We start from the raw sequence: 57,671 nt of genomic DNA, 5'->3' as shown, positions 1-57,671 counted from the left end.
AAATATTTGGTTAATTCCTCCGCAATGTGCCTTATGGATTCCAGCATTTATGGAACATAGCGTCACCTCATTAAGTGAAGTACGCTTAAGTACAGCCTTAGTTGAACAAAATGCTGCAAATATTTTAGGAGATAAATGTTTTCTAGTGAGAATGACGAATTTATTGAAAGAATTAGTTTTGAGGCTAAATCAGCTTGATGAAATGCAACATCATGAAATATTATACAGTGAAGATTTACAAAAGTCTTTGCAACTACTTATTTTTGAAGAAATTAGACAATCTCCTACCTTTCCAATAGAAATTCCATGGCCAAAGGATAAGCGTTTAATTTTAATTTGCGAACAATTAATTAACGATCCCAAACATTCTAAAGATCTGAATACATGGTCGGATCTCATTGGAACCAGTTCCAGAACTTTGATGAGGTTATTTAAAAAAGAAACTGGGCTAGCTTATAGGGGATGGATTCAGCACATGCATATTGTATTAGCATTGAGTCAATTAGCTCAGGGAAACTCTATCTCACATATAGCGACATCACTAGGTTATACAAGTTCAAGTGCCTTTAGTGCTATGTTTAAACGCCATTTAGGCTATTCGCCTCAAAACTTTAAATAAAATTTCACTCAATAACAATCAATTAAAATCATGCGCATCATATAAAAAATTTTATAACAATATATTTTTTCATAGACTTGAATAATAAACCTACCTAAAACAGCAAAATTTCGACATGGAAATATGTCGACTATTTTTTAAACAAACTTGTCACTTTTAATATATAGCATAGATCAAAAAAACTTAGTCGTAGTCCAATTAATCACTTTTGCTGGAGGTAAACTTGGTGGCTACTCAATTTAGTGTAATTAATGATAAAAAATGCTGAAAGAATTTGGTTATTCTCAATCGATAATGCTTATCGGCATGACATAATAAGTAAATATTAAGGATATAGCGAATATCAGAAAATTAAGGATCTAAAATGCTCAAAATATTAGGACGTGCCGACTCCATTAATGTTAGAAAACTACTTTGGTTATGCGATGAATTAGATTTACAGTATCTGCGTGAAGATTGGGGACGTAATTTTCGATCTACCCAAGAAGCTGAATTTATAGCAATGAATCCCAATGCGACAATCCCAGTACTTATTGATGATGACTTTATTCTTTGGCAATCAAATTCAATCATTCGTTATTTATCTAATAGCTATAATGGGGACATACTTTATCCACAAAATCCAAAGCAACGTGCCAAGATTGATCAGTGGATTGATTGGCAAGGTATCGAACTCAATAATAGTTGGTCTTATGCACTTATGCATATCGTCCGAAAATCACCCAAACACCAAGATATCGTCCGTGTTCAAGATAGTATCCACGCATGGACTGAAATGATGAAAATTTTAGATACCCAATTAGAACGTACACAAGCTTATGTCGTAGGTACTCAATTTTCACTTGCCGATATATGCATTGGGCTTTCAGTACAACGTTGGTATTTAACACCTTTTGATAAGCCTAATTACTCACATATAAAACGCTATTATGACCTTTTAAGCCAACGCAAAGCTTATTTAAAATGGGGAAATAACGGACAAAATTAACTGATTTCTTATATAGGTGCCGCTTCTTGTATTTTACAGATTCTCTTTTTGATACTGTCCTGCTTCAAGCTGCCAAAAAGAGCTATAAAACACGAAAAATGGTACGAGCAAATGTATTTGAGGCAGCTTTAAAATGAAGTTGTCTCGTGTCTAGCATACTGGGAGCAGTCCAGTTAGGGAAAAAACTTGTCCACATAATCGATCATCAAGGTGATTCAGTTGCTCATCTTCGGTTTATGCAACAACAGGATTATTTATATCTTATTCGAGGAAAAGAAGGTCATTTAGTTGAATATCAAGGGAAAAACTATAAAGTTCGTGAAGTTTCAGATCAGATGGTATTAAGTTCAGCACAAAAAGTTAACTATAAAGGACGAACAGAACAGCTATATGTGGGTGAAGCTGAAATTAAGATTACAAGAAATGCTAAACCTAAAAAAATAGATACAAACGGTAAAAGAATACCACCTCAAAAAGGTATTCCTTTAGATGTACGTTTGATCATTGCAGAAGTTCGAGACATCGATGGAAAAACACTTGCGCGCTGGACATTATTGAGCAATGTGCCTAGTGAAATAAAAATGTTTGAACTTGCTCAGTGGTATTATTGGCGTTGGAACATTGAAAGCTTCTTTAAACTGTTAAAACAGGCAGGTTATGATGTTGAATCATGGCTACAAACAACACCACAAGCCATCTTAAGACGTCTACTTATTTCCTGTATGGCCTGTGTTTTAACATGGCGAATTCAACGTAATAATGATGAGCAAAATACGAAAGTTAGAGTATTTTTAACGAGGATATCAGGAAGACAACAAAAGCGAGGTCGACGAGAAAGTGCACCTGCAATATTGGCAGGACTTTCGATCTTATTGAATACTCTTCAATTGCTATCAGAATATTCAATAGATGACTTAAAAAGTATGGCTGAAATTGCTTTGGGATATCCATACAATGATGTGTAGATACCTATGATTTAACATAATGGGTGTTATGCCAATTTTAGAGAATTTTAGATCAAAATCTGGGTTCTAATTTTTGAAAATAATCAATAAAAATGGGAGCCTAAACTCTCATTTTTGACTTCGCATAATGTCTAGTATGTTAATTTTAGAAAATCTTAAATTTTAATTACTTACAAGACTTGATATAATTGGGAATAATTATTGATTACATTGTTAAAAAATGAACAAAAAAAATCAGTTGATATTTATACATGGGGGCTTAGGCTGGGGAATACCTTTTTCTTTATTTATATCTGCCCTCAGATGGATTGAAAATAAACCTCCAGCTTTCGGTTCTTATTTCATCTTAATTATCATCTCTATTATTGGTGGTATTGCATGGGGGTACTTTATGTATAAGTCAGGTCCCCAAAGAGAAAATATAGATTTTTCCACTTCTATATTCTTAAAGTCAATTACTTTAGCTTTAATCATTCTTTCTATTTACGGAGTGATTTTTAGGTACTTACTTACTCCTAATAATTTAGATGATACGTTGTGGAGTACCTGTTCTTTTATATCAATAATTCTTATAGGAATACTAATACAGCATAAATTTATTCTAGGAAATTCAAAGAAATGATCAAAATACAAAAGATATCTCTATGAAGAAATTATTTAATTCTCAAATTAGCCGATTTTCATTTTTTGAATATATAGGATTACTCACTTTTGGTACCGTTCTTGCCAACTATTTCTTGGATAAACCATTAATTAATATTGGGGTTTTTTCCATTTATTGTTTAATAGGTTTATCCCTGTCAATTTTAAAGTTTTATATGAATTATAAAAAATTTAGACACCAGAAAAGAAGTGAAAATGAACAAAAAAGCTAAATGGATAATTCTTATAATAAGTTTAACTGTTGTATACGGTCTTGGATATTTTGCATATATCAATATAGCTACAGGAAAGCCTTTCTTGGGTGTGATACCTGAAATATTGCTGTATTTAACACCTCTATATTTTATTACTAGTCTTCTTATTGAGCTTTTGATAGGTGAAGTACCTAATAGGCAAGTAAAAAGAGCTCTTCTTAAAGTCCTATTACTCTTATGCTTTTTTATATTATATGCTTTGACGTATTGGGCTTTTCATAAATACATCATTATTGCAAATAAGTTAGAACATACTTTCATGGCAGAAAATGTACATCTTATTTTCCTAATATTAACAATATTCTTAGGTATTAAATTTGCTCAAAAATTAGATTCAAAATAAATGCATTTAAGATTTATGTACTTTTAAAAATAGGTATGTCATGAACGAAAATTTGAAATGGTGTATTATCCCCTATAAAAACGGACATTTAACTTACTAACTTTAGCGAACGAAATTCCCGAGGGGATTTCATTTTTAACCCACTATGTAGATGATTGCAATTATAGTCTTCAATCCAGATAGATAAATATCTCATGACAGTTTCTGCATCTGGTACATCACTTAAATACACATAGTACCGCTTAAAGGTCTTCACAAACGCCTCAGCCATACCATTACTTTGTGGGCTGCGAATTGGTGTTGTGCAGACATGAAAACCTAATGACTGTGCAAACATACGTGTGGATTGTGCAATGTAACAACTACCGTTATCTGTCAGCCATTCAACCCTTTGTGGTAGATGAAATACTGTGAAATACTGTACCAAACCGTACTGATGCCTGCTGTTGTTGCTGCATAACTCATAATTTCTCGATCACAGCAGTCTAAACTGAAGACAACCCTTACTTTTTCACCATTCCAACATTTGATTTCAAAGCCAGAAGTAAATCATAGAGTATAAAGAATATCTAAAATTAACATAATACACGTTATGCGAAGTCAAAAATGGGAGCTTAAGCTCCCATTTTTATTGATGATTTTCAAAAATTAGAACTTAGATTTTGATCTAACATTCTTCAAATTTCGCATTACGACCAGTATGTTAAATGGATTCAACTTTCAAGAAATTATTACTTAGTTTTAATCAAACCTAAGCCGTAAAGGGGCCACTTATTATCATTTTTAATATTGTTTACGATAGCAGCAACCAAAACTAAAACTATAGATCCTAATAAGACAGGAAAAACTAAGAAACTCCATTCATAGTTAATGGAATTTGCTGTTAAAAGTATAACTAAGGGATTAGCTCCAGCTGGTGGATGTACACATTTAAAAACTTGCATTAATGCAATTGCACAGCCTACAGATAAAGCTATGGTTAGATTAGATTCAGAGAAAAATTTGAGAAAAAATAAGCCAATAAAAGCTGAAATGAGATGACCGAATATAACATTTCTAGGTTGTGCTAATGGTGACTGTGAGACTGCGTAAAGAATTACACAAGTGGCGCCGAATGGAGCCATGATGTAAATATGTCCTGTTAACTTAGTCAGTGTAAGTAAAAAGAAGATACTGATTGTTCCTCCAATTAGGCTTCTTAGAACTTCATTTTTTTTTGGAAATACAGCTAGTTTTTCCTTTCCTTCTAAAATTGAAAACATTTTTAGTATCTCTTTAAAATATTGTTTTTAAATCATAATACAGATAAAATAAAAATAGTACAGATCTGTACTATTTTTTTATTTATAGGATGCCTTTGATGTCAAAATCAGCATTGAAAATTTTAGATACAGCTGAAAGATTATTTAATGAAAATAGCTTTGTTGGCGTTGGCGTTGACCTAATTCGAGATGAATCAGGCTGCTCTAAAACTACTATGTATACTTATTACAAAAATAAAAATCAGTTGGTTAAATCTGTACTTACAGCTCGTGATGAAAAATTTAAAAAAAGTCTATTTCAATACATTGGAGCAGCTAAAGGTCTATATGCAATTAATAAAATTTTTGATTGGCACATGGAATGGTTTCAACAAGATTCTTTCAAAGGGTGCTTGTTTGTTAGGGCTGTAGCCGAGTCAAGTCAAAGTGAGCAAGATATAATTTCTGTTTCTAAAAAGCATAAGCAATGGATAAAAGACTTAGTATCAGAACATTGCTTATTAGCAAGCCATCAAGATTTATCTGAGCTAATTTATACTTTGATAGAAGGGCTAATTAGTAGATTTTTGGTAGATGGATTTGATCTTAATATTGCTAATAGTCTAAAGAAAAATATAAATAGTCTATTAATAGTCGATTAAGATTTCCTACAATTAACATAATACGGATTATACGAAGCCCATGCCTTAGACACAGTTTTTTTTAATTTCGTATAACACCCATTATGTTAAATAAAATTTATAAAAGGAAAAGTGCGCTTAAATTTCTCTGAGACATGTGGGTTGTTCTTTAGGTATTCAATAGATTGTTCTTGCGTAGAAATAGGGTCAAAAATATCTATTCCCCTTAGATAAGAAATGCCTTCTAACGCCATTTTCTCTGTTTTTGATAGTCCAGAGCTTGGTACAAATCCAATAATTAAATGAATCTTTGCTAATGAGCCTTCGAAATCTATAAGATCAAACATATAAAATGGTATTTCATCTTGATTTAAATCATTAATACAAAGCTCAACCCACTGCCTAAACTCATTTAAATTAATTGCTTCTGAAAATAGACACCCAATAGCAAATCCAAGATCAGAACTTTCTTCTTTATATATTTTCCACATACTTAAATTTTTCTAAAATTAACATAATACCAATTATACGTAATGCTTTTTAAATCACGTTATTTTTCAATTGATTAAGAATATGAAATAGCCACTATTAACCAGTAGTGGCTTTTTTACGTGATTTTTCATGTTTCGCGATTAATATCTGATCAATGTTCCACGAAAAAGTTCAAACAAACTTAATAATCATTCATCAAACAATGCCCCCGTTATTCCTATTCGTAGTCTACCAGTCATTTCTGTTCCAAGTAGACCATTAATATATAAAATCACATAGCTCATGTTGATATTGCATTATTAAAATGTGGTTAAATCGTATGGCAAATATGATATAATTTTTGTCATATAGTATGAGGTCTTAGATATGGATGGATTAACTTTTATTAACGGTGCGACTGTTTCTGCGACTGATGTTCGCAAATCTTGGAGCAAAATTGTCCAAGGTGTCAAAGATAGTCATAAACCTGTTTTTGTTTGCACGAACAATACGCCTGAAGCTGTTGTTTTGAGCTTTGAAGAATTTCAAAACATGCAGGAAATCGTTGACGCTGCTCGGCGTGAACAGCTAGGACAGCAAATGGTTTGTGATCTTTTGGATATTGCTCAGTTAACTGGTCAACCGATCAAACGCATGCTTTTGAACTCCAAAGGCGTATTTGAAGAAGCAGAAGAGCAATAAGTATGGCTGTTGGTGATATTTATCGAATTTTTGTAAAATTTAGCTCAGATACCCTTGAAGGGAAAGAACGCTATACAGTTGAAATTGGTAAAGTTAATTTAACAGTTGTGCTATTAGATTCGATTACAAGCCAGTACAAGGACAAATCAGATTATATTAAGTTGCAATATTATCCGATTCGAGATTGGAGACAGGCGGGTTTACAGAAGTCATCTTATATTGACATTCGTAGCACAATGAGCTTTGATTTTTGTGAAATATTAAGAAGTGGAAAATATATTGGTCAATTAAGTCATACTGATGTTATAGAGTTGACTAAGTTTATTCAAAATTACAAAGAACGCTTGAAAGCCCACATTAAAGCTAATCCTATTTAGTAGCTCACATAATTTATTTGAAAATCTCTCCATTTAACATAATGTCGCTTATACGAAACGGTTTATAAAAAATTTATTTTTCAAATACTTATAAAGATTTAATTGACCTAAAAAACCACTAAAAGCCGACTTAAAAATCTGTTGGCTATTTTTTTAAATCAATTTGTCACTTTTTGCTCATAAAATCGTGCAAAAAAACATCTAAAACAACAATTCCATAGTAAATATAAGCCTTTTACCTTCCAATTCATCCACATTTTCTGCGGATAAATACATGGATAAAATTCACACAATTTTGTACGCCTAAGCGCACAGCAATTTAAGGATTTTACCCATATACACTCTGTAACAAATCTCCTATGATGAACTTATGCAGGAACAGGATGTTCCGGAACACAAAACAACGATAAGACGTTCATGCACCAGGAATGTGAAGCTCAACAGGAGTTAGGCTTAACCAACCAATACGAAAAACCCCGACAGGATGTCGGGGTTTTTTATTACTAATTTAACTATTTAATAAAATTGGTGTCATATGAATAGTGAATGTTATTAAAAGTGTGCAGTATAAAAATTTTAAAAGTCTTCAGTATTTGGAATACCAATAAACGAGAAGTATAATCTACGAGAATTATCTAAATTACAGCAATTAAAAAATATCTTTTATCATAATGTAGCTTTATTGTATGTCTGAAACCGGTATAACTTAAAAAAATGAAAGTGAATCTGCTCTAATGCAAATTTTACAATTTTTATTCGTAAGATAAGAGATTTTATATAAAGTAGATAATTAAAAGGCTTATGAATTATGTCTTTCATATAAGATGTATTATTATATTAATTCTAGTTAAATTTAAAATTTTCACTATGTTTAATAGTTCACTCGAAATTTTATTAAGCCCAATTATTATCACTCAAGGTATATATGTAAAAAAAACAATCCTAAGATTAAATGAACCTATGGGAAACCGTAAAGGAATAACTGGTCAAGGAAAATTATTAAATCTATTAATTACAGGAGATTCGGCAGCAGCAGGGGTTGGTGCAGACAAACAATTAGATGCACTAAGTGGACAACTCATTCAAAACTTAAAAAATGATTTCCGGTGTACATGGACTTTACATGCAAAAACAGGATTTACAACATCAGATCTTATTAAGCATCTTAATATTATACCTGCTGAGAAATTTGATATTGTCGTTGTTTCCATAGGTGTTAATGATGTAACAAAAATATCATCTATTAACCAGTGGAAAAATGAAATACAGATATTGCATAATATTTTTATTGAAAAGTTTAATGCAAAATATATTATTTATACAGAATTACCCCCTCTAGAAAAATTTCCTGCACTACCAAATCCTTTACGTTATTTTTTAAGTAAAACAGCAAAGAAAATGAATAAAGAATTAAATATATTATTTAATAATAAAAAATTCAGTACGGTACTAAATATTAATTTACCCTTTAATACTAATTTTATTGCTAAAGATAATTTTCATCCGAGTCCAGATGCATATAAAATTTGGGCACAATATACAGCAGAAAAAATCTTTAAGTATGCCAACCAAAATTTAAATATTTGAAAAATATCATTTATTTAATGAACTCTGAATAAATATCAACATTCTAAAATCTAATATTTCCCATTTCTTTAAACTATACTCAAAAGATAAAGTTCCAAACTGATGAGATACCTACCGTTTAATTCAATATTAAAGTTAAACGATAGCTTTCTTACAGTACTCTCTGCTCTAAGTCTTTAACATAAAACCTCTTATGCAAAATTCGAATATTAGCCCCCAAGTAGAAATGTCTTGGATAAAATGAGCTGATTAACCCTATTATTCGGCTCACAATATGAGCCGAATAAATGTTATATTTAACTCATCTGAAATTTTAGATGAGCGATTGAAAATGCAGGAATGGATCTGGCAAGCAGAAAGCTGGACAAATTTTACATGGCTAGATTCAATTATCTTGCCTAAAACCAGACAGATACATCAAAAAATAGGGATTCTTCTTGGGCAAAGTCAGCATGATTTAGCAAAAGAGCAGTTCACCCTAGATACTCTGCTTGCCAATCTTGTTGCTTCGTCTGCAATTGAAAATGAAACTATCAATATTTTTTCATTACGATCATCTTTAGCTCAACGCTTAGGTATCACACTTGAACAGCCTTATCCAAGCTCAGATCGATCAGAAGGTTTAGCCAACATCATGCTAGATGCGCTTAACGATGTTAAGCAACCACTGACTGTTGAGCGTCTCATGCAGTGGCATCGTTGGCTTTTTAATGATCCAGATTGGACAATGCAACGTTTACGCATTGGTCAACTTCGGGGATCAGAGCCTATGCAGGTCGTTTCAGGTCGATTGGACTATCCTAAAGTACATTTTGAAGCACCGCCAAGAGAAGGCTTAGAAGAACGCTTAAATACATTCATAGCGTGGTTTAATCAAAGTCTGAATGATTCATTGCTTGATCCTTTGTTACGTGCAGGCATTAGCCATTTATGGTTTGTTACCCTACATCCTTTTGATGATGGTAATGGACGTATTACACGTACACTTACAGACCTTGCTTTAGCTCAAATGGATGAGCAGAGCATCCGTTTATATGCAATGTCTACTACAATATTGAATAAAGGTAAAAGTTACTATGAAATATTAGAACAAACTCAAAAAAATGATTGTGATATCACAGATTGGCTAGTTTGGTTTCTAGATACATTAAATGATAGCCTTGAAAAAACCTTAGCACAGATCAACCGAACATTATTTAAGAGTCAATTTTGGCATAAGTATTCAAATTTAGCCCTGAGTGAAGAACAACGTAAAGTCCTAAATCGTTTATTAGACGGTGGAGAAAATGGCTTTGAACATGGTATCAGTGCGTCACAATATCAAAAGGTTGCTAAAATTAGTAAAGCAACGGCTACTCGCCACTTATCAGACTTACTTGAGAAAGAATGTATTGTGAAATTGGAAGGTGGTGGACGTAATACACGCTATCAAATTAATACTCAGTTATAGATATTTAAGCAATAAAAAACCCCGACATCCTGTCGGGGTTTTTCGTATTGGTTGGTTAAGCCTAACTCCTGTTGAGCTTCACATTCCTGGTGCATGAACGTCTTATCGTTGTTTTGTGTTCCGGAACATCCTGTTCCTGTATGAGTTCATCATAGGAGATCTATTACAGAGTGTATATGGGTAAAATCCTTAAATTGTTGTGCGCTTAAGCGCACAAAACTGTGTGAATTTTATCCATATATTTATCCGCAGAAAATGTGGATGAATTGGATGATGAAAGGCCTATATTTATTATGGAATTGCTATTTTAGGTGTTTTTTGACCTATTTTATGGGAAAAAAGTGACAAATTGATTTAAAAAATAGCCAACATGTTTTCAAGTCGGCTTTTAGTTATTTTTTAGGTCAGTTGAAGTTTTATAAGTGTTTGAAAAATCCACTTAAAATTAATTAAGCTGTTGTAATTTTTCATATAAATAATCAATAAATAATCTAACTCTCTTAGGTATATAATTTTTTTTGTAATAGACAGCATGGATTTTTTGCTCATGAATCTTTATTTCATCTTCAAATAAAGCAATTAATTTACCTTCTTTTATATCTTTTAAAATTAAAAATTCAGAGAGACAAGCGATTCCTACGCCTTGTAAAGCAAGTTGACGAACACTTTCGCCATTAGAAGCTGTGATAGATGGTGAAGTTTTATATAGTTGATCATTTATATAAATTGGCCAATTATTTAAATGCAAAGGATGGCTAAATCCTAATAATCTATGTTGATTTAACTCAATAATAGATTTTGGTAAGTTATTTTTTTTGAGATATTCAATGCTAGCAACGATATACAAACGACTTTTATATAATAATTTTGCATAGAGACTTGAATCTTCTAGATCACCAAATCGTATAGCAACATCTATTTTATGCTCTAATAAATCAATTACATGATCATGACTAGTTAGTTCAATACTGATTTTTGGATATCGTTCTATAAACTCTGGTATTAATGGAATAATTACATGCAGTACAAACGGTGTTGCTGAATCTATTTTAATTAAGCCTGTAGGTTCAGTATCTGGATTAATTAACAACTCTTCAGCTTCATTCAAATCAGACAGTAATTTTCTTGCTCTTTCTAAAAAAATTTTTCCATCATATGTAAGATTAAGGCTACGAGTTGTACGTTCGATTAATTTAACATTTAATTTTTTTTCGAGGCGTTGTAATGTGCGACTAATAGCAGATGTTGTTTGATTTAATTGTTCTGCTGTTTTTACTATAGAGCCACAATCAGCGATCGTAACAAATACTAAAAGTTCATCAAATGTAGATTTCATATCTAAGTAAATCATTAATAAAAAATCATTTTTAATTATATATCAATTTTAATTATTAACAATTAATCAATAATGTTTTGTTAATAATTGCATTTATGTTGATGGATCTTAAATTTATATTGTACTCCTCTATTTAATTTGGGATGAAGATGAATAATATTTTAATTATTAATGGTGCTAAAACTTTTGCTCATTCTAATGGTGAATTGAATGATACCTTGACAATTTTAGCAGAAGAAGTATTAACCGAATTAGGTCATAAAGTTAAAGTTACGCGTGCTGATAGTACTTTTGATCCAAAAGAGGAGGTAAAAAAATATCTTTGGGCTGATGCTATTATTTATCAAATGCCAGGCTGGTGGATGGGTGCACCATGGACAGTAAAAAAATATATTGATGATGTATTTACTGAAGGTCATGGTCATATATACGCTAATGATGGTCGTTCCCGTTTAGATACTTCTAAAAAATATGGTTCGGGAGGTTTAATGCATGGCAAAAAATTTATGCTGTCATTAACCTGGAATGCACCTGCTGAAGCATTTACTGACCCAAAACAATTTTTTGAGGGGAGAGGTGTAGATGGGGTTTATTTGCCTTTTCGAAAAGCCAATGAGTTTCTTGGTATGCAAAGTATGTCAACATTTATTGCTCATGACGTCATCAAAGCACCAAACGTACCACAAATAAAAGATGACTATCGCCAACATTTGATCCGTAATTTTTCTTCATCAGTGATATAGAGGTAGATGGTGTTAACCATTATTGCTGAAATTAAAATAAAATCTGGTTCAGAACATCTGCAACATGTAATCAATTCATTCAAGGAGATCATACCAACAGTACTTGAAGAAGATGGTTGTTTTGGTTACGAATTACTTATTAACCACGAGAGCCATGCGTCTTATCAGTCGCCATTGAAGAATACAGTGGTTATGTTGGAAAAATGGGAGCTATTGATCTGACCCCTGAAAGTTGGACGATTTAATTACACTCTTTTAAGGGCTGAATTCTGTATTCCACAGGGCTTAGTCCTTTTAATTTAACCTTGATCCGATCGTGGTTCTGAATCCTTACGTAATGCTTTGTAGAGTGCTTCACGTCCAATCCCTGCTTGAATCATGCCACGAGCTTTAGCCATGACGCGAATATAAAGTTTTACAGCTAATCAAAGAAATCAGTGCTACAGAATTCATGATTATTCACGCATAATAAAGCAAGGAAGTTCACAGCAATCTATTAAAAATGTATTTCTTGAAGATTTTGTTCCACAATTTCTAGCCAAGCTCGTGTTGCAGGATTCATGACAACGGTCGTATTCCAAGCCATACTAAGAGTCCAATTTAATTGAGGCTGAATTAAAACGCTACGATTATACTTTTGAGGATCTAATTGATCACAGTAAATTTTAGGAAGTAAGGCAATCCCCACATGTGATTCAACCATTTTGGCGATAAAATCCCATTGACTACTTTTACACACCACATTTGGCTCAAAACCGACATAGTTACAGGCTTGAATAATGATATTATTTAAAGTAAAACTATCATCATAAAGTAAAAATGATTCTTCCTTGAGATCGATTAAAGCCACTTGTTGCTGATCATGCCATGGTGAATCATAGGCAGACAGTAAACATAATGGTGAGTCCATAATTGGGATGCCACTCAGCATCGGCTTTAAATGCCCTAATAAAATTCCCACGTCAATACGTTTTTCCAAAATAGCTGCTTCAATTCCTGATGCTCCTACTTCTAAGAAACTGAGCTCAATGGCCGGATAAGCTTTATGAAATTTTGCAATTAATGTACTAAGCAATACCGAACCTAAAGGCGGAAGACCTAAAATCAGTTTACCTCGTTTTAAGGCCCTGACTTGCATCACTGTTTCGGTAATACGCTGCTGTTCATTTAAAATAATCATTGCATGTTGGTAAATTTGTTCGCCCCAATAGGTCATGACACTGTCACGTTTTCGACCCGAATAGCCTTTATGAAATAATGGAACCCCTATTTCTTGTTCTAATTGCGCAATCATTTTACTGATGGTCGGTTGAGTCATACATAGTGCTTCTGCAGCAAGACTAAAACTTTTTTTTTGCACAATGGTCACAAAGGCATTCAGTGCTTTAAAATCCACTTCAAATTATTCCAATTAAGCATAATTATAGTTTTATTATTCATAATTTATATCGGAGATCAATCTTAAAATAGCACTAATCCGATAAATTTAGTCAGTTATGTTTAATTTGTTCTCTTATCTTCGTATCACCTATCTACTACGCGTATGCACACAGCTTGCTTTACTCATCTTAATCTGGTGGATGGGGAGCTGGTTACAACAGATGTTGCAATTACCGATCTCTGCAGGTGTCATTGGCTTATTTTTACTATTGATTGCACTCATGACCGGTATTTTTAAGCTACAGTGGATTAAACAAGGTTCAGATTTGATTTTAGCTGAACTCGTGCTTTTTTTTATCCCTTGTATTATTGGTTTAATTAAATATAAAAATTTATTATTTACTCAAGGCATACAATTAATTATCGCGGTGCTTGTTGGAACACTTTGCGTCATGATCGTGACTGCCTATACGGTGTACTGGGGATTTCATTTAGAAAAATATATTAAAAATAAATTTGTATCGCCCATTGAGCACAAAAACACGCCTCAACAGCATACAGGAGAAGCCAAATGAATAGCATGGCAGTTTTATGTTTATGCATGACTTTAATTGGTTATGTATTGGTAAAAAAACTTTATCAAAAACATAGCTATTTAGTATTGTCACCTGCAATTTTATTGCCATTCTTCATGATTGTTTTTATGACTATTTTTCATATTTCTTATGAAACATATATGCAACATAGCCATTGGATTGTATGGATGCTAGGACCTGCAACAGTAGCATTTGCGATTCCAATTTATGAATATCGTCAAATTATTAAGACACATGTCTTATCGATTAGCTTAGGAATCATCATCGGAATGTTAAGTGGCATCATCAGTGCATTCTATTTAGCAAAATTATTTAGTTTTAATCAAGAAACAGCCTATAGCTTGATGTCACGTTCTATTTCAACGCCATTTGCCATGGAGTTAACCAGCCACATTGGGGGTTCCGTTGAGTTAGTAATTTTATTTACCATGATTACAGGTATTGCAGGTGTGGCCATTGCAGACCTTGTTTTAGCTGTTTTAAAATTAGATACACAATTTGCTCAAGGTGCCGCTTTAGGAAATGCAGCACACGGTTTCGGTACAGTCAAAGCATTTATGCGCCATAAGGAACAAGGTGTTGCAGCATGTTTAAGTATGGTATTGTCAGGTATATTTATGGTGTTACTTGGACCGAGCATGATTCATTTAGTGAATGCGATTTTAATATCTTAATATCCGTACCGTCCAACCTACTCCTACCACAGTCGTGGTAGGTATAGGTATGATGTTAGTCATTTCAACTAAAATGAATACATCATATTTTCCAGTTGCTGATTGACTAGTCGTTACCGTTTTAAGGATGTTGTTCATCTCTTGGCTAAACTTGGTTGTAATCCCTTTGATTTTGGCTCATTTTAATCATCTATTTTCAATGTCCATTATGAATATTGTAGACATTGGTAGTGATATTTTTCATTTCTCTTAAATTTATCTTGGGAATTTGGTTCGTTCTTTGAAGAAATTACGAAAAACTGTATAGAGATGCAGCACATGACTTTTTTGGACTGGCACTTATTGTTTGTTAATAACTGGCGCTGCAACGATTGATACGATCAGGCCATATATTAAGAATCAAAATAGAGCTGACTCATCGTCAGGTGGGCTATTCATCTCCAGCTAAATTAAAGATTATAGGTGGAGAAGTTCGCCCATGTAGTTAAACTACCATTAAAATCGTTATTGTTATATGTGTTTGGTCATATATTTACTTTTGTGAAATTAAATAAATACCAAAAGTTGTAAAAATTCCTCCTGAAATGCCATCAATCCATTTTGCTGTATCTTGATACATCGTTTTAAATTTTGGAAAAGAAAATACAAATACAACCAGACTAAACCATAAAAATGTTTCTATACCAATAACCAGCCACATCGCAAAATGCATCTGATTTAAAATCGGATTCGATAAAAAGATAGAAAATACACTGCCAAAGTAAATGACAGCTTTAGGATTCGAAATATTAGTTAAAAATCCCTTAATAAAAAATCGTAAATTACTTTTAGGTAACGTGACATCAGAAGATTCTTGAAGATTATTTTGTTTAGAAAATGCAGATTTAAGCATCTGAAAGCCAAGCCAACATAGATAGATACCACCAGAAATCATAATGGCCTTTCTTAACCATTCAAACTTTTCAAAAATAATATTTAAGCCCACTAAGGCAAAAAAAGCCCAAATAAGTACGGCTGTAGTAATACCAAGCACTACATATATTGCTTGCATACGAGAGCGACTAATAGCCGTTTGCGTGACGATAAAAAAATCAGGACCAGGAGTAATTAAAGCACAGAAGTGAATAAATATTAAAGAACCGAATGCTAATAGCATATGATTTCACCTTAAATATAAAAATGAGTATGACTGAAATCCTATTTTGACATACTCTCACCACTAAACCGTAACTTATCGTGAGGGGAATCTTTGCAACGTATACAAACATATCATTTTGACATACTCCTACCACTTTCGCATAGTTCACGTGATGGGAGTATGCCAAAAGTAGCTTAATCCGAAAAGTATGCTGTGACCGTTTTTAATGTAATACGCGTAGAGAGCGCATTCAAAGCAATCAGATGTAAAATTTCAGATACTGTCGTCGTGGCATCGCTTAATACAGTCACGTTGTGATACGATTCTGCTTGCGGTGCTAATGCTGTAAATGTTACACAATTTTGTGTCATCATCCCACATAAAATGAGCTCATTAATATTCAACTGATCTAATGTCTCTTGCAAGTCTGTTTCTACAAATGCATCTGCGTAATGTTTAATGATAATAGGGGCATCTGGTGCAGCTGCTAAAATATCTGGATGAATTTTAACACCCTCACTCCCCTGATTAAAAAAAGGTGCTATTCCTGCATTCGGATCTGCAACATGCTGCACATGAATAATTGGAATATGGCGTTCTTGAGCATATTCAATTGCTTGTAAAACATGCTGTAATGTACTTTCCGTATTGGCTAAAGGAAATAGACCATGAGGGAAATAGTCATTTTGTAAATCAATAATAATTAATGCTGGTTTGCTCATCACAGGTTCCTTTTTAATTTTATCATGATATTTTATAAACTCATTCTCAATCATGAATCAATATGATTTAAAATTATAATATGAATATAATCAACATGCTGATGACATTATTGATCATATATAGTATAAAATACCATTTTTTAATTCAGAAAATTTTAAACTTAAATTTATTCATTCATACCGACAATAAACTGTGAGCAAGTTGAATACTCTGATGCAGCGCTGATTTGTTTATCACTAATCTTAAACGCATTGGCTGCCTGACTATTGGCCAACTTTTCCTTAGTGAGTTTACCTAACTCGCGTATTTCTGCAGCTGTAAGCATATTATGATCAACTGCAACATTTAATGTTGTACATGTGGCATTAACAATATTATAGCGACCCACTGTTTTATTACTAATAAAATAGCCGATTAGACCGCCAATGATTAAACTTATAATAACAATAATAACCAGTTTTTTAGTACTCATAATTGATATCCTATACGATTAAAATCAATATTAATGAAATAAATGATGCTTAAACATAAATATTTATTGATATTAATCTGAGTGTTAGTATATTTTTATCATATAATGCGATCATATTCATAAATCACTTAGAACATAATGCATTATATGCTGCTTGATATTTTATTTAATATGCTATGACATGATTCAATCATATTTTATATAAATTTTTAATAATTACATTTCCAGACATTACCAGTAATAACAACGTTAGTTTGTGCATAATCAGTACCTTTAGATGAAGGTATTCCTGTTGAACCTGCGCGATTGGTAATAATGCTAATTGTGTTACCTCCTAAAGCTAAAGCCTTATTTCTTAAATCATTTAATGCTCCTTCTTCTAAATTAGCATTAGATACAACCTGTCCTCGAAGCCAATCACCTTGTTTACCCGTCACAATACCAACAAAGGTACAATCTTTAGGATCTGTATTTAAAACACGAATATTTTGCGCACCAGGTTGAAGTGGAATTGCGCTACAAGCAGCTAAAAATAATGGTAAAGCCAATAAGCTTAATATTTTTTTCATATTGAGTTTCTCTTATTAAAATTCAATTTAGTATAATTATTTTTATAATAAATTGAGCTTTCATTTACAATTATTATTCAATAATCATCAATATGCTATTTTCAGCTTATTTATTCACATCAGTATTTAATATAAATTGTTCAAAATATCAGCAATATTGCTTTATTGCTGATTTTTGCTAGAAATTTAAAACTTTGATTTATAATTATATTATAAATCAGTTCTGCTTTAATAAAGATTGTTGTAACGTATTTTGATAAAGAAATAATAACGCTTTTAATCTACGCTCATAGAATGACTGATCGTAAAGTAATTCGACAGTAAGACTATCAATAATGCCTAAATAAGCATCGCTATATAATGTAACTTCATCTTCATTTAAATCAATTAATCGGAGAGCAGATTGAATTTGTTGTAGCAGAACTTGAATATATCTGAAATAACCATCAGTAATGGCTACAATTAAATCTGCAGGAGGTGCATAAGCCATACGAATAAGAAAGCGTAAACTCACACTATGACTATATTGCTTCTTAAGTGCATAACAATAAGCTTCTCCTGGAAGCTTTTCGTCACCTGCTTCAGCAAAACATGTTCGGATATAATCACATTCAATGATGATCGCTTGCTGCAAAAGCTCCAAAAACAAAGCTTCTTTACTGGAAAAATGGGTATATATAGAAGCTTTACGAATTCCAACCATATCTGCGATTAAACTAAGTGAAGCACCTTCATAACCATGTACCACAAAATTTTCAAATGCTGCTGTAATAATCTGTTTTTTTGAATTAGAACGTGTTTTTTGAATTTCCATAAGAAACTTATATCTCAATCAATGCTCAATGTGAATGAGCCGAAGTTTGACGTGTACCAACAAAAACTAAAGCTAAAATTACTGGCCCAATCATGGCTAAGAAAAACAACCAATATAGCGTATTCATTTCGACTAATTGACCTGCTATCGGTGTTGCCATTGATGAAATAAGCATCGGGAAAGCACCCAATAAAGCAGCACTAGAGCCTAGGGCTTGATGTTGTGAGTTCATTGCTAATGCCATTAAAATTGCTTCAAGAATACCTAAGCCAAACAATCCTAAAGCAATTCCAATAATAATACCAACGATACCAATATCAAAAACATAAGTCATGATACACATCACACTACCCAGCATCATTAATAATGCACCCATCATGGCCAAAAAAGGTGCAGATACCTTTTTAATCATCAATGCAGATGATGATGCACCAGCAACTAAACTAATACTGGTTAAACCAAACACTAAACCAAATTGTTCTAGACTGAGTCCAAAATCATTTTGGTAAACATAGGATGAACCACCAATATATGCAAACAGAAAAAAATATACAGCCGATAATGCCAATAAATTACAAAGAAATATTTTATGTTTTAAAATACCCAAATAAGTTTGTAAAATATTTTTTAAATTTAATTGAATACGATTTTTAGCGACTAAAGATTCTTTGATATTAAACAGTGTATTTAATAAAACTATACTTGCTACAGCACATAAGCTCAACATCACACCACGCCAACCAAAATGGGCACCAATAAATCCTCCTAATGCTGGTGCAACAATTGGACCAAGTGCAACAATAGTATTTAATAAAGCATAAAGTTGTGTGGCGGCAATGTCATCAACAAGATCACGTACCATACTCATCACCACCACAATTGCCATGGCAGCTCCCAATCCTTGCAAGACACGCGCAAATATTAATGCTTCAATACTCATCGTACTTGCTGCCCAAAAGGCTGCTCCAATATAAAGAACTAAACCGATTAATAAAGGATACTTACGCCCGATTGCATCTGAAATTGGGCCAAAAAATAATTGGCCTAAACCCATAAAAATTAAAAATACAGTTAAGGTTAATTGAGTCGAAGCATATGTTGTATTAAGGTCTTTCGCCATTTCAGGCATAGAAGCTAAGTACATATCAATTGCAGCAGGACCCAAAGCAACAATCATGGCCAAAGAAACAATGATTTTCAATGGAATAGAGGAATGCATAATTAAATCTCAAAAACTACCTATCGGTCGTTAGTTTAGCGAAAAAAAATTATCATGCAAGCAATTTTGACTTCACACACGATGCGTTATTCTTAAATTAAAACAGATATAAAAAAACCGAATTTTGATCAAATTCGGTTTTTCATATTTAAAATCGAAGCATCATCAGATCGATATTATTTCTTTTGCTTTTTGAGTTGCTGTTGTAACTTGTCTAGCTTTTTCTGATGTTTTGAGATTTTTTCAAGACGCGCATTAATCTTATCTTTCAAGATTTTAATCTGTTTTGACATGATACTACTCCATTTTATGTGTATCCGCTGGCTGATTTTTTTGAATAAAACTACGGATAAATTTTCTTAATTCTCTAGCCGCACTCGTATCGAGCTCATCGCATAGTTGGATAAACTCATCCCGTTCACGACTATTAATACGAATTAAGAGCTGGCCATCTTTTTTGTTTGCCTTTATTTTTTTGGGTTGATCAGTCATACGTTTTTATTCCCAAAGGCTAAATTACAAATAAAATGTATATACATTATATATACATTTAAATTTAAAACAAGCCTATATGTAGGTGAGATTGACATGATGCTTAATAAGCAAAAATTTACTTATTTTTTAAAACATTATAGTCAATCTAAATTCTGCTTAAAAATGAGAGACAATCCGTATGATAAGTGATCTATCATTTCGAAAATGAAAGTCGCTTTAATTTGATCGAATAACACTAAAAATCAATTATAGTCAAAAGAATATCCTTAACGTTGAGATATTAAGAATTTAATGGCTTGAGCAGTTGGTTGCTTGATATCGTTGCTAAAGAATATTGAATTATTTATTGGATCTTTAGGAAAAATTACCAAAATTTTTCCCCTTAAGTGCTCATCAGTACGAGTTTGCCACATTTTTGTAAATTGTGAATAGCTTAAGATTTTTTGACCTAATGCTGGATCGGATATTCTTATAAAATTCTTATTAATTCCTGAGATAACAGTGAAATGGTCATTTTTTCGATGCTTAATATAAGCGATCACTGGAAGTTTTAATGTCTGTAATATCTCTAAAGAAATAGCATAGCCTTTTGCATGAAAACCTAATTGATCTAATGCCCTTTGCATATCATCAAAAGATGCCATAAGGTCACCCTTATCCATGATTTTTAGGACTTCTTGCTCAGTGATCTTTTGGTTGTAATATCCATTAAGCAATGTTGCAATAGATGCTGCACCACAAGAAAAATCAAGGTCTTGTTTAATAATATTTTGATCACGAATTTTTTTCCATGATTTTACTTTAATTGTATCGTGATATTGATTAAAGTAGATTGGAGAGGCATAAGCTATTGAAGACGTTAATATAAATAAAAAACTAAATAATTTCATTTAATAAAGTTAAACACTAATATAAAACTAAAAAATATAATTTGACTCATTAAAGTATATATATTGTATGCAATATTATTTCTTCTAACTTTTGAGTGAAAATTTTTCGAGTAAAAATCTTTTGTAATTATTGGATTACCAATCATATAGTATTGAAATAATACTAATGTAAAAGATAAAATATTGGTAATAGAAAATGCAACTATACTTTTATTCAGGAAAAACATCCCTGTATTGATAATTATCAATACAAAGATAGTTAGAGTCAAATACTTCAAGGTTTTAAACCTTGGGCACCCCCACCAAAATATGCAATCTTGGTGTCAAATATCTTCCAACCGCGCTTCCAATCGGCCCTCCCACTGCTCCAGAAGCAGCACCAACAGCAATACTAGTGCCTAAACCACTCCATGAGAATTTTCCCGTTGCTGTTGATGATCCTGGATATCCTAACCCGCCATATAGACCTCCAAATCCAGCGCCAACAGCCATCAATGGAATAGCTGCACCTTGAGTATCTTTCATTTCTTGACGAGATAGTTCTAATACCTGAATATTATCAAATTTTTCTATATCAAATACTTGATTGAATTCTAAATGTGCTGAACTGGTATTAGATGTTTTTTCTTGAGCAAATCCAGGCGTCACAATTAACGATGATAACATTAAGACAGTTAAAAAAATTTTCATAAACAATCAGACAGTTAAAAAATTTTTCATAAATAACCTCCTTATTTTTTTAGATAAAAATTAAACTATCCATGTTTTATTCTGCGATAGCTATATAATGTTTGATGCTTAATAATAGTATTTCTTTTTAAATCAATAGTTTTTTTATTCATATAATTTTTTATTTTAATATCATCTTCGCTTTCATTATTTTTTAAGATATTGATGAGTAAAATAACATCAGATTGAATTTCTTCAGATATTAATATTATAAAATCAAAAAAAGAGGAGTTTAATTTTCCATCTTTATTGATTATCATATGTTGACGAGCATAAATATAGAAACCATAATCAATTTTTATGAAGTTGTATTTTCTATACCTGTCCTTTTCAAGTAAATTACTTTTTTCTTTAATAATTACAAAGCTAAAAGTAGACATTATTTATCGAGGTTTTCCATACCATACATGAGCACCATTTCTATTAGATGTATGATAATGAGTAAAACGTTGTCCAGCCCCATGATGAAATTCTCGGATATTATTTTTTCTAGCGATATTACTAGCTTGTGATCGAGTATTTGCCATTATACCCCAAACATTATTTTGTCTAGCTACATTGTTTCCAGCACTTTGTACCATTGATTTAGCAATATTTTGTGTAACATATTTTTGTGTTATGAATCGTCCTCCAGCCATAATACCAACAGCAACTAAAGGTGCAACAGCACCTTGAGTATCTTTCATCTCTTGACGAGATAGTTCTAATACCTGCATATTATCAAATTTTTCTATATCAAATACTTGATTGAGTTCGAAACCTGCTGAACTGGTATTAGATGTTTTTTCTTGAGCAAATCCAGGCGTCACAATTAACGATGATGATATTAAGACAGTTAAAAAAATTTTCATAGAAATTTCTCTAATTATTGTTTTAGTACATTTTTTTATAGAAATATTATTTTTGTTCTACGAAATGTTATAACATAACACATTAAAAATGAAAATTGTAGTTAATGCGAATTTCACTAGAATTATTAAATTCTTGGCGAATTGAAGCAAGAACATTTAAATTAGATTTATCAGTTAAACCCAGACCGATACCAAACATGTAATCTAAATTATTTCTTTTATTTTCAATTGTTTTAGTATTTAATTTTTGATTACCAATTATTTTAAAATTTAAACCTCCAATCAAAGAAATACGATCATTTGCAGCAAAAGCAACTTGAGGATTAAAGAAAAATAAGCTCGCTGGTTTAAAATGATCAGCATCGTTGATCTTTCGTTGTTGATTGTATTTATAACCTGTTGTTAAAGATAAAACGATAGGATCATAAGAACGATAAGTTGTTAGCCCAATACTCCAGCTCGAAAAATAAGAATTTTTCTGTTCATTTTTTTCAAAAGCAGAGCCTTCGACAAAACCTACGATAGCTGGATATTTTTTATCTTCTAAGAATTGGTAATTTAAACCTAGAGCAATATCTGAAATATTCGTACTATGATGAGATTGTTCTGTACTATCAATATCAAGAAAGCGGTGTGAGGTATAAATAAAATTACTACGTAGGCTGATATCTAAATTTTTAATAACACCATATTTTACGCCTAAGCTTCCTATGAGATACTCACTTTGTAATTTTTCATTTTTTACTTCTGTTGGAACATTGATAAAGGATGAATTGGAGACCTGTACAGGGAAATATCCAGAAAATTTTGCATTACTAATCTTACTATTACCATAAATCATACCTAGTTCTAACGTGACTTTTCCTTTATCAGACACGAGATTTTCAATGGTTAGGGGCAGATCTGCATGAGTAAATTGTGTTAGGCTTAAAAGTAGAAAAGAAAGATATTTCAATATTAATTATTCCCAAAATTGTTATTAAAGTAGTTCTTTAGAATATTTATTTTTAATTATTTTAAAATAGAACCCATCAATATTTAAAGTTTATATGTGGCTTTGTCTCCAATACCCCAAAAAATTAGCAACATACCATAGTTAAAATTTTTATGAAATCAGATGCAGAAAAAGCAGTTTTTTAGGGAGAGTAAAAAATTTAGATTATATACGTGAAAATGATTAAAAGAAAAAATCAAGGGTCGTATGCGTATAAAGGCAGTGTCATCGCATCAATTTTATCTATAAAAATCCAGCGTACAACTATTACAAAAAAAACTATATGTCCTAAAAAGTACATACTTTTTTCATATAATATTGTTTGAATTATAACCATAAAAATACAAGTAAGTGATGACCATAGCATACTAGGTTGTATATAACATCGACAAAATGAGCATTGATAAGGATATAATTTTTTGAAATTTAATGGATGAACAACATTTCGTCTACAACAAGGGCACTTCCTTTTGATTTTTTTGTTAAAAAAATAAATATGTAGCTTTGGATTGGCATTCATAAGTAATTTATACTCAGCAGAGTACTTATAAAGATAAGTACTCAAAAAATATTTAATTATTATTCTTATTCATTTTATTGGCAGCACTATAGGTGCTATAAGCTAGCATGCCATTCCTAATTTGGTGACTAACAAATTGATTTGTTATAAAACGCGTACCAACTGCAACAGCAACGGGTATAAATGGAACAAAAGCACCTTGAGTATCTTTCATTTCTTGACGAGATAGTTCTAATACCTGAATATTATCAAATTTTTCTATATCAAATACTTGATTGAGTTCTAAACTTGCTGAACTGGTATTAGATGTTTTTTCTTGAGCAAATCCAGGCGTCACAATTAACGATGATAAGATTAAGACAGTTAAAAAATTTTTCATAGAAATTTCTCTAATTATTGTTTTAGTACATTTTTTTATAAAAATATTATTTTTGTTCTACACAATGCTATAATATAACACATTAAAAATGAAAATTGTAGTTAATGCAATTTTCAAGAGAATTATTAAATTCTTGGCGAATTGAAGCAAAAACATTTAAATTAGATTTATCAGTTAAACCCAGACCGATACCAAACATGTAATCTAAATTATTTCTTTTATTTTCAATTGTTTTAGTATTTAATTTTTGACTACCAGTTGTTTTAAAATTTAAACCTCCAATCTCAGCCTTACAAAAGTGCAGATGCAACAGCTTTTCAGTGGCATCATCGATTTAACATACTCCCACCATTTTCGACTAGCTTAAGTAAAGGATTCTAAAAGCAAAAGCGCTTAGGTAACTTCCTTACGGATTTCACTTGCTTTCTGCTTCACAGGACGACCTTTACCACATCTTGCCTCCACAGACAAAACGGTATGTCCTACCGCCAAAATGTTGCAAAGAGTATTAACGTCTGCATTCTCGCTAAAACCGCATACTGACCATTAGAGCTATGTCTGTGTTTTGAAATGTAGAACACCTCAATATAGTCAAAGATATCCAATCTTACTTCTGTTCTTGATGCATATATTTTCTTCTTGATCTCTTTTGCGTTAACAGTTGAAAGAAGCTTTCAGCAACAGCATAAAGAATTAGAAAAACAAAATAAGCGTTCTAATCTAAAGCAAAGTATACGAAGTCGTGGAGTCCAAAAGACTATTATTGAACAAAGAAAGTTTAACTTTTGGGGGTCAGATCAAATTTTAGTGGACACTATCGCGAGATTCTGGAGTGAGAAAAAGTGGTGTTCAGCGGATGCTTACACTATACCGAACCGTCGCTCCATACTCTGTACAAGTATGTCACAGACCATTTCACTACTGATGCCTGCTGTTGTTGCTGCATAACTCATAATTTCTCGATCACAGCAGTCTAAACTGAAGACAACCCTTACTTTTTCACCATTCCAACATTTGATTTCAAAGCCATCCGAACTCCACCTTTTATTTGACTCCGAAACAATAACTTTACCCTCATGTGTACGATCATTCTGAAGTCGTTTAGGTCGAGTGAGCAGTAAATCATTCTGTTTCATGATGCGGTAAATACGCTTATGATTCACTTGTTTTAATGACATCGTATTTGCCTTTAAGTGACGGTTAAGATGTGCGGTAATACGTCTATAGCCATTACTGGGGCGTTGGTCACAGATGTCCCGAATCATAGGCAATAGAATGCGATCCTCCATTTTGTTATATCTCGAACGAGAGGTCGGATTTGGTTGCTTTAAGCGACGATAAAGGTTCGATCTCGCCACACCGAGTGTCAGCGCTATTTGTTGTGTTGGGTATCGTCTGGTGGTAATAAGGGCATATGCGATATGTACTTTTTTGTCTGAGCAATCTCTAAAGCATCTTTGAGAATTTCTGCTTCGACGATCTTTCGACCAAGCATTTGTTCAAGCTGTTTTACTTTTTTTAATAGTGCATTGTAGTCTGAAACACTGACGACTTGATCATTGGCTTCCACGGCAATTACTCCACCATCTTGCATAAGTTTCTTCCATTTAAACAGTAAACTTGGGGCAATACCATACTGTCTAGCAACAGAAGAAACGGATGATCCAGGTTGCATGGTCATAGCAACAAACTGTGCTTTTTGTTGACCTGTATAACGTCTACGACGTTGAGCCGATGTAATAACTTCAATACGTTCCATAAGACACTCCTTAACTCTAGTTCTATGCCTAGATCTTAATTTTGAGTGTCCGTTTTAATTGGGGGTTAATACAAACTCACAATTTCAGAGATCTGCTTTATTGCCATTTGGTACAAATGCTCTCATTTCAATAATTTCAAAGCCTTTTTCGCATGGCTCAAAGAAGACAAAATTCATTTATTTAAGTACTTATCTTGTTATTAACGTATGATTCATTTGAGCAATATGCACCAACTCGCCCTACATGCTTTACATGTGTCACTGATAAAAGGTCAAGATAAACAATATTTATGGATTGATTCAACAACACTACCAGTCTGTAAAAATCAACGGATTCAGCGCCATAAATCTCTAGCTAAAATTGCAACTCGTGGTAAAAGTTCGATGGGTTGGTTTTATGGTTGTAAATTACATATTGCGATGAATCAATTGGGTGAAATAGCATGTTCAGCTTTATCAAATGGTCATGTTGCTGACATCAAAATGGTTGAGCAATTAGTTAACGGCTTAGAAGCCAAGATTTATGCGGATCGAGGCTACATTAGCCAAGATTTAAAAAGCAGATTAAAGGAGAAAATAAACACCATTATCTCAAAAATTTAAATAACAAATATATTCCAAATATTGAGCTGAGTATAGAAGATATGCTTAAATTATGGAATAGATGGATTAAAATAACTGACAAATTTGACAAAATTTTATCAGATAAAAGGAGATGCCTTTATATATTACTCAATTATAAAAAGCTACAAACCAAATAAAATCATAGAGATTGGCTCTGGTTTTTCTTCAGGCTTCTTACTAGATGTTATAGAATATGAAAAAAATAAACCAAAAATTACATTTATAGACCCCAATCCAAGTAGACTAAAAAAATTAATAAAGAAAAAAGATTCAAAGAATATAGAAATATATGAAAAAATGATTCAAGATATAAAAGTTTCAATATTTAAAGACCTAAATGCAAACGATATAATATTTATTGACTCATCACACATAGCTAAATCTAGAAGTGACATATTGTTTTCAACATTATTCCCAGACTAAAACCTGGGATTATAGTTCACTTTCACGACATATTTTACCCATTTGAGTATCCTAAAACTTGGGTTTTAGAACAAAATAGATCATGGAATGAAATATATTTATTAAGAGCGTATTTAACGAACAACAGTAAATTAAAAATAGTTTTTTTAATGACTTTTTAAAAAAAAATGGAAAAAATAAAATCACATCCCAAATTTTCAAAAAAATAATATAGACTGTAGCTTATGGCTAAAAACACTTTAAATATAAAAACCAGTTTAAGTGATGAAAAATTGCACAACACAAATCGAGTGAAAATTTTTAGCTATGGTTTTTTATCAGGATATATATATTGCTTTCTTACAATAACATTACAAGCCGTTCTAACTGATTTAGGCTATTCAATAACATTTATATCCTCATTGGCTTTCGTACTACTTCCATATTCCTTTAAATTTTTATGGAGTGGATTTGCAGATGACATAAAGGCAAAAAATATTCACAATTGGTTATCTTTATTTGTAATGATTATAGGTTTCAATTTCCTGATATTAGTTTTAGCCATTAACAGCAATAAGGAATTTTTTTACATAATGCTATTTAATCTTGCATTCTTAGGTGCTAGCTTTGACATATTAACAGATATAAACTTAATTAAAAATTATAATAGTGATAATCGTCATCACCCCCTTTCATTACATATATTTGGCTGGAGGATCTCATCAATATTCGCAGGAGGTGGAATAATTTTCCTTTTCAATCTTATATTCAAAGGAGATCTAAATTATTTATTTATATTTTCATCTTTTATATTTTTAGCTTGTACTTTGATTTTCTCAATATCAAGTTTTAAATTAATGTTACAATTTTTCAAAAAACAAAAATATCATCTATTGTTATTGATTCCTATTATTTCAATATTCTTCATTGCAACAACAAGCCTTTACAATTTTAAAGAATCAAAATCGGTTTTTAATAGCCTAAAAGAAATATATATTTATTTAATATTCTATAAGCTATTCGACTTAACATTATCATCATTTGTTATAATTTTTTTAATCAAAGAATTTAAATTAACGCTTGAATATTTTGGAACAATTAACATCATACTCCCTTTACTAGCTGTCTTATTATGCGGATATCTATGGCCACATATAACTAAAATATTTTCATTAAAATCAATAATGATTACATCATTAATTTTAAAAACCACAAATATATTTCTTTTTATTCTTATAAATTCACTAGATTATAAAAGCAAGAGTGCTTTAATAATTTTATTTTCACTTAATATCATCTCTTCCAGCTTCATCACTTATACTTTCTCAAATTTTCTAATGCGATCAATAGATGAACCAAGAGCATCATTTAAATATTCTATAGCATCATCTCTATCGACGGCTTCTTTATTAATTACGGTCCCAATTGCATCTTTTTTAATTAACAATTACAGTTGGAATATATTTTTCTTATATATAATTATTTTACAATTATTTAGCTATATTTCTATTAAAAATATTAAAAATAGCAATCAATAGATATCTTTCATAAATCAAAAAATAGTCATCTTCTGACTAATATTTAGTCTCTAATTTTCTGAGTATTCGTACATAATTTGTAGATGAAATACATCGACTCAAAAAAGCTTTCTGAAACACAGTTTAAGCGCTATACAGGCATCTCGTGGTCAACTTTTGATTTAATGGTTGAGCAATTAAAGAAGCAAACTCCTTCCAAAGGCAGGCCACCCAAATTAAGCATAGAGGATCAGATTCTCTTATGCCTAAGCTATTGGCGTGAATACCGAACCTTATTTCATGTTGCTACAAGTTACGGAGTTTCAGAGCCCACAGCTTCAAGAATTATGCGTCATATAGAGGATTGCCTCATCAAGTCTAATCTATTTAATTTACCGAAGCATTTGCCAGAAGGTGAAGGCATAGACTGGAAGGTGGTGATCGTAGATGCTACAGAAATTCCAATACAACGGCCTAAAAAAACAGAAAAAAAGCTATAGCGGCAAGAAGAAAGCATATACTTTCAAAGTTCAAGCGATCATTCATTATAGAACTCAGCAAATTCTGAGTTTATGTACAAGCCGAGGTGCTGTGCATGATTTCGAATTGTTCAAACGTAACTTGCATCAGATTCCTGTAGGTGGCTTTATTCTTGCAGATAAGGGCTATCAAGGATTTTATGCTGTGTATCCGAATAGTCTATTGCCATTAAAAGCAAAAAAGCGTTGCACACTAGATCCTGAGCTGAAAATTTATAATCAAGAAATAAACAAGAGGAGAATCAGCATTGAGCATATATTTGGTCGTTTGAAAACCTTTAAAATTCTTGCTGAGCGATATCGTAACCGAGGAAAAAGACTGGGTTTAAGATTTAATTTAATTGCTGGAATTTATAATATGGAACTGAGCAGAAAATGACTTATGAAAGAACTCTAATAAGATTACATATACAATTCAAAAACATCGTAGTTGGAAAATTTCTCTATATATTCAACTATTGACATAGAGAATTCATCAAAGCTTATTTTGTTTTTAATGTATAAATCATAAAAACCATAAGGTCCACACAAATGCATTGCTGCAAGGACACCAGATAAAATACCTACACCATGCAATTTAAAAAGTTCAGAAAAGAGATCATCAGATTTCAAATTTTCTTTGAATATATCCAATATATCTATTCCCTTACTCACTTTAAACAATCCTTTCAATACACTTATATTATATGAAAAAGCTTCCAGTATAATTTTATCTTGAATAACTGGTTTTTTTAAATCTTCAAAATAATTTAAACCATCTATCCCTTTAAAACTACCTTCCCACAGATTAATATGAGTAGCTAAAATAATTTTTCCAAAAGATTCACTATTAGATGGAAATATAGAAACATCTTCACTCCATATATCATCACTAAGCCCGCCTAAATATAGTGAATCAAATAAAGTATCATTGTATTTTTTTTTAGTTGGAACATAAAAACCTAAATCATACAATAAAGCCTCACCAAATTGATAACCTACAAAACCTAATGCATTTATTGAGTGATATTGCATTATTTTCAAACTATTTTGATCATCTGGTTTGAATAAATGTATTACGCCCAATGTTGAAAAATACTCTTTAACAGTTAATTTCTTTAAAATTGGTTTTCCAGTTTTTAAATCTCTTTTAACCACCCCAGGTTTTATAGTTTCATAGTAATCTATTACTTTCTTATTGAAATTTTCTTTGTACCATATTTTTTTTTCAGTTGATATGCCAGACTCAACAGTTAAAAGTTCATTTAAAAATAAATTCAATGGTTTCATAAAATAGTCCCAAAAAAGTGATTCGAAATGTTTTTGTTCTATAACAGATTAAGTCTTTAAAATTTTCAACGACTCTGAAATTGAATTATTAATCCTGTTATTATTTATCATAACTATTGAAGATAAAGAGTCAGCTATATTTCGTGTTATGCTATATTTAGAATCATTAATATAGCCATTTATACCTAAAACTTTAAGGCAATCGAGACAAACATTAATACAAAGTTCTGAAACTTGAGATTTTAAAGACGTAAGTTCTAATTTTTTCATAAAATCATCATCCCGTCCTTTTTCAAAATTTATTAAGTTTAGAGTTATAGAGTTTTCAACCAATAGCAGGTTGTTATATATTTCTGAAATTTGAGCATTACTAATTGTATTTAACTTGTAATAAACTAAAGTTTTTTCAAACGAATTTGATGCTATACCAAACCAACATGCAGCCCAGAGTATATGGCTATATGGCATTATAAAATTATTAACAATTTCTTTGGATGAAATAGATAATATATCATTTTCATGAAATTTTGCTTCCAAAACATAACCATTACTACATGTTCCCCTTAATCCCATCGCATCCCATTTACTCATCAGCTTTAATTTGTACTTACTTTTATCAATATAAATAAAAATTTGTTTATTTTCAAAACTATTAGCTGTTAGTAAAATACCATCTGCATAATCTGCATAAGAGATCACAGAGCATTTTTTCATTAAATATAAAGTATCATTATCTCCTTTTTCTATAGTAGCAATACTTCTAGAAACATCTCCCCCTTTACCTATTTCTGATGTAGCAGAAGCAATTAATAATTGATTTTCAATAAAAATATTAAGTTCATCATCTTTTTTACTTAATATTTTATTTTTATAAATTGTATGCAATTGAGCAATATGCATAGCATATATCATACCAGCTGATGCACAAACCTTAGATAAAAGATATGTAAAATAAAAATGATCATAGACATTAAAAATATAATAATTTCTATCACTATCTATAATAGTTGACAACAACTTTTTCTCTTTTATCTTATTAAATGTTTCTGATGGAAATTCAGAATTATAATGAACTCTATCACATTCATCCTTTAAGACTGGAATTACATCCTCTTCTATAGTCTTTAAAGCTTTCTTAAATGAAGAAGACAAATATTTATCTATTTTTTTTAAAATCATATTTCGGTTCCTTCTAAATAAACAATATGGCTTTCTAATTGTTTTTTTAGAGATGGGTATTTACTAAAAAATTCCTCATGTTTCTTTAATAAAAACTTTGACTCTTTCGCACGTAAAAAATTAAAATTAGATGACGTCATTCTTGTTTTATCATGGTTATGTACTTTGACTTTAGCCTTGCCAGCAATAAAATAAGGAACCAAACCACTAGATAAAAGCCTAATAAATAAATCTGTATCTTCAACTAATCTAATATTTTCATCAAAAACACTTTTCATTCGATTTATATGAGAGGCCCTTATAGTTACCCCGTGGCCTATACCTATACTTAGTAATTTTTTAAATACATCTATCTTTTTTACAAAAATTTCTTGGATTTCAGGAGGGTCAATGTAACCAGTAGGGTTAACATATCTTACTGAGCACCAGGTTAGAGTAATTTCGGGATTCTTATTTAATACAGACAAGGAATCTTCTAAAAAAGTTTCACAATATTCATCGTCGTCATCTAAAAAACTTAAATATTTTCCCGTTGCAGCTTTTATACCAATATTCCTTGCACTAGCAGCTCCAAGATTAACTGTATTATTAATATACGTTACCTTAAATTTATAATTATTTAATAGTTCTTCATCTATCTTTTTTTTTGAACCATCATCTACAACTATTACCTCATAATCTTTAAAGGTTTGAATTGAAACACTATCAAGACATCTAACAAGCTCATTAGGTCTATTGAATGTAGGAATAATTATAGAAAATGTAGGGTTAGTATACATAATATACAATCCTAATAACATTAAACTTAAAATAAACTTCTAATAAAAAATTATTGCAGTCAATAATAGAAGCTTCTGCTGTAACTTTACTAAAATTAGAAAAAATCAAAAAAGTCTTAAATAAAATAATTTATCTTATTGATAGAAAAAATTTTCTAACCATAATGAAAGATTATATTATGAGCTAAAGCTATTAACCGACAAAAACAACTTTTTACCAAATTATTTCCATCGTCACTATTTTCAGTCTCTGATGTGTGCCGAAATAACAGGACACTTCCACTTGGGAGATTCTATGCAGCCAACTTGTAAAAGTCCTCTGCTGTCTGATTTGGTGTCTTAAAATGCAGACCTTTCTGAATTCTCTGCTGATTATAAAATAGCTCTATGTATTTTGTAATATCTGCTTTAGCTTCATCTCTGGTTTTATAGTTCCGATGATGTACAAGTTCGTTCTTTAATATTCCCCAAAAACTTTCAATTGGAGCATTGTCAAAACAGTCTCCTTTCTTACTCATTGAACCCTGAAATTCATATTTTTCAAGCATATTCCGATATTCATGACTGCAATATTGACGGCCTCTGTCTGAATGAACGATCAGGCCTTTAGTTGGCTTATGATTGCGAATAGCCATACTCAACGCATTACAAACAAGCTGTGACGTCATCCGTTCATTTACGCTATACCCAACTACCTGTTTAGTACAAAGGTCTTTTAAGGCTGCCAGATATAACCATCCTTCAGATGTCCAAATGTACGTTATGTCACTTACCCATGCTTGATTCGGGGTTTCCATTGAAAATTGTTGGTCTAGCAGATTATGGTAGACAGAACGATTGTTATCACTATTCGTAGTTCTTTTAAAACACTTATGGCACTTACAATACAGTGATTCTTCTGTTTAATGCAACGCACAGCATATTGGCTAATTTGGATACCTTGAGCCTTTAAATACTTGGTCAGCCGAATATAGCCATAGCTTTCATTGGTCTTTTCATGGGCAATTTTGACCAATATTGTCTGTTGATTGCTTTGAATTTTTCGTTGGCTTAAACCTTGATACTGAGACATTCAGCAATCCAGCCATCATCGTAGTTGGGTATGTGTTTTTGTGCTCTTTCATATAAGCGTACCTCACTGACTTTCTTTGGCAAAGTACGCTGCCGCTTTTTTTAGAAACTCTCTCCATTTCGGCAGTTTTGAGTTGTTGTTTAAGTTTCTTATTTTCTTCGAGTAAAGCAACGAGATCGGGCTAATATTGTTGTGTACCAGCCAATGTGCCTGCTTTTGCTTTCTTGTACCAATTTGATAAAGTTTGCATGGAAATACCGAGTTGCCGTGCTGTTTCGGAAACATTACCTTTGTTTTCTTCAATGGCTTTTATTGCTTCAGCTTTAAATTCTGCCGTATAAGTCTTTTGTTTTTTGCTCATGGTAAACTCCTAATGAGTATCTATAGTTTACCAAGTTAAAGTCTTCGTTTTTATCAGCACACATCACTCTTATTAATATTAGATATAAAAAATCTACAGTTTTCATACCCAATACAACCCATATTATTCTATTTTACTTATCTAATTTCCCAATTAGCTCATTCAACTTTAATTTAATCCTATTAAAAACATCATCCTTAGAACCAATTTCATTAATTCTTATGCAAGTTTTATCTGCTATCTGGCATAATGCTTTATGAAATTTATCTAACTCTTCGAATGGTTCATAGTCTGTTCCTCTATCATTGACTCTTTTATATGCAATCTCTGGAGGAGTATCAATCCAAAAAACAAAGTCATATTTTTTGGATATTTCATAAACATCAACTACTTTATTTATCTCATCACAATCATGTGCGATTGCTAAACCAAGTCTGCAAAAATTTGTACGTGGTTCAATTACATCAATCCCAGAATTCAGAAAAGGTAAAATACCACTATAATGATGTCTTACAACGCTAAAAGCTTTCGATAATTCAAATGGATATGTCCCAAAATACTCTCTTGGAGATTTACTATTATTTTTTCCTATAGCAATTGAAAGTTGGGGAACTAGGTCATCTTTTGGCTCACAAACATAACATTGCCGATCAAATGATCGTAAATATTGTCCAAGCATTCCAGCTTGTGTTGATTTTCCTGCACCATCTAGGCCAGTAAAACCAATGTATATTGCTTGATCTTTATAATTTGTATTTTTTACTTCTTGCAGTGTTTGGATAATACCTTTTGTTAGCATATTAAAGCTCCCTATATCAATTCCAACTAAACCATTAAATAAAAATTTCCATACAATTCATTTTTACAATGCCAAAAACTGTGATTTACTATAATAAATATGGGTAGATAGTGCAGTTTTTTCATGTAATATATTGTCTAATCGTTCAGGATAATTCCCATTTACAATTACACATTCATTAATGTATCCATGTTTAATCCATTCAGCTAAACACACATCTATAGACGTATGTCCTAATTTAACAACTTCACTAGCTAAAATTTTTTCAATTAATTTATCTTCCAACAAATTACCTGATACATCCTTAGCATAAATACCGTCTACATCTGTTAATACAATGAGTTTAGAGACACCGATTTGCCATGCAACCCATCCAGCTATAGCATCGGAAGTAATATCCCAACTATATTCAACAGGGTCTAAAGACATTAAAGTTTGTGATGGCAATAAAATAGGAGTTCTTCGATTTTGTATTGCAACTCTCACATCTTTAATATTCCGACAGGCGATTGATATCTCTGAATAGTTTGGGTCGGCAAGTATTAAGCCAATTTGGTCTTGAGCTAAAGCGCATGCTTCATGAGCTGTTGCCATGGTAAATTCTCTCTTTGCATATATTTTTTCTATAGCTTTATCTGGTGGACCCCCACCAGGAATAACTAATATATGCTTTCCATTTTTAGTAGCTTCATTAATGATTTTTAGCAAAGCGCATGTTTTTTCAGTATCGTTCACTATACTCCCACCGAATTTTATGACTAAATCAATCTTAATATCTTTAAAACCCTGTACAATCTCTCTACTCATCTTATCTTTTACCACGCAAGATAGCTGTTTTAACCAATTGGCTTACAAGTTCATCAAATGTAATATCAGCAGCCTTAGCAGCATCGGGGTAAAGACTGGTTGGAGTCATTCCTGGGATAGTGTTAGTTTCAAGAAGGTAAATATCTGACGTATAAGTAATAATAAAATCTGATCTTGAAAGATCTTTGCACCCAAGAGCCTGATGTGCCTTTATAGCAATTTCAGAAGCCCTCTCGTATACATCCTTTGATAATTTAGCTGGTACAATATGCTGACTTGCTCCATCAGTATATCTATGTTCGTAGTCATACCATTGTCCTATCGGAGTTATTACCTCTACTACAGGTAATGCTTTGGCTCTATTACTATCCTCTAAAACACCAATTGTGATTTCTCGGCCAATGATTCGCTTTTCAACAACGGCCTCTGTATTATGATTTAATATTTTTTTTATAGATAAGGTGATTTCTTCACGCCCTTGAGCAAATTCAATACCTAAAGCAGAACCCTGATCACAAGGTTTAATAACAATATCATCTCCCAGTTTTTCTAAGATTCTATTTACTACATCTTCAATTCCATCGCCTCTGCACACGGTTATACCCAAAGCACATAGAAGGCCAGCAGAGGAAAAAATAAGTTTTGCGGTCGGCTTATGAAGTGCACATGCACTAGCTTTAACTCCACTGCCAACATATGGCAAACCTAATATTTCTAAAAAACCTTGGATTGTTCCATCTTCTCCAATTGCACCGTGCAATACAGGAAATACAACATCATATTTACTATTAATTAATTTTTGTGGAAGCTCACTATCTAACTCGACTACTTGTACATCTGAAAATGTTTTTTTTAGAGCCTTTTCAACTGCTTTAGCTGAACTTCTCGAAACCTCTGATTCAGTTGAACTTCCACCACAAATAATAGCAACTTTTAAGTTATTTGTTACATTTCCCATAGATTAAATCCTTATTTAGTTTCTAAAAAATACATATAAAATTATCTTCAATGCTATTTATTGCAAGCTTTTACAGCCATTACTCAATAAACAAAAAAATTAGTTTGTGTTAAATTATTCACACTACAACCAGTTTTGATCTTACAGTCATATATTAACCCCAATCCTGTTTAAGCCAATGATTCTATAATCTGAATGGTTGGCTTATTTCGATGGATTAATTGATATGCACATAACGAAGCATAAATCCCACTTAAAAAGCCCAGAATACTACGCGCTTTGCTCGTTACTAAATTGTATTGTCCTTTTAAGAGGCTGAATAAAGTCTCTATTTTATTACGCTGTTTTAAGTGATATTCATCAGATTGTTGTAGTTGAACAGACTTCATATTCTTTCGATGATAGGTAATTAAATCAATACCTTGATCTCTTAATCTGCTTTTTAACTCTTTGCTGATATAGCCACGATCCGCATAGAGCTTCGCTTGTAAACCCGCAACTAACTTCTCCACCATTTTAATATCAGCAATATGCCCGTTGGATAAGGCTGAGCTAACGATCTTGCCAAATTGATTCATCACGATATGTAATTTACAACCATAAAACCATCCCATCGAGCTTTTACCGCGAGATGCAATCCTGACTAGTGATTTATGGAGGTGGATACGTTGATTTTTACAGACCAGTAGAGTCGTTGAGTCAATCCATAAATATTGTTTGTATTGATCTTTCATCAGCGCGACATGTAGAGCGTGTAGTGCCAATTGATGCATATTAATTAAGTGAATCATACGTTGGTAACAGGGTAAGCTTTTAAATAAATGACATTTATCCTGCTTCAACCATGAGAAGAATGCTTTGAAATTGTTGAAGTGAGAACACTTATACCAAATGGCGATAAAGATAATTTCTGAGATGCTTAGTTGACCAGTTCGGATTCTTAAACAGTGATTGCTTTGCTTGAGGAACTTCCAGTAGGTTGCTTCAAATTTAAGAAAGAAATCATCAATTACACAGAATAATTCGGTACTATTGAACATCAGGACTAGAGTTGTAAGTTTGGTGTGGTAACTCAACTGATGGCTCTAGTCCTCCTGTTTTTCAAGTTAATTTCTTATCCGCGATTCGCGGTTATATTAGAATGTCACTTATAATGCAATATTGTTTATATCTATGTCTTGGTAATTTAGTTTTGTTTAACTTCTGTATAGTTAAAACGTATAAAGTGCAACAGAAACTCGAAAATATTTTGATAATATTTGATAATTTTAAGTGTTAAACAATAGTTTAATTTTTTAATCCATTCAGTAGCTTATAATCTTTTCATAATATAATTCCAACAACTCATATATAAAAATTCAATTTTATCAACATCTCGCCTGTCAACTTGAATTTTAATTAGGCTTCCTTTATAAAAACTTTAAAAAAATGTAATCCTGTCAAAAGAACAATCATCTTCGCACTAATTAAAGGAGTATACAGCTAAATATTTTTGATTAAAATCCTGCTAATTGAAGCGTTCTAATTTCAGGATAAGGGAGATGATCTCTATTATTTTATTTTGCTATCTACTTGAGATCATTATTTTTATATATGAAGAATTAATATAATAGCGATGAGGTTCTAATATGAATATTGACAAACTAAAAATAGCAGTGCTTTTTGGTGGAAATAGCTCTGAACGAGAAATTTCTATAGAAAGCGGAGTTCAAGTTGTTAAGGCTTTACAGCAAGCTGGTCATGAAGTATTAGCTATTGATGCTGCACAAGGTTTACTAGACGAAGTCACACAAAAAAAGTTACTTGAGACAGGTTCAATTCCATTATTTTTTCAAGAAAAAGATTCCTTGGAAGTTTCATTTGATCAAGTTGTATTAACTAAAACTGGTGATTTAATTGATGTAGACATAGTTTTTCTAGTCTTACATGGTGGAACTGGTGAGGATGGTACCACTCAAGGAATGCTTGATATGGCTAAGTTATCATATACAGGAAGTGGTCACCTTGGAAGTGCCTTAGCTATGGATAAAGATATAGCTAAGCGACTCTTGATAAAAGCTGGTGTTCCTACTCCTGACTGGCTTATGGCACCAGTTGAACCGCAAATCGTAGAAAATACTTTAGGTTTTCCTGTGATCGTAAAACCTAATAAACAAGGATCTACCATTGGTCTTACCCTAGTTAAATATCCCAATCAACTTGAAGATGCTGTGAATTTAGCCTTAGAGCATGATAATGAAGTAATGATTGAGAAGTTTATAGAAGGACGAGAGTTGACTGTTGGAATTCTTGCAGATAAAGCATTAACTGTTGGGGAAATTATTTTACCACTATCTGGAATATATGATTACGAAAGTAAGTGTCAGATGGAAGCTGTAGATGTGGTATTCCCAGCAAAAATATCTCCAGAACAGGCTAATCAAACTCGGCATTTTGCAATTTCTGCTCACAAAGCTCTAAAGCTGAATGATTACAGTAGGGCTGATTTTAGAATGGATAGAAATGGGAATATCTGGTGTCTAGAAATTGAAACTTTACCAGGGATGAGAGCAACAAGCTTATTGCCTCAATCTGCAGCTGCTAGTGGTATCAGCTTTCCACAATTGTGTGAGGAAATAGCTTCTCTAGCTGTTAAACGAAAAAAACTAATGTCTGAATTATGATTAGGGTGTGTCCTCATTTAGATTTACACCAAATGAACATGCAGGCGATATAAATCATAGACTGATAATTACGTGCGAGTTTATCAAATCGAGTTGCTATCGCACGGAAGTGTTTTAATCTTGCAAAGGTATTCTCAACTAAATGTCTTAAGCGATATAAGTACTTATCAAAATCAGGATTGAATTTCTTACTATTTGATCTTAATGGAATAATAGGTATCATTTTTCGATTTCTAGCTGACTTCCTGATATGTTCAGAATCATATCTCTTGTCCGCGATTAAATAATCTGCTGTTTCAATTAGATCTATTAGGTGTTCTGCAACTTGGCTGTCATGGACATCACCCCCAGTGATTTTAAAATCAATCGGTAATCCATTCGCGTCGGTTGCAAGATGAATCTTTGTTGTGAGTCCTCCACGAGATTGTCCAATTGCACGCTCGAAGCCATGCCGAACTCCACTTGCATGCTGATGCGCGCGTATGTAGCTTCCATCAATGAATACCCATTCGCCTCGTAGTTTGAAAAAAATTTATCCCATAAGCCTTTCATAGCCCAGCGATTAAAAGAGTACGTGCCATTGAAAAATATTGAAATGAAGATAAAGTAGAGCCTAATTCTAGGCGTTTAAATATTATTCTTCAAATGAGGACACGCCCTAGCAAAGATAATGGTTTTATTTTTAAATTTATTTCATATTTGCACTTTCTTTCATTCAACCTCCATAAGAAAAACTTTGGGTTATGTATTCGTATCTAAAAGAATTTCGAGAGATTAGGTTGCATTTTTCATCAAGGGTTTTGTATGCTCACAAGAAAAAAATATGGTGGACTGGCGGTAATCTCACCTGAAGCAATATATGCTGGGTTGGGTGAATCAATAGTGAAATTTTGTTTAAATGAAATACCATCCCCCCCTAAAGAAATATTTTATAGTCAACTAGATGATGATTTAACTTCGAATTTATACCCACATCTATGTAAAGAAAAACTAAAAAAAGTTCAAAGATTATTTTCTCTTGGTCCAGTCTTAGTATTGTATTGGGATGACATTCCAGATGATCATTATCTAAGCTTTTTAAAAGGAGCTACGCATCCTGCTTTTGCTCTAACTAAAACCATTAGACAAGAATTTCCATGTGATAATCAGACTTTGAATTTAATTCATTGTAGTGATGACTCTATCAGCGCTTTAAAAGAACTTAGCATACTTAAAAGCTGTAAAATAAAAGAATCACAAGTAAAAAAAACACATTATTCTCCACATGATCATTTGGGAATAGTTAATTATATAGATTTAGTTTCAGACCTATTTAATTTTAACAATGATGCGACTCTCAATATAAAATCTGAGCCCCAAAAAAATGTAAGATCTGCCCTTAAATTATTAAATAATTTTTCTATAAAAAACAAAGACTTTAATAAAATACATGAATCTTTTCTAATTGGTGATACTACCCCACTGTTTAATATTATATACGCTGATATTTCAAAGGGAAATGTAATTTTAAAAAATCCATTATCACTGTTAGCAATTGAAAGTTTTTCTGACTCAGCATCTATTTGGCTAAAAGAACCAATAGAGAATGTGATTTATACCATTAGTAATATTTTGGATAAAATAGCAGTTAACAAATGGGCTATTTGTGGAAGTACTTCTTTGTGGCGTTATGGTCTCCCTATAATTCCTAATGATTTAGATATAAGATGCAAAGAAGAAGATCTTTATAAAATAGCTAACTACTTTAATAAAAATATAGAATTTATTGATGTTGGCACACATAAAAGCAACGTTATTAACCTGAATATTCAAGGGTGGGATATCGAGTTTACTGGAGATACTTACTGTAAAAATGATATCCATATATTTCTAGATGCTGAAAAAAATAAAAATGATAATTTTCAATCAATTGCGGATTGTATTATTGAATACTTAGCTATGGGACGTAGTGATAGGACAATTAGTGATCATAAAATTGCACAAATCTTAATAGAGAAAAAAAACATTAAATTCTCTGAATTTTATGATCAAGCGACCAAAGCTGGATATAGGTCAATTGATGATTTAGCAAAAATTTACTCAATTTGTGGATGAATATGAAGAACATACTAAATACCCTAGCATATTATGGTGGACAATCAAGTGTTGAAAAGAATACTTTTACACCTTGGCCCGCCCCAACTCAAAATCATTTAAATGCATTACAACGAGTATTAGATAGTGGAAAATTTCATCGCGTTAATCACCCACTTATCGAAGAACTTGAATCAAATACTAGTAAATATTGTGGCACTCAATACTCTAGAGCAGTCTCATCTGGAAGTGCCGCCCTACATGTAGCTACTGACTTTTTTGCAAATCAAGGTGAGATAGCAATTGTATGTGCACTTAATTGGCCTGGAGCAGTAGCTGCAATATCGCACTGTGGCTTGCGTCCTATTTTTGTTGATACCGCAGACGATGCATGCATTGATGAGATATCCGCAATAAATCACATGCATAAAGAAGGCGTTGCTATTGTACAAATTACACATCTCTTTGGAAATTCAGCACCAAGAGCTAAACTCCGCTCATTTGCTCGCTCTAAAAATATAGCAATAGTCGATGATTGTGCTCAAGCAGCAAATGTACCTAATTATTTGAAAAATTACTTAAACCTTGAAAGTGATGCTTATGTACTTTCAGGTAATGGCGCAAAACATCTAGCTTCAGGCGAATTAGGATTACTTAGTACTAATTCTTTAGAATTAATAGAACACGTTGATAATGTTTCTTTAAGTAGTTCTTCACGTAATGGGGAGAGGATATTTTCTCCATCCTCATTAGGATATAACTATCGTCCTAATGTATTTTCTGCATCTATAGCTCTTGATCGGCTAAATGAAATTGATGAACAAATTAGAATAAGAAGAGAAAATGTAAATTATTTAGTTAATAAACTTGAAAAACTACCTGGAATCAAACGATTATTTGGAAAAAACTTTGAAGATAGTAGTTTTTGTTCACTTCCCATGCGACTTGACTTTAAAGCATTAAACCTACCAGCCACTGCGGAAGTACGGAATAAAATTGTTGAATTATTGGCTGCTGAACATGTACCAATTAGTGTTTGGCTTACCCGCCCAGTATGGGAATATAATCCAGCATGGAAGAATAAATATGACTTAAATGATTTTCCAAATACAAAAGCAATATTGGATTCAATGTTCTGTATTTCCGAAATTGCACCACCAAATGGAATTACAGAACTTCAAACAGTAGTTCAAGCTTTTGAAAAAGTATGGGATGCATTAAGTATCTTTGGTATGGAGCTAATCAAAAAAAAGGAATGATTGTGCAATTTAATCTTAATACACTTAAAAAACTTCCTCAAATCGATTTAGTGAATTTTGCTAAAAATTTAAGAGATTATTTAAAGCTAGCTATAAAATCATCTGGAGGTCATTATGCAAGCCCCATTGGTGCAGTAGGAATTACGGTTGCTATACATTATATTTTTGATTCCCCTGATGATATCTTTGTGTTTGATACTGGACATCAATGTTATGCGCATAAAATAATTACTGGAAGACATGATACATTTGAGTCTATACGTAAAGCTAATGGTATTAGTGGTTTTCCAGAACCATCAGAGTCTAATCATGATCATTTTCGTGTAGGACATGCAGGTACAGCAATAGCAATAGCAATCGGATTTTCAATAACTCCCTCAGATCATTGGGTAATAGTTATTATTGGTGATTCAGCATTTGCAAATGGTGTTTCATTAGAGTCACTTTTATTAATACATAAAGCTAATCGCCCAGTAATAATTATTGTAAATGATAATGGACACAGTATTTCTGATGCAGTTTCATCTTTGAAAACAATGAATTCTAAACGTTATGAAGCTTTAGCTGTAGCAGCAGATATTCATTTTTCAGGGTCGATAGATGGTAACGAACCCGATGAACTTGCTAATAAATTAATAGGAATAAAGAAATCAAGAAAAAGTACATTACTTCATGTACGCACCATCAAAGGTTATAGCGATGAAATTGCATCATTAAATCCATTCAAATATCATGCAATTCCATCGGCTAAATTGAAAAGTACTTTTCCTACAACGAAAAAAAATTCACAAGAAATTCTGAGTGATTTCTTAGTTAATGTAGCTCAACAAATGAAAATATTATTTGTTTCGGCAGGTATGGCAGAAACTGCTGGTTTTAATAGTGTTACAAAAAATACTAATATTAATTATTTAGATGTTGGAATTGCAGAACATTCTGGTTTTACAATCGCAGCTGCTGCATGTAGAGATTTTGATCTGACTTTTATACATATTTATTCAACTTTTTTGCAACGTGAATAGCCACCAAAATTCTAGACACACATAACCATCTTTTGATGGGCCTTTTCATAATCTAATGGAGAACGTTGACCATTGGAACCATGTCTGCGTTTTGAATTATAGAACATCTCTATATATTCAAAGATATCGGATCTTGCTTCAGTTCTAGTTACATAGATTTTCTTTTTAATTCGTTCCCGCTTTAATAGCTGGAAGAAGCTTTCTGCAACAGCATTGTCATGGCAATTACCTCTACGACTCATACTACTTTCAAGATTATGATGCTTGAGAAATGTCTGCCATTCATGGCTGGTATATTGGCTACCTTGATCAGAATGAATTAGGACTTTGTTCTTTGGATTTCTTCGCCACAAAGCCATCAATAACGCATCTAAAACCAAATCTGTCGTGATTCTGGATTTCATAGACCAACCAACAACAAGACGTGAAAATAGATCAATCACAACTGCAAGATACAACCACCCTTCATGTGTACGGATATAGGTAATGTCCGTCACCCATAATTGGTTCGGCTGAGTTGGATTAAACTGTCGATTTAAGCTGTTTGCGGCAATGACCGCTGGAGTACCAGCGTGAGCTCTAGGTTTACGATAACCACGCTGTGATTTAAGACCATCTGCTTTCATCAGTCGATGTACTCGATTGATCCCGCAACTTTCGCCAACATCTTTCAAATCATAGTGAATCTTGCGATAGCCATAGACTCCGCCAGATTCCAGCCAGAATTGTTTAATCAGTTCTGAAAGCTGTTGCCGTTTCCTTGCAGTTTCACTAGTGGGTTGCTTTAACCATGCGTAATAACCACTGTGGTGAACATCTAATGTTGAACATAAACGACGAACAGGCCATATGTGCTGATTGTCCTGAATAAAGGCGTACCTCATTTGGACTGGCTTGCGAAGTACACCGCGGCCTTTTTTAATATGTCCCTTTCTTCAGTAACCCGTTGCAGCTCTTTTTTTAACTTTGCTAATTCTGCACTTGGATCATTAGACTCTATCGTCTTGGGCTGCTGTGGATCATAACGTTTAATCCAAGCATACAAACTATGGGTGGTGGTTCCTAAACGCGTAGCAACCTCGGCCACACTATGACCTTTCTCAGTGACCTGTTTTACTGCTTCAATTTTGAATTCTTCAGGATATCGTTTACTGCTCATAAGCACCTCGTTAATTAGCCATTTTATCTAACTAAAAGGTGTCTACAAAATCGGTGGCTATTCAACGTTCCGCAGATGCACTACTCCATGATATTGGAGTTAATCAAGCTAAAGTAGTTTTACTAGTAGATCGATGTGGAGTTGGTGCCGAAGATGGCCCTACACATCATAGAATAAATGATTTAGCAATTCTACGATCTTGCCCTAAGATGGAAATCTATTCTTGTTCTAATAATAATTTATTAGATATAGCTGATAGAATTCTAAATAAAGAGAGATCTGGCCCAATAGCTATTCGTATTTTTAAAGGACCGCTAATTGATTGCTCAGAAGATACCTTATTACATTGGCCAAAAGGTCTATTTACTCATCGAAATGGCAATGACCTAACAATTCTCAGCCATGGAAGGATCCTTGGAGAATGTTTAAAAGCTGCTGAATTACTTAAAAATGATACAATAAATTGTAATGTAATTGAAATTATCAAACTACATCCTATTGATCCAAGTCTCTTATCTTTTTTACAAGAAAAAGGACCTGTAATTATAGTTGAAGAACATGCTAATAATGGATCAGTAGGCACTAATATTGGAGCGATTTGGAATTCAACAACCCCAATTAAACACTTATATATTACTAATCAATTAACTCCTCACGGTGATTTTATTTGGCAGTGGCAACAAAATGGGTTAGATGCAAAAAGTATTTACAATAGCTGTAAATATTTTTTAAAAGAAATAAAAGAGGAAAAATAAAAATTAAATTAAAACCATACAAAAATAAAATTATTTTACATAGTTTTAATTTTATTACTAAATTAAAACAATATTGATTTAAAATCAATCAATCATATCCACCATCTAAAACTCAAGTATCTCCAATATAATTCTGATAAAATCCCATTCACAAAAAACTTTAAATTAAGTTTACAAAGTTAAGAATAAGATGTAATATGGTTTTTGTGATGTTTTAATGTATTTAATAATTTTAACATCACAGATTTATATTTTTGTAATTATTAAATAATTTAACTATTTTGGCCTAAATTTTACTTTTGCTTTAAAATTCTTCTTAGTTATTTAAGCATTTGTTCAATTAAGTTGATCAAATTCCCTAAAGTTGGTGAAGTAAAAAAATCATCTGGTTCTAGTTCTATTCCAAAAAAATTATTAATATCAACTAGCAAATAAATAGAACCTAAAGAATCCCCACCGACATCAAAAAAATCCTCACTCATATCAGCATGAGAGTATTTTGTTCGACTCTTCCAAATCGTTATAACATCATTTTTAATATTCATATATATACCTATATTTAATCAATTGTGAATTTGACTTAATTGCCATCTTAAAGACAGGATCTTTATTTAAATAATTTATTATCAAATTAATAAAATATTTAACTAAACCATCATATTTCTCACCATAAATTTTAGATTCATTAAAATATAAAGTGTAAAATATTTTTTTAATATCGGTATCAATTTCCAATTTATCAAAACCTCTCAGCCATTTATGCCCACAGTCATAAATATCAAAGCTTGAGTATATACATTGGATAAATTCGACTAGAGCATAATTCGTAAGATATTTTGACAATTTAAGATTTCTATCTTTATGTATAATTGCATCTTCCATATGCTTGAGTGCACCAATAAGATTACGAAGTACACAAAATAATTTTAGTTTACCATTTTCTTTTATAATATTAAGTATTTTATTTATATTGGTTTCACAAAATGCCCAACCGTTGAATATTCTGGATAAAACATGGAGCTCTTGAACTGTAAAATTACACTTACTATTATCCAATCGACCCAATATACGCATCAATTTATCTGCCGAAACAAATAAAATATCAAACTCCACATCATTATAAAATATAATTTTATTAAAAAAAGCTAAAGGATCATTATCAAAGGAATAAAAACCATTAAAGACAGCATTATCTTTATTATCAAATATTATATTATCATAATTGGTTACGCATATAATATCAATATCTGAAACTTCACTAGCATTCCCTTCTGGAATCGAACCAACAAGTAAAAATAATGCTTTACTTTCATCATGAACATAGGAGTATAGAAGATTTTTAATACTACTATGATGTAAAGATGTAAAGATGCGATCAAATTCATCTATATTTTTAGATTGATACAACGACATTATTTAGACTCTCCTGTATTATTAATAATTTTACTAACCACAACCCTAACTTCTTTATAATCAATCTTTCCATTATGATTTAAGGGGATTTCATCTAATACAACTATTTCATCTGGTCTCATGTAAATCTCAAGATGATTACTTATAGTACTTTCAAGATCAGCAATATATTCCTCCTTCTCTAGAATAAAAATCACTTTAATTAAGTTATTTATTTTTATATCCACTATTTCAACCTCAACATGTGGAATATAATTTAAAAGGATATTTTTAATCTCATTTATATCTATTCTATAACCATTTCTTTTAATTTGAAAATCAATTCTACAAAAAAAATTATAAATACCATAATCATCTAAATAAACAATATCTCCAGTTTTATACCAATTTTTTATTTTATTCTCTAACAGATAACCTTCAAAAACTTGTCCACCTGAAAGAAGAAGCTCACCAAATCCATTACTATCGACCGATACAATTTTTGATTTTATATGCTTTAAATTTGATCCAATAGGTACTAAATAACTATCATATTTTTTTGAATAGTCGTATTTATATATTGTAGAAAAAACTGTTGCTTCCGTAGGACCATAAGCATTGAAAATTTCAGTATTTGGTGCTGCAACTTTCCAAGAGTCAGCTAGTTTAACAGATAATCCTTCACCGCAAAAAATAGTCATACGAATTGAATTTAAATTATATTTTTTTAATTTTAAAAATTCTATACAATAATTTGCATAACTAGGAACGGACATCCATACTGATATATGATTATCATTAACAAATTTTAGAGGATTTCTTTTTTCTAATTCCTCAGGTATTACTAGGCAGGAATCATTACTTAGAGTAAGAAATATTTCTGCAATAGAAAAATCAAAAAAATAATCAGCAAAGAAACTGACTTTATCAAAATTTGCAATATTAACAACCTCATTCATAGATTCGATAAAAGACTCAAGATTTTCATACGTAATACCAACAGCTTTAGGGAAACCTGTACTTCCAGAGGTGAAAATTATATATGCATAATTTTCTTTACTATTATTAATTTGCTTTTCAAAACTTGATGATGGAACCACTATTCGTTTTAAATCATCAATATTAATAAAATTACAATCAAAAAAATCAAAATCCTCATTTGTTATTACATTTAAAATATCATATCTTTTTAGAATCAATTTTAATTTAGATAATGGGGATTTTTTATTTAATGGAACATATATATTTCCACTATGCATTATAGCCAACATTACACACAAAGAATCATAACTTTTATCAAGCATAAAACCAATTCGATGTCTTTTATTACCTCCTACTTCCATAGAAATTTGCGAAGAAAGTTTAACAACATCATTGTATAGTTCTTCATATTTATATTTCCTCCCCTTAAAAAATACGGCTGTATTGTTAAAATTTCTTTCTGAAAAAAGTTTTTCTATAAATTTATACATAATACTTACATAATAAGTTGGAAAATTCTTTTTCAAAGGCACTAATTAGTAGCATAATACTTTCTTTATCATAAATCTTATTAGAGTAGTCAATTGAAAAATAAAAATCGCCTTTATTTCTGTAAAAACCACTACTCAATATGAATGCTCTCTTAGAGTTAGGATTCATTTTATTAAAAACATTAAAACCTGTAGATTTAAAATTAAAAAAATCACCATTTCTACTGTTATCCAATACTATATTTATTGAAATTTCAGGTTCAGGAATATTAACCAATAGAGGGTTTTTATTAACATATTTCATAAAACCATAACTAGAACTATATGCATACATAAAATACAACTGCTCCCTAATATTCTTTATTAGTGTGTTAACAGGTAAATTATTATTTAATGAAAATGGAAATATTTGACTTAACCAACCAACAAGATTTGCACCTGATATTTCATTATCAAAATATTCTCGCCCATGATGTACAAGGCAAATTTGTTTTTTTATACAACGACCATTTGACCATATATTCAGCGCGTTAGAATATGAAAGTAAAATTAGTATTGGTAAATCTCTACTATTTAGCCTATTAATAGAATCATTTAAATCTCCAGAAATTTTTATTTCAATATTTTCTGAATATTTCTCTAATAAGCAACCTTTATCAAAAACACCTAAACTATCAAATTTTTCTGAATAATATTTTATCCAAAAATCATAAATATTATCTTTAAAATTTTTTCCTTTCCCCAGTAATTAAAAATATTCTCCACGTATTTATTATATAGCACTTTATCTACAATAGTCTGGCTATCTATTAATTCAAAAAATCTATTTTTAATAATTATGTAAGATCGTAAATCACATGTTAAATGATGAATTAAAAAGTACAAATACATTCCACCTCTCCCATCAATTAAAACAAATAATTTAAATAACTCAGAATATTCTTGCATTTCTCTTTTATAAGCCTCAACTCTTTTCTCAAAATTTTCTTTCACATCCTTTATTTCAATCCCATCAATATAATTAACATCAAAATAATTATTAACAATAAAGCTTTCTTCTATAAATTCATTTAATTCTCCATTTTCAAAACTAAATCTAATTCTCAAACTATCATTCTCACTTATTAAAATTCCCAATGCATTTTCTATTTGCTTTAAAGCAACTTCCTTAGAATTTTTATATATAATTGAACTAATAAACCAATCATAAAGATTTGTCTCTTTTTTTAAAAAGTAAGAATATCTATTTGGCAAACTTTTCAAAAACATCATAATTACCAACCTTTTATTAAAGATAATTTTTATTCAAACTGATGTGTGCTGATAAAAACGGAGACTTTAACTTAGTAAACTATAGATACTCATTAGGAGTTTACCATGAGCAAAAAACAAAAGACTTATACGGCAGAATTTAAAGCTGAAGCAATAAAAGCCATTGAAGAAAACAAAGGTAATGTTTCCGAAACAGCACGGCAACTCGGTATTTCCATGCAAACTTTATCAAATTGGTACAAGAAAGCAAAAGCAGGCACATTGGCTGGTACACAACAATATTAGCCCGATCTCGTTGCTTTACTCGAAGAAAATAAGAAACTTAAACAACAACTCAAAACTGCCGAAATGGAGAGAGTTTCTAAAAAAAGCGGCAGCGTACTTTGCCAAAGAAAGTCAGTGAGATACGCTTATATGAAAGAGCACAAAAACACATACCCAACTACGATGATGGCTGGATTGCTGAATGTCTGTATTAACCCCCAATTAAAACGGACACTCAAAATTAAGATCTAGGCATAGAACTAGAGTTAAGGAGTGTCTTATGGAACGTATTGAAGTTATTACATCGGCTCAACGTCGTAGACGTTATACAGGTCAACAAAAAGCACAGTTTGTTGCTATGACCATGCAACCTGGATCATCCGTTTCTTCTGTTGCTAGACAGTATGGTATTGCCCCAAGTTTACTGTTTAAATGGAAGAAACTTATGCAAGATGGTGGAGTAATTGCCGTGGAAGCCAATGATCAAGTCGTCAGTGTTTCAGACTACAATGCACTATTAAAAAAAGTAAAACAGCTTGAACAAATGCTTGGTCGAAAGACCGTCGAAGCAGAAATTCTCAAAGATGCTTTAGAGATTGCTCAGACAAAAAAGTACATATCGCATATGCCCTTATTACCACCAGACGATACCCAATACAACAAATAGCGCTGACACTTGGTGTGGCGAGATCGAACCTTTATCGTCGCTTAAAGCAGCCAAATCCGACCTCTCGTTCGAGATATAACAAAATGGAGGATCGTATTCTATTGCCTATGATTCGTGACATCTGTGACCAACGCCCCAGTAATGGCTATAGACGTGTTACCGCACATCTTAACCGTCACTTAAAGGCAAATACGATGTCATTAAAACAAGTGAATCATAAGCGTATTTACCGCATCATGAAACAGAATGATTTACTGCTCACTCGACCTAAACGACTTCAGAATGATCGTACACATGAGGGCAAAGTCATTGTTTCTGAGTCAAATAAAAGATGGAGTTCGGATGGCTTTGAAATCAAATGTTGGAATGGTGAAAAAGTAAGGGTTGTCTTCAGTTTAGACTGCTGTGATCGAGAAATTATGAGTTATGCAGCAACAACAGCAGGCATCAGTACGGTTTGGTACAGTATTTCATCTACCACAAAGGGTTGAATGGCTGACAGATAACGGTAGTTGTTACATTGCACAATCCACACGTATGTTTGCACAGTCATTAGGTTTCCATGTCTGCACAACACCAATTCGCAGCCCACAAAGTAATGGTATGGCTGAGGCGTTTGTGAAAACCTTTAAGCGGGACTATATGTATTTAAGTGATGTACCAGATGCAGAAACTGTCATGAGATATTTATCTATCTGGATTGAAGACTATAATTGCAATCATCCACATAGTGGGTTAAAAATGAAATCCCCTCGGGAATTTCGTTCGCTAAAATTAGCAAGTTAAATGTCCGTTTTTATAGGGGCTAATACAGCGTTTAAATATTATTCTTCAAATGAGGACACGCCCTAGACTAATAAAGCTATACAAGATAGTGTTTTAGCGATTAAAATTTTTAAGACTATGAAAAGATGGAAAAAATAGTATTTTTACCTGGTGCATCTGGAAACCTTGATTTTTGGAAACCTTTGATTGAGTTTTTACCAGAAAAGTATGAAAAGCAAATTATTGGCTATCCTGGTTTCGGAAATATTGAGGAGGATAATAGCTTAAAGAATTTTAGTGATTTAGAAAAATACGTTACAGGAAAAATTAATTCAGAATCTATTCTAATTGCCCAATCAATGGGGGGCATTTTTGCTGTTAATAAGGCATTTACCGACGCTAGTCTAATCAAAGGTCTTGTTTTAATAGCAACATCAGGAGGAGTTGATTTAACTCCCTTCAATGTTCAAGACTGGAGAACTGAATACCAAGAACAGTATCCAAGATATCCTGAATGGTTTATGACAACAAATGTAAATTACGATGAGTATTTAGAAAAAATTAATATTCCGACTTTGCTAATTTGGGGAGATGCTGATCCTATTAGCCCAGTAGCGGTAGGAACATATCTAAATACTAAATTAAAAGGTTCTACCTTAAAAATTATTAGTAATGGTAAGCATAATTTGGCTGAAGAATATGCTAAAAAAGTTAGTGTTTATATCAATCAATTTTTAGAAGCCATTTCTTAATTTTCCTAAAATTCACATAATACACCTTATACGAAATTAAAAAATGGAGCCTAAAGCTCCATTTTTTAGTAATTTTTTTAAATTGCTAAGCGTAAATTCAGTGCTTTGACAACTTTAATCACAGTATCAAAACTAGGATTAACATCACCAGAAAGTGCTTTGTAAAGACTTTCTCGGCCTAGACCTGTATCTCGTGATAATTGAGCCATTCCTTTAGCTTTAGCAATGTTACCTAAAGCTTTAGCAATGAATGCGGCATCACCATTAGATTCTTCGATACATGCTTCTAAGTAAGCCTGCATATCTTCTTCTGTTTTTAGATGCTCAGCACTGTCCCATTTGCGAAGTTTAATAGCCATTTATAGCTCCTCATCTAAATCTTGTGCCAATTGCAGGGCAAGTTTTATATCTTTACTTTGCGTAGACTTATCTCCGCCTGCTAAAAGAATAACAACCCTTTGCCCTTGTTTGCAGTAATAAATCCTATAGCCAGGTCCAAAGAAGAAACGTAATTCAGATACACCCTCACCCACAGGTTCAGTATCTCCAAAGTTCCCATCTTCAACCCGATCAATTCGGACTTGTATGCATCTTTTTGCCTGTTGGTCTTTTAACTTGGTAAACCAATCATCAAAGACTTCTGTGGTATATATTGAGTACATAAGTAAAATGTATCCCAAAAGATACATTTATGCAAGGTATTAACTTTGTTTTTTTGGCCTGAGACACTGAATTTCGTATAAGCACCATTATGTTAAATGGAGGGCTTTTTGTAATGCCAGTTTCCTGCCCAGAGGGCATATACATCAAAATTTTTAAGGGCAGCCCAAATATTATCCTCACCAACAAAATCAAGAATATTTGTTGGAATTGATAAGCCAAATAAATTTTTATCTATAAAGAAGCCTTCACAAGAATCAATGACACCTTTCAAAGATTCAATGATCTCATTTTCGCTCTCGCAACGGATTATGACTTGTAACCCCATTATTCTTTAAACTCCACAGATGCGACTAGGCTTAATTGACTAACTATTTTTTCCTGTATATGGACATCTATCAATTGTCCTCTAATATCATAAATAATTCGACAATTAGAAATGTGTGATGGTAATTGTGATCGAGTAAATTTAACTCTCGAAAGATTATATTGGATGCTCATAGTTACTTGTTCATCTGCTTCTAAAGCATGATTGCAAACAAAAATAAATTCTTTATTTTTTTCATTTATAAATTCAGGAGTAGAAGATCAATAATCATACATATGTTAGATATCCAATTTATTTATTTTTTCTAAAATTAACATAATACACCTTATACGGAACATTAATATTTCATCTTATTTTTCAATATCTTAATTATATAAAAGTGGTACTATCATTCAATAACTATTGTTTTATATGATTTTTCATGTTCCACGATGATTATCTGAGCAATATTTTACGATATTATTAAGTTTTAATTGAGGCAAGCATGATAATTTTCAATAAGTTTTGACAATATCCTTATAAAAAATAAGTTTTTTAATACCTTATCTTCATTCTCTATTCATGCTGCTTCGGCATTATAAAACTATCGAACAAACCCCAACTCTTTCGCATAAGGCAAAGAGTTTTCAGCCACAACAATACCCCTCCGTTGTGGCTTTTTTTTTACCCTAACCATAGGGTTTAAAGAATTTACTCCAAAAGCTTCTTTTAGGTGACTATTTTTAATATGTTTTGCTACAGAAATACGCTTATTCTCAGCCTCTGCTTAAGTAGCTAATCCGTCATAATTGAACTTAGATTCTGACTCAAGATTCGTTGCTATGGTCATACTCCCATTATTAGAGTTCTTTCATAAGTCATTTTCTGCTCAGTTCCATATTATAAATTACAGCAATTAAATTAAATCTTAAACCCAGTCTTTTTCCTCGGTTACGATATCGCTCAGCAAGAATTTTAAAGGTTTTCAAACGACCAAATATATGCTCAATGCTGATTCTCCTCTTGTTTATTTCTTGGTTATAAATTTTCAGCTCAGGATCTAATGTGCAACGCTTTTTTGCTTTTAATGGCAATAGACTATTCGGATACACGGCATAAAGTCCTTGATAGCCCTTATCTGCGAGAATAAAGCCACCTACAGGAATCTGATGCAAGTTACGTTTGAATAATTCGAAATCATGCACAGCACCTCGGCTTGTACATAAACTCAGAATTTGCTGAGTTCTATAATGAATGATCGCTTGAACTTTGAAAGTATGTGCCTTCTTCTTACCGCTATAGCTTTTTTTCTGTTTTTTTAGGCCGTTGTATTGGAATTTCTGTAGCATCTACGATTACCACATTCCAGTCTATGCCTTCACCTTCTGGCAAATGCTTCGGTAAATTAAATAGATTAGACTTGATGAGGCAATCCTCTACATGACGCATAATTCTTGAAGCTGTGGGCTCTGAAACTCCGTAACTTGTAGCAACATGAAATAAGGTTCGGTATTCACGCCAATAGCTTAGGCATAAGAGAATCTGATCCTCTATGCTTAATTTGGGTGGCCTGCCTTTGGAAGGAGTTTGCTTCTTTAATTGCTCAACCATTAAATCAAAAGTTGACCACGAGATGCCTGTATAGCGCTTAAACTGTGTTTCAGAAAGCTTTTTTGAGTCGATGTATTTCATCTACAAATTATGTACGAATACTCAGAAAATTAGAGACTAAATATTAGTCAAAAGATGACTATTTTTTGATTTATGAAAGATATCTATTATTCACACATCAGATTATAATATCTTTACCAAATATTTCATTAAGACGCATTTTATTTTCCTGAACAAAGTTTGGATTATTTTTAAGTTTATATTTCATTTCTTTTTTAAATTCTGACATCGATATTCCAGCTACAGCAAAATCCATTTGAAAAATAATATCATTCACAATCACATTTGCTTGTGAGTCAGTTAAACATCCCTCTTTTTTAAACCATTTACTAAATTGTTTATAATGCGGATCAGTATTGTAAATATACCAAGAACGCACTGTTAAATCGAATTTAGCACCAAGCTCTTTTACTACTGCATTATCCTCAAAATCAACATCTAAATAAATTTTAATTTTTTCTTGATCTTGAGATAAAAAAGGCTGTACATGTTGATTAATCATTTTAAATCTAACCCCAACAACAGGTCGACCTTTTTTAATGGCATCATATTCTAATTTAAGACTAGTTTTTGTGTTAATTTCATCAATAATTTTATCTAAAACATAGCGTTTAAAATCAATCCAACGATCATATTTTTTCTCGCCAATATCAATTAATGCTTTAATATTTTCCAGTGAAAGTTCAACTTCATATTGCTCTTGATTTGAATATTTAAACTCATTTTTAATAAAATAAGAATATAAACTCATACTGGTGACAGAGTCCAAAGCAAATAAGTCTTTTAACTGATAAGTGGTAAAATTACCACTGGCTAAACGGGTAAAATAAGGCAAGACTTCACTCGTAAATCGAATTTGTAATGCATTCTTGGCATCATCTTCCCAACGTAACTCACGAATAATGGGTACAACGGAGTGTACTTTTTTAACTTTTCGTTTATTTTCAGCAACGGGTTCCTCAATAATAAAATGAGCAACACGAGAAGACAATTCTTTATATATACGATCAATTGCGACATTGATTGAGTTTTTTTTATCTAAACCCAATAGCTCACCTAAGTCATTTTTATGTAAATAAATATAAGTTTGTTCAGTAATCTCTCGATCTTGATTATTTTTCTCCCCATAGTTAGCAACAGCCATTGCATAAAGTAAGGCCTTATATTCATTAGATGATAATTCAATTGGTCTAATCAGACGATTGCTCGTACTTACCACACCATTATGTCGAATATTGCCAATACAATATGGTAAATATTCTGTTTCTTGTTTTTGATTAAGAGTCGTCATACATAAAAATATAAATGCTTTTCTTTATGTTATACACAAAAGTGGAAAACTATGCAAACAATTCACTATGCTCATAAAATTATTTTCTGTATATAAAACAATTCAAAAAACTTAATAGTGGAAGATATGTCACTTTAGTTGTAGATTTAAAATACGTTTCAATAGAAAAAGTGGAATAAAATAATTAAATTCACCTTAAAGTGACAAAGCTTCCACTTTTAATAAGATTACTTTCTTTTTATAATATTTAAAAATAAAAAAATTCGACTAAATAACTGAATATAGTGGAAAGTATAATAAAAAATTCACCATTAAAGTGACAAAGCTTCCACTTTTGTTGCAGTTACTGTGATAAATAAATGAAATATTAAGATAAATAATTTGAAAAAAAAGTTATCCACAATGCAAGCAAGCATAAATGACAAAGTTTCCACCTTTAAATCAAAAAAACACAAGTTATCAACAGTATAATATATTGTTTTTTAATATTTTTTATTCATATATTCGCTATTTTTTTTAAAGCCGTGACAAATCTTCCACCATAGTGACAAACCTTCCACTTTTCGGTGACAAGCCTTCCACTTTTCGGTGACAAGCCTTCCACTTTTCAGTGACAAACCTTCCACTTTTCGGTGACAAGCCTTCCACTTTTCAGTGACAAGCCTTCCACTTTTAAAAGCCTAAAACACTGATTTTAAATTAAAAAAAAACGTCTAATTATAATTAACTAAGTATATTAATTAATACTAATTATAATTAGCTAGCTAAATTTAATTTTTATTTTTTTAAATTTGAATAGATTTAAAGTACGATTTTGAAGCTGATTAAATTTTAGATCGAAAGAGTCCCATTCAATTGGATTGTCAAGACTAGATAAGTACTGATTTATCAATCTATACCCATTATTCGCATTTAAAGCGCGAATTAGACACGTTTCAAGATAGGAATAGGGGATCATGCATCATTATGCTAAAATTAATTTAACGCGATTTGGTGGTAATTTAAAGCGATTGGCTAATATTTAATCTTGTTTAGATTCAAAATCACAAAGTTTGATGATAAATTATTTTCAGATAGCAATACCCTAACTATTTTCAAAGAATTCAAGCGATGGATTATAAAAGTAACAGTATTTAGCTGACTTACTAACAAACTTTACTTGCCTTTAGCTTGCTCTGATAACCCTTACAATATCCTTTTTTCACATACAAACCCATATTTTAGCGCTAATATGTTGTGAGATATATTTAAACCACATTCAACATACTCAATATTCACTGTTAGATAGTTCAAATTACTATGAAAATCAAAACTTATACTGATATTTTGCTATCTTTTA

Annotated in this window: 60 protein-coding genes and 12 pseudogenes (1 of these 72 only partly in view); 27 read left to right on the top strand and 45 right to left on the bottom strand. The window is 31.8% G+C overall.

Annotated elements, in window-relative coordinates:
* The 5 genes and pseudogenes from QSG86_RS01000 to QSG86_RS00980 all read left to right on the top strand — a co-directional run.
* Positions 1–619: the 3' portion of a helix-turn-helix transcriptional regulator gene (locus QSG86_RS01000; RefSeq protein ID WP_317032852.1), read on the top strand. 152 nt of this gene lie to the left of the window's left edge; only the last 619 of its 771 coding nucleotides appear in the window; its start codon lies beyond the left edge, outside the window; it ends in the stop codon at positions 617–619.
* A gap of 364 nt (positions 620–983) precedes the next feature.
* Positions 984–1,607, top strand: a complete 624-nt coding sequence (locus QSG86_RS00995; protein ID WP_317032754.1) for a glutathione S-transferase — start codon at positions 984–986, stop codon at positions 1,605–1,607.
* A 170-nt stretch (positions 1,608–1,777) separates the two neighbouring features.
* Positions 1,778–2,572 (top strand): annotated as a pseudogene (locus QSG86_RS00990) (transposase); the annotation flags it as partial.
* A 220-nt stretch (positions 2,573–2,792) separates the two neighbouring features.
* Positions 2,793–3,194: a hypothetical protein gene (locus tag QSG86_RS00985; RefSeq protein ID WP_317032755.1), complete on the top strand. Its 402-nt coding sequence runs from the start codon at positions 2,793–2,795 to the stop codon at positions 3,192–3,194.
* 236 nt (positions 3,195–3,430) lie between these two features.
* The gene (locus QSG86_RS00980) at positions 3,431–3,832 is read left to right on the top strand and encodes a hypothetical protein (RefSeq protein WP_317032756.1); all 402 of its coding nucleotides are present in this window, start codon (positions 3,431–3,433) and stop codon (positions 3,830–3,832) included.
* An 88-nt stretch (positions 3,833–3,920) separates the two neighbouring features.
* Here QSG86_RS00980 and QSG86_RS00975 read toward each other — a convergent pair.
* Both QSG86_RS00975 and QSG86_RS00970 read right to left on the bottom strand, forming a co-directional pair.
* Positions 3,921–4,378 (bottom strand): annotated as a pseudogene (locus tag QSG86_RS00975) (DDE-type integrase/transposase/recombinase); the annotation flags it as partial.
* 185 nt (positions 4,379–4,563) lie between these two features.
* On the bottom strand, positions 4,564–5,094 hold the full coding sequence (locus QSG86_RS00970) for an HPP family protein (RefSeq protein WP_317032757.1): 531 nt from the start codon (positions 5,092–5,094) through the stop codon (positions 4,564–4,566).
* Between the two features lie 98 nt (positions 5,095–5,192).
* On the opposite strand from QSG86_RS00970, the gene QSG86_RS00965 reads away from it, so the two are divergent.
* Positions 5,193–5,735, top strand: coding sequence for a TetR/AcrR family transcriptional regulator (locus QSG86_RS00965; protein WP_317032758.1), 543 nt, complete (start codon positions 5,193–5,195; stop codon positions 5,733–5,735).
* A gap of 86 nt (positions 5,736–5,821) precedes the next feature.
* Here the strand turns inward: QSG86_RS00965 and QSG86_RS00960 are convergent, their stop codons facing one another.
* Positions 5,822–6,205 carry a hypothetical protein gene (locus QSG86_RS00960; RefSeq protein WP_317032759.1) on the bottom strand — a complete coding sequence of 128 codons (384 nt, stop codon included), beginning with the start codon at positions 6,203–6,205 and terminating at the stop codon, positions 5,822–5,824.
* Between the two features lie 367 nt (positions 6,206–6,572).
* Here QSG86_RS00960 and QSG86_RS00955 point away from each other — a divergent pair, with 367 nt between their 5' ends.
* The 4 genes from QSG86_RS00955 to QSG86_RS00940 all read left to right on the top strand — a co-directional run bounded on the left by QSG86_RS00955 (position 6,573) and on the right by QSG86_RS00940 (position 10,301).
* Entirely contained in the window at positions 6,573–6,887 is a 315-nt protein-coding gene (locus tag QSG86_RS00955; protein WP_317032760.1) for a type II toxin-antitoxin system Phd/YefM family antitoxin, read from the top strand.
* Positions 6,888–6,889: 2 nt separating this feature from the next.
* Entirely contained in the window at positions 6,890–7,264 is a 375-nt protein-coding gene (locus QSG86_RS00950) for a hypothetical protein (RefSeq protein ID WP_317032761.1), read from the top strand.
* An 867-nt stretch (positions 7,265–8,131) separates the two neighbouring features.
* Positions 8,132–8,851, top strand: coding sequence for an SGNH/GDSL hydrolase family protein (locus QSG86_RS00945; RefSeq protein ID WP_317032762.1), 720 nt, complete (start codon positions 8,132–8,134; stop codon positions 8,849–8,851).
* 331 nt (positions 8,852–9,182) lie between these two features.
* On the top strand, positions 9,183–10,301 hold the full coding sequence (locus tag QSG86_RS00940; protein ID WP_317032853.1) for a Fic family protein: 1,119 nt from the start codon (positions 9,183–9,185) through the stop codon (positions 10,299–10,301).
* 445 nt (positions 10,302–10,746) lie between these two features.
* Here the strand turns inward: QSG86_RS00940 and QSG86_RS00935 are convergent, their stop codons facing one another.
* Positions 10,747–11,637, bottom strand: a complete 891-nt coding sequence (locus QSG86_RS00935) for a LysR family transcriptional regulator (protein WP_317032763.1) — start codon at positions 11,635–11,637, stop codon at positions 10,747–10,749.
* A gap of 149 nt (positions 11,638–11,786) precedes the next feature.
* Here QSG86_RS00935 and QSG86_RS00930 point away from each other — a divergent pair, with 149 nt between their 5' ends.
* Both QSG86_RS00930 and QSG86_RS00925 read left to right on the top strand, forming a co-directional pair.
* Positions 11,787–12,380, top strand: coding sequence for an NAD(P)H-dependent oxidoreductase (locus QSG86_RS00930; RefSeq protein ID WP_317032764.1), 594 nt, complete (start codon positions 11,787–11,789; stop codon positions 12,378–12,380).
* A 9-nt stretch (positions 12,381–12,389) separates the two neighbouring features.
* A pseudogene (locus QSG86_RS00925) lies at positions 12,390–12,587 on the top strand (putative quinol monooxygenase); the annotation flags it as partial.
* A 34-nt stretch (positions 12,588–12,621) separates the two neighbouring features.
* On the opposite strand, the pseudogene QSG86_RS00920 reads toward QSG86_RS00925, so the two are convergent.
* From QSG86_RS00920 to QSG86_RS00915, 3 genes and pseudogenes are all read right to left on the bottom strand, one after another.
* Positions 12,622–12,723 (bottom strand): annotated as a pseudogene (locus QSG86_RS00920) (IS3 family transposase); the annotation flags it as partial.
* A pseudogene (locus tag QSG86_RS16630) lies at positions 12,680–12,781 on the bottom strand (transcriptional regulator); the annotation flags it as partial. The pseudogenes QSG86_RS16630 and QSG86_RS00920, both read right to left, overlap by 44 nt.
* Positions 12,782–12,876: 95 nt before the next feature.
* The gene (locus tag QSG86_RS00915) at positions 12,877–13,776 is read right to left on the bottom strand and encodes a LysR family transcriptional regulator (protein WP_317032765.1); all 900 of its coding nucleotides are present in this window, start codon (positions 13,774–13,776) and stop codon (positions 12,877–12,879) included.
* A gap of 100 nt (positions 13,777–13,876) precedes the next feature.
* Between QSG86_RS00915 and QSG86_RS00910 the strand changes: the two genes are divergently transcribed.
* Complete coding sequence (locus QSG86_RS00910) at positions 13,877–14,335, top strand: CidA/LrgA family protein (protein ID WP_317032766.1); 459 nt, start codon at positions 13,877–13,879, stop codon at positions 14,333–14,335.
* Entirely contained in the window at positions 14,332–15,030 is a 699-nt protein-coding gene (locus QSG86_RS00905) for an LrgB family protein (protein ID WP_317032767.1), read from the top strand. The genes QSG86_RS00910 and QSG86_RS00905 overlap by 4 nt, the downstream gene beginning before the upstream one ends.
* A 532-nt stretch (positions 15,031–15,562) precedes the next feature.
* Here QSG86_RS00905 and QSG86_RS00900 read toward each other — a convergent pair.
* From QSG86_RS00900 to QSG86_RS00820, 17 genes and pseudogenes are all read right to left on the bottom strand, one after another.
* The gene (locus QSG86_RS00900; protein ID WP_317032768.1) at positions 15,563–16,186 is read right to left on the bottom strand and encodes a LysE family transporter; all 624 of its coding nucleotides are present in this window, start codon (positions 16,184–16,186) and stop codon (positions 15,563–15,565) included.
* Between the two features lie 176 nt (positions 16,187–16,362).
* Positions 16,363–16,890, bottom strand: coding sequence for a cysteine hydrolase family protein (locus tag QSG86_RS00895; RefSeq protein ID WP_317032769.1), 528 nt, complete (start codon positions 16,888–16,890; stop codon positions 16,363–16,365).
* A 167-nt stretch (positions 16,891–17,057) separates the two neighbouring features.
* Positions 17,058–17,363: a hypothetical protein gene (locus QSG86_RS00890; RefSeq protein WP_317032770.1), complete on the bottom strand. Its 306-nt coding sequence runs from the start codon at positions 17,361–17,363 to the stop codon at positions 17,058–17,060.
* 209 nt (positions 17,364–17,572) lie between these two features.
* Positions 17,573–17,932: a DUF4156 domain-containing protein gene (locus QSG86_RS00885; RefSeq protein ID WP_317032771.1), complete on the bottom strand. Its 360-nt coding sequence runs from the start codon at positions 17,930–17,932 to the stop codon at positions 17,573–17,575.
* Between the two features lie 217 nt (positions 17,933–18,149).
* Positions 18,150–18,746: a TetR/AcrR family transcriptional regulator gene (locus QSG86_RS00880; RefSeq protein WP_317032772.1), complete on the bottom strand. Its 597-nt coding sequence runs from the start codon at positions 18,744–18,746 to the stop codon at positions 18,150–18,152.
* A 25-nt stretch (positions 18,747–18,771) separates the two neighbouring features.
* Positions 18,772–19,965 (bottom strand): multidrug effflux MFS transporter, encoded by a 1,194-nt coding sequence (locus QSG86_RS00875; RefSeq protein WP_317032773.1) that lies wholly within the window; start codon positions 19,963–19,965, stop codon positions 18,772–18,774.
* A 297-nt stretch (positions 19,966–20,262) separates the two neighbouring features.
* Positions 20,263–20,457, bottom strand: coding sequence for a hypothetical protein (locus QSG86_RS00870; protein WP_317032774.1), 195 nt, complete (start codon positions 20,455–20,457; stop codon positions 20,263–20,265).
* 269 nt (positions 20,458–20,726) lie between these two features.
* Positions 20,727–21,350 (bottom strand): C39 family peptidase, encoded by a 624-nt coding sequence (locus QSG86_RS00865; RefSeq protein WP_317032775.1) that lies wholly within the window; start codon positions 21,348–21,350, stop codon positions 20,727–20,729.
* Between the two features lie 282 nt (positions 21,351–21,632).
* The gene (locus tag QSG86_RS00860) at positions 21,633–22,016 is read right to left on the bottom strand and encodes a hypothetical protein (RefSeq protein ID WP_317032776.1); all 384 of its coding nucleotides are present in this window, start codon (positions 22,014–22,016) and stop codon (positions 21,633–21,635) included.
* An 89-nt stretch (positions 22,017–22,105) separates the two neighbouring features.
* Entirely contained in the window at positions 22,106–22,459 is a 354-nt protein-coding gene (locus tag QSG86_RS00855; protein WP_317032777.1) for a hypothetical protein, read from the bottom strand.
* Positions 22,460–22,462: 3 nt separating this feature from the next.
* Complete coding sequence (locus tag QSG86_RS00850; RefSeq protein ID WP_317032778.1) at positions 22,463–22,930, bottom strand: hypothetical protein; 468 nt, start codon at positions 22,928–22,930, stop codon at positions 22,463–22,465.
* Between the two features lie 82 nt (positions 22,931–23,012).
* Positions 23,013–23,807 (bottom strand): hypothetical protein, encoded by a 795-nt coding sequence (locus QSG86_RS00845; RefSeq protein WP_317032779.1) that lies wholly within the window; start codon positions 23,805–23,807, stop codon positions 23,013–23,015.
* A 689-nt stretch (positions 23,808–24,496) separates the two neighbouring features.
* Positions 24,497–24,823 (bottom strand): hypothetical protein, encoded by a 327-nt coding sequence (locus tag QSG86_RS00840; protein ID WP_317033341.1) that lies wholly within the window; start codon positions 24,821–24,823, stop codon positions 24,497–24,499.
* Positions 24,824–25,216: 393 nt separating this feature from the next.
* A pseudogene (locus QSG86_RS00835) lies at positions 25,217–25,360 on the bottom strand (RNA-guided endonuclease TnpB family protein); the annotation flags it as partial.
* A pseudogene (locus QSG86_RS00830) lies at positions 25,306–25,508 on the bottom strand (IS3 family transposase); the annotation flags it as partial. The pseudogenes QSG86_RS00835 and QSG86_RS00830, both read right to left, overlap by 55 nt.
* A 175-nt stretch (positions 25,509–25,683) precedes the next feature.
* Positions 25,684–26,181, bottom strand: a complete 498-nt coding sequence (locus QSG86_RS00825) for an IS3 family transposase (protein ID WP_317032781.1) — start codon at positions 26,179–26,181, stop codon at positions 25,684–25,686.
* Between the two features lie 14 nt (positions 26,182–26,195).
* Positions 26,196–26,582: a transposase gene (locus QSG86_RS00820; RefSeq protein ID WP_317032782.1), complete on the bottom strand. Its 387-nt coding sequence runs from the start codon at positions 26,580–26,582 to the stop codon at positions 26,196–26,198.
* Positions 26,583–26,654: 72 nt separating this feature from the next.
* Between QSG86_RS00820 and QSG86_RS00815 the strand changes: the two are divergent.
* The 5 genes and pseudogenes from QSG86_RS00815 to QSG86_RS00795 form a co-directional block, all read left to right on the top strand.
* A pseudogene (locus QSG86_RS00815) lies at positions 26,655–27,158 on the top strand (IS982 family transposase); the annotation flags it as partial.
* A 111-nt stretch (positions 27,159–27,269) separates the two neighbouring features.
* Entirely contained in the window at positions 27,270–27,629 is a 360-nt protein-coding gene (locus QSG86_RS00810) for a class I SAM-dependent methyltransferase (RefSeq protein ID WP_317032783.1), read from the top strand.
* A 224-nt stretch (positions 27,630–27,853) separates the two neighbouring features.
* Complete coding sequence (locus QSG86_RS00805) at positions 27,854–29,146, top strand: hypothetical protein (protein ID WP_317032784.1); 1,293 nt, start codon at positions 27,854–27,856, stop codon at positions 29,144–29,146.
* An 83-nt stretch (positions 29,147–29,229) separates the two neighbouring features.
* Positions 29,230–29,625: a transposase family protein gene (locus QSG86_RS00800; RefSeq protein ID WP_317032785.1), complete on the top strand. Its 396-nt coding sequence runs from the start codon at positions 29,230–29,232 to the stop codon at positions 29,623–29,625.
* Entirely contained in the window at positions 29,573–30,043 is a 471-nt protein-coding gene (locus tag QSG86_RS00795) for a transposase family protein (RefSeq protein ID WP_317032786.1), read from the top strand. Before QSG86_RS00800 ends, QSG86_RS00795 begins: the two co-directional genes overlap by 53 nt.
* Positions 30,044–30,066: 23 nt before the next feature.
* On the opposite strand, the gene QSG86_RS00790 is transcribed toward QSG86_RS00795, so the two are convergent.
* The 8 genes and pseudogenes from QSG86_RS00790 to QSG86_RS00755 form a co-directional block, all read right to left on the bottom strand.
* Positions 30,067–30,933, bottom strand: coding sequence for a hypothetical protein (locus QSG86_RS00790; protein WP_317032787.1), 867 nt, complete (start codon positions 30,931–30,933; stop codon positions 30,067–30,069).
* A 48-nt stretch (positions 30,934–30,981) separates the two neighbouring features.
* Positions 30,982–32,112 (bottom strand): acyl-CoA dehydrogenase family protein, encoded by a 1,131-nt coding sequence (locus QSG86_RS00785; RefSeq protein ID WP_317032788.1) that lies wholly within the window; start codon positions 32,110–32,112, stop codon positions 30,982–30,984.
* The gene (locus QSG86_RS00780) at positions 32,109–32,891 is read right to left on the bottom strand and encodes a glycosyltransferase family 2 protein (RefSeq protein ID WP_317032789.1); all 783 of its coding nucleotides are present in this window, start codon (positions 32,889–32,891) and stop codon (positions 32,109–32,111) included. The genes QSG86_RS00785 and QSG86_RS00780 overlap by 4 nt, the downstream gene beginning before the upstream one ends.
* A gap of 293 nt (positions 32,892–33,184) precedes the next feature.
* A pseudogene (locus QSG86_RS00775) lies at positions 33,185–34,324 on the bottom strand (IS3 family transposase).
* 133 nt (positions 34,325–34,457) lie between these two features.
* Positions 34,458–35,123 carry a hypothetical protein gene (locus QSG86_RS00770; RefSeq protein WP_317032793.1) on the bottom strand — a complete coding sequence of 222 codons (666 nt, stop codon included), beginning with the start codon at positions 35,121–35,123 and terminating at the stop codon, positions 34,458–34,460.
* A 63-nt stretch (positions 35,124–35,186) separates the two neighbouring features.
* The gene (locus QSG86_RS00765; RefSeq protein WP_317032794.1) at positions 35,187–35,930 is read right to left on the bottom strand and encodes a hypothetical protein; all 744 of its coding nucleotides are present in this window, start codon (positions 35,928–35,930) and stop codon (positions 35,187–35,189) included.
* 1 nt (position 35,931) lies between these two features.
* Positions 35,932–36,888, bottom strand: coding sequence for a D-alanine--D-alanine ligase (locus QSG86_RS00760; protein ID WP_317032795.1), 957 nt, complete (start codon positions 36,886–36,888; stop codon positions 35,932–35,934).
* A gap of 170 nt (positions 36,889–37,058) precedes the next feature.
* Positions 37,059–37,928, bottom strand: coding sequence for an IS982 family transposase (locus QSG86_RS00755; protein WP_317032848.1), 870 nt, complete (start codon positions 37,926–37,928; stop codon positions 37,059–37,061).
* A 588-nt stretch (positions 37,929–38,516) separates the two neighbouring features.
* Between QSG86_RS00755 and QSG86_RS00750 the strand changes: the two genes are divergently transcribed.
* Positions 38,517–39,551 carry a D-alanine--D-alanine ligase gene (locus QSG86_RS00750; protein WP_317032796.1) on the top strand — a complete coding sequence of 345 codons (1,035 nt, stop codon included), beginning with the start codon at positions 38,517–38,519 and terminating at the stop codon, positions 39,549–39,551.
* Positions 39,552–39,564: 13 nt separating this feature from the next.
* On the opposite strand, the pseudogene QSG86_RS00745 reads toward QSG86_RS00750, so the two are convergent.
* Positions 39,565–40,118: pseudogene (locus tag QSG86_RS00745) on the bottom strand (IS5 family transposase); the annotation flags it as partial.
* Positions 40,119–40,355: 237 nt separating this feature from the next.
* Between QSG86_RS00745 and QSG86_RS00740 the strand changes: the two are divergent.
* The 3 genes from QSG86_RS00740 to QSG86_RS00730 are packed head-to-tail and all read left to right on the top strand — an operon-like array spanning position 40,356 to position 43,905.
* Complete coding sequence (locus tag QSG86_RS00740) at positions 40,356–41,645, top strand: nucleoside-diphosphate kinase (RefSeq protein WP_317032797.1); 1,290 nt, start codon at positions 40,356–40,358, stop codon at positions 41,643–41,645.
* 2 nt (positions 41,646–41,647) lie between these two features.
* A complete protein-coding gene (locus QSG86_RS00735) occupies positions 41,648–42,883 on the top strand; it encodes an aminotransferase class I/II-fold pyridoxal phosphate-dependent enzyme (RefSeq protein ID WP_317032798.1) in 1,236 nt (411 codons plus the stop codon).
* Between the two features lie 2 nt (positions 42,884–42,885).
* The gene (locus tag QSG86_RS00730) at positions 42,886–43,905 is read left to right on the top strand and encodes a 1-deoxy-D-xylulose-5-phosphate synthase N-terminal domain-containing protein (protein WP_317032799.1); all 1,020 of its coding nucleotides are present in this window, start codon (positions 42,886–42,888) and stop codon (positions 43,903–43,905) included.
* Positions 43,906–43,916: 11 nt separating this feature from the next.
* Here the strand turns inward: QSG86_RS00730 and QSG86_RS00725 are convergent.
* Positions 43,917–45,064, bottom strand: a protein-coding gene (locus tag QSG86_RS00725) for an IS3 family transposase (RefSeq protein ID WP_317030298.1) whose coding sequence is annotated in 2 segments (ribosomal slippage) — positions 43,917–44,818 and positions 44,818–45,064 — 1,149 coding nt in all. Because the reading frame shifts where the segments join, the coding sequence is not laid out codon by codon here.
* Between the two features lie 53 nt (positions 45,065–45,117).
* On the opposite strand from QSG86_RS00725, the gene QSG86_RS00720 reads away from it, so the two are divergent.
* Positions 45,118–45,819 (top strand): transketolase C-terminal domain-containing protein, encoded by a 702-nt coding sequence (locus QSG86_RS00720; protein WP_317032800.1) that lies wholly within the window; start codon positions 45,118–45,120, stop codon positions 45,817–45,819.
* A 320-nt stretch (positions 45,820–46,139) separates the two neighbouring features.
* On the opposite strand, the gene QSG86_RS00715 is transcribed toward QSG86_RS00720, so the two are convergent.
* The 5 genes from QSG86_RS00715 to QSG86_RS00695 form a co-directional block, all read right to left on the bottom strand.
* Positions 46,140–46,364, bottom strand: coding sequence for an acyl carrier protein (locus tag QSG86_RS00715; protein WP_317032801.1), 225 nt, complete (start codon positions 46,362–46,364; stop codon positions 46,140–46,142).
* On the bottom strand, positions 46,354–47,232 hold the full coding sequence (locus tag QSG86_RS00710) for a hypothetical protein (protein ID WP_317032802.1): 879 nt from the start codon (positions 47,230–47,232) through the stop codon (positions 46,354–46,356). The genes QSG86_RS00715 and QSG86_RS00710 overlap by 11 nt, the downstream gene beginning before the upstream one ends.
* Positions 47,232–48,683 (bottom strand): AMP-binding protein, encoded by a 1,452-nt coding sequence (locus QSG86_RS00705; protein WP_317032803.1) that lies wholly within the window; start codon positions 48,681–48,683, stop codon positions 47,232–47,234. Before QSG86_RS00705 ends, QSG86_RS00710 begins: the two co-directional genes overlap by 1 nt.
* Positions 48,676–49,017, bottom strand: a complete 342-nt coding sequence (locus tag QSG86_RS00700) for a hypothetical protein (protein WP_317033343.1) — start codon at positions 49,015–49,017, stop codon at positions 48,676–48,678. Before QSG86_RS00700 ends, QSG86_RS00705 begins: the two co-directional genes overlap by 8 nt.
* 362 nt (positions 49,018–49,379) lie before the next feature.
* Positions 49,380–49,955, bottom strand: a complete 576-nt coding sequence (locus QSG86_RS00695) for a condensation domain-containing protein (protein ID WP_317033342.1) — start codon at positions 49,953–49,955, stop codon at positions 49,380–49,382.
* Between the two features lie 105 nt (positions 49,956–50,060).
* On the opposite strand from QSG86_RS00695, the pseudogene QSG86_RS00690 reads away from it, so the two are divergent.
* The 3 genes and pseudogenes from QSG86_RS00690 to QSG86_RS00680 form a co-directional block, all read left to right on the top strand.
* Positions 50,061–50,435: pseudogene (locus tag QSG86_RS00690) on the top strand (transposase); the annotation flags it as partial.
* 64 nt (positions 50,436–50,499) lie between these two features.
* Positions 50,500–51,672: pseudogene (locus QSG86_RS00685) on the top strand (IS3 family transposase).
* Positions 51,673–51,797: 125 nt separating this feature from the next.
* Positions 51,798–52,403 (top strand): alpha/beta hydrolase, encoded by a 606-nt coding sequence (locus QSG86_RS00680; RefSeq protein WP_317032805.1) that lies wholly within the window; start codon positions 51,798–51,800, stop codon positions 52,401–52,403.
* 77 nt (positions 52,404–52,480) lie between these two features.
* Here the strand turns inward: QSG86_RS00680 and QSG86_RS00675 are convergent, their stop codons facing one another.
* From QSG86_RS00675 to QSG86_RS00650, 6 genes are all read right to left on the bottom strand, one after another.
* Positions 52,481–52,762: an addiction module antidote protein gene (locus tag QSG86_RS00675; protein ID WP_317032806.1), complete on the bottom strand. Its 282-nt coding sequence runs from the start codon at positions 52,760–52,762 to the stop codon at positions 52,481–52,483.
* Positions 52,763–53,065 (bottom strand): type II toxin-antitoxin system RelE/ParE family toxin, encoded by a 303-nt coding sequence (locus QSG86_RS00670; RefSeq protein ID WP_317032807.1) that lies wholly within the window; start codon positions 53,063–53,065, stop codon positions 52,763–52,765. It abuts the gene before it with no gap.
* A gap of 92 nt (positions 53,066–53,157) precedes the next feature.
* Positions 53,158–53,391 carry a hypothetical protein gene (locus tag QSG86_RS00665; protein ID WP_317032808.1) on the bottom strand — a complete coding sequence of 78 codons (234 nt, stop codon included), beginning with the start codon at positions 53,389–53,391 and terminating at the stop codon, positions 53,158–53,160.
* Between the two features lie 857 nt (positions 53,392–54,248).
* On the bottom strand, positions 54,249–54,719 hold the full coding sequence (locus QSG86_RS00660; protein ID WP_317032809.1) for a transposase family protein: 471 nt from the start codon (positions 54,717–54,719) through the stop codon (positions 54,249–54,251).
* A complete protein-coding gene (locus QSG86_RS00655) occupies positions 54,667–55,062 on the bottom strand; it encodes a transposase family protein (RefSeq protein WP_317032810.1) in 396 nt (131 codons plus the stop codon). The genes QSG86_RS00660 and QSG86_RS00655 overlap by 53 nt, the downstream gene beginning before the upstream one ends.
* A gap of 97 nt (positions 55,063–55,159) precedes the next feature.
* Positions 55,160–56,332 carry a RepB family plasmid replication initiator protein gene (locus QSG86_RS00650; RefSeq protein ID WP_317032811.1) on the bottom strand — a complete coding sequence of 391 codons (1,173 nt, stop codon included), beginning with the start codon at positions 56,330–56,332 and terminating at the stop codon, positions 55,160–55,162.
* Positions 56,333–57,671: the final 1,339 nt, after the last annotated feature.

It is taken from the genome of Acinetobacter sp. SAAs474 (assembly GCF_032823475.1).
Classification (GTDB): Bacteria; Pseudomonadota; Gammaproteobacteria; order Pseudomonadales; family Moraxellaceae; genus Acinetobacter.
This window is presented reverse-complemented; position numbering and strand designations above follow the sequence as displayed.

Bases quoted from the DNA above. Each gene is read 5' to 3' on its own strand.
- QSG86_RS00900 (WP_317032768.1), bottom strand. From the start codon at position 16,186: ATGCTATTAGCATTCGGTTCTTTAATATTTATTCACTTCTGTGCTTTA.
- QSG86_RS00985 (WP_317032755.1), top strand. From the start codon at position 2,793: ATGAACAAAAAAAATCAGTTGATATTTATACATGGGGGCTTAGGCTGG.
- QSG86_RS00660 (WP_317032809.1), bottom strand. From the start codon at position 54,719: ATGCTACAGAAATTCCAATACAACGGCCTAAAAAAACAGAAAAAAAGC.
- QSG86_RS00965 (WP_317032758.1), top strand. From the start codon at position 5,193: ATGTCAAAATCAGCATTGAAAATTTTAGATACAGCTGAAAGATTATTT.
- QSG86_RS00795 (WP_317032786.1), top strand. From the start codon at position 29,573: ATGCTACAGAAATTCCAATACAACGGCCTAAAAAAACAGAAAAAAAGC.
- QSG86_RS00960 (WP_317032759.1), bottom strand. From the start codon at position 6,205: ATGTGGAAAATATATAAAGAAGAAAGTTCTGATCTTGGATTTGCTATT.
- QSG86_RS00735 (WP_317032798.1), top strand. From the start codon at position 41,648: ATGAAGAACATACTAAATACCCTAGCATATTATGGTGGACAATCAAGT.
- QSG86_RS00890 (WP_317032770.1), bottom strand. From the start codon at position 17,363: ATGAGTACTAAAAAACTGGTTATTATTGTTATTATAAGTTTAATCATT.
- QSG86_RS00755 (WP_317032848.1), bottom strand. From the start codon at position 37,928: ATGTTCAATAGTACCGAATTATTCTGTGTAATTGATGATTTCTTTCTT.
- QSG86_RS00885 (WP_317032771.1), bottom strand. From the start codon at position 17,932: ATGAAAAAAATATTAAGCTTATTGGCTTTACCATTATTTTTAGCTGCT.
- QSG86_RS00655 (WP_317032810.1), bottom strand. From the start codon at position 55,062: ATGAAATACATCGACTCAAAAAAGCTTTCTGAAACACAGTTTAAGCGC.
- QSG86_RS00840 (WP_317033341.1), bottom strand. From the start codon at position 24,823: ATGAAAAATTTTTTAACTGTCTTAATCTTATCATCGTTAATTGTGACG.
- QSG86_RS00895 (WP_317032769.1), bottom strand. From the start codon at position 16,890: ATGAGCAAACCAGCATTAATTATTATTGATTTACAAAATGACTATTTC.
- QSG86_RS00875 (WP_317032773.1), bottom strand. From the start codon at position 19,965: ATGCATTCCTCTATTCCATTGAAAATCATTGTTTCTTTGGCCATGATT.
- QSG86_RS00695 (WP_317033342.1), bottom strand. From the start codon at position 49,955: ATGATGTTTTTGAAAAGTTTGCCAAATAGATATTCTTACTTTTTAAAA.
- QSG86_RS00980 (WP_317032756.1), top strand. From the start codon at position 3,431: ATGAACAAAAAAGCTAAATGGATAATTCTTATAATAAGTTTAACTGTT.
- QSG86_RS00910 (WP_317032766.1), top strand. From the start codon at position 13,877: ATGTTTAATTTGTTCTCTTATCTTCGTATCACCTATCTACTACGCGTA.
- QSG86_RS00780 (WP_317032789.1), bottom strand. From the start codon at position 32,891: ATGTATACTAACCCTACATTTTCTATAATTATTCCTACATTCAATAGA.
- QSG86_RS00955 (WP_317032760.1), top strand. From the start codon at position 6,573: ATGGATGGATTAACTTTTATTAACGGTGCGACTGTTTCTGCGACTGAT.
- QSG86_RS00710 (WP_317032802.1), bottom strand. From the start codon at position 47,232: ATGTCGTTGTATCAATCTAAAAATATAGATGAATTTGATCGCATCTTT.
- QSG86_RS00765 (WP_317032794.1), bottom strand. From the start codon at position 35,930: ATGAGTAGAGAGATTGTACAGGGTTTTAAAGATATTAAGATTGATTTA.
- QSG86_RS00800 (WP_317032785.1), top strand. From the start codon at position 29,230: ATGAAATACATCGACTCAAAAAAGCTTTCTGAAACACAGTTTAAGCGC.
- QSG86_RS00680 (WP_317032805.1), top strand. From the start codon at position 51,798: ATGGAAAAAATAGTATTTTTACCTGGTGCATCTGGAAACCTTGATTTT.
- QSG86_RS00935 (WP_317032763.1), bottom strand. From the start codon at position 11,637: ATGAAATCTACATTTGATGAACTTTTAGTATTTGTTACGATCGCTGAT.
- QSG86_RS00675 (WP_317032806.1), bottom strand. From the start codon at position 52,762: ATGGCTATTAAACTTCGCAAATGGGACAGTGCTGAGCATCTAAAAACA.
- QSG86_RS00940 (WP_317032853.1), top strand. From the start codon at position 9,183: ATGCAGGAATGGATCTGGCAAGCAGAAAGCTGGACAAATTTTACATGG.
- QSG86_RS00790 (WP_317032787.1), bottom strand. From the start codon at position 30,933: ATGAAACCATTGAATTTATTTTTAAATGAACTTTTAACTGTTGAGTCT.
- QSG86_RS00750 (WP_317032796.1), top strand. From the start codon at position 38,517: ATGAATATTGACAAACTAAAAATAGCAGTGCTTTTTGGTGGAAATAGC.
- QSG86_RS00705 (WP_317032803.1), bottom strand. From the start codon at position 48,683: ATGTATAAATTTATAGAAAAACTTTTTTCAGAAAGAAATTTTAACAAT.
- QSG86_RS00820 (WP_317032782.1), bottom strand. From the start codon at position 26,582: ATGGAACGTATTGAAGTTATTACATCGGCTCAACGTCGTAGACGTTAT.
- QSG86_RS00860 (WP_317032776.1), bottom strand. From the start codon at position 22,016: ATGTTATCATCGTTAATTGTGACGCCTGGATTTGCTCAAGAAAAAACA.
- QSG86_RS00715 (WP_317032801.1), bottom strand. From the start codon at position 46,364: ATGAATATTAAAAATGATGTTATAACGATTTGGAAGAGTCGAACAAAA.
- QSG86_RS00785 (WP_317032788.1), bottom strand. From the start codon at position 32,112: ATGATTTTAAAAAAAATAGATAAATATTTGTCTTCTTCATTTAAGAAA.
- QSG86_RS00930 (WP_317032764.1), top strand. From the start codon at position 11,787: ATGAATAATATTTTAATTATTAATGGTGCTAAAACTTTTGCTCATTCT.
- QSG86_RS00870 (WP_317032774.1), bottom strand. From the start codon at position 20,457: ATGACTGATCAACCCAAAAAAATAAAGGCAAACAAAAAAGATGGCCAG.
- QSG86_RS00905 (WP_317032767.1), top strand. From the start codon at position 14,332: ATGAATAGCATGGCAGTTTTATGTTTATGCATGACTTTAATTGGTTAT.
- QSG86_RS00995 (WP_317032754.1), top strand. From the start codon at position 984: ATGCTCAAAATATTAGGACGTGCCGACTCCATTAATGTTAGAAAACTA.
- QSG86_RS00950 (WP_317032761.1), top strand. From the start codon at position 6,890: ATGGCTGTTGGTGATATTTATCGAATTTTTGTAAAATTTAGCTCAGAT.
- QSG86_RS00970 (WP_317032757.1), bottom strand. From the start codon at position 5,094: ATGTTTTCAATTTTAGAAGGAAAGGAAAAACTAGCTGTATTTCCAAAA.
- QSG86_RS00880 (WP_317032772.1), bottom strand. From the start codon at position 18,746: ATGGAAATTCAAAAAACACGTTCTAATTCAAAAAAACAGATTATTACA.
- QSG86_RS00770 (WP_317032793.1), bottom strand. From the start codon at position 35,123: ATGCTAACAAAAGGTATTATCCAAACACTGCAAGAAGTAAAAAATACA.
- QSG86_RS00855 (WP_317032777.1), bottom strand. From the start codon at position 22,459: ATGTCTACTTTTAGCTTTGTAATTATTAAAGAAAAAAGTAATTTACTT.
- QSG86_RS00850 (WP_317032778.1), bottom strand. From the start codon at position 22,930: ATGAAAATTTTTTTAACTGTCTTAATATCATCATCGTTAATTGTGACG.
- QSG86_RS00865 (WP_317032775.1), bottom strand. From the start codon at position 21,350: ATGAAATTATTTAGTTTTTTATTTATATTAACGTCTTCAATAGCTTAT.
- QSG86_RS00650 (WP_317032811.1), bottom strand. From the start codon at position 56,332: ATGACGACTCTTAATCAAAAACAAGAAACAGAATATTTACCATATTGT.
- QSG86_RS00805 (WP_317032784.1), top strand. From the start codon at position 27,854: ATGGCTAAAAACACTTTAAATATAAAAACCAGTTTAAGTGATGAAAAA.
- QSG86_RS00945 (WP_317032762.1), top strand. From the start codon at position 8,132: ATGTTTAATAGTTCACTCGAAATTTTATTAAGCCCAATTATTATCACT.
- QSG86_RS00740 (WP_317032797.1), top strand. From the start codon at position 40,356: ATGCTCACAAGAAAAAAATATGGTGGACTGGCGGTAATCTCACCTGAA.
- QSG86_RS00700 (WP_317033343.1), bottom strand. From the start codon at position 49,017: ATGTATGCATATAGTTCTAGTTATGGTTTTATGAAATATGTTAATAAA.
- QSG86_RS00670 (WP_317032807.1), bottom strand. From the start codon at position 53,065: ATGTACTCAATATATACCACAGAAGTCTTTGATGATTGGTTTACCAAG.
- QSG86_RS00665 (WP_317032808.1), bottom strand. From the start codon at position 53,391: ATGGGGTTACAAGTCATAATCCGTTGCGAGAGCGAAAATGAGATCATT.
- QSG86_RS00760 (WP_317032795.1), bottom strand. From the start codon at position 36,888: ATGGGAAATGTAACAAATAACTTAAAAGTTGCTATTATTTGTGGTGGA.